Raw genomic sequence first — 43,338 nt, forward strand, 5'->3', positions numbered from 1 at the left:
ACGTGGAAGGATTTGACCGAAAACGTGAACTTGATGGCCGACAATCTGACCGGCCAGGTGCGCAACATCGCCGACGTGACGACTGCGGTCGCGCGCGGCGACCTGTCGAAAAAGATCACGGTCGACGTCAAGGGCGAGATCCTTGCGCTCAAGAACACCATCAACACCATGGTCGACCAGCTGAACGGCTTCGCCTCGGAAGTGACCCGAGTCGCCCGCGAAGTGGGCACCGAAGGGAAGCTTGGCGGACAGGCGAAGGTGCCTGGGGTCGGCGGTACATGGAAAGACCTGACCGACAACGTCAATCTGATGGCGACCAACCTGACCAACCAAGTGCGCGGAATCGCCGAGGTCGTGACCGCGGTCGCCCAGGGCAATTTGAAGCGCAAGCTGACCGTCGACGCCAAGGGCGAGATCGCCGCGCTGGCCGAAACGATCAACTTCATGATCGAGACGCTGTCGACGTTCGGCGACCAGGTCACGAACATGGCCCGCGAGGTGGGCATCGAAGGTCGCCTCGGCGGCCAGGCTCGGGTGCCGGGCGCCGCCGGCCTGTGGCGCGACCTCACCGACAACGTCAACCAGCTCGCCGCGAACCTGACCAACCAGGTGCGCTCGATTGCCGAAGTTGCAACGGCGGTGACCAAGGGCGACCTCACCCGCTCGATCGCCGTCGAAGCCTCGGGCGAGATGGCGGCGCTCAAGGACAACATCAACGAGATGATCCGCAATCTCAAGGATCAGACGCTCAAGAACGCCGAGCAGGACTGGCTCAAGACCAATCTCGCCCGCTTCAGCCGAATGCTCCAGGGCGAGCGCGACCTGGCCACCGTGTCGAACCTGATCATGTCGGAGCTCGCGCCGCTGGTGAACGCGCAATATGGCGTGTTCTACGTCTCCAATCGCGATGAGGAGGAAACCAAGCTCGAGCTCGTCGCAAGCTACGGGGCCGAGAGCGGCGACGAGCTGAAGCGGGAGTTCGGCTTGCGCGAAGGGCTGATCGGCCAGGCCGCGGCCGACAAGCGGCCGGTGCTCCTGAAGGATGTGCCGCCGGACTTCCTCCAGGTCCGCTCCGGGCTCGGCAAGGCAACGCCGGCCAACGTCAACATCCTGCCCGCTCTGTTCGAGGACGAGGTCAAGGCGGTGATCGAACTCGCTTCGTTCAGCGAGTTCAATGAGACCCACCAGAGCTTCCTCGACCAGCTGATGGAATCGGTGGGGATCGTCCTCAACACGATCGCTGCGACGATGCGCACCGAGGGGCTGTTGAAGCAGTCGCAATTGCTCACCCAGGAGCTGCAGGCGCGGCAGACCGAGCTCACCACCAAGCAGGAGGAGCTGCACGCGACCAACGAGGAGCTCCAGGAAAAGGCGCAGCTGCTCGAGAACGAGAAGAAGCAGGTCGAGGCCAAGAACCTCGAGATCGAGATGGCCCGCCGGGCCGTCGAGGAGAAAGCCGAGCAGCTCGCGCTGACCTCGAAGTACAAGTCCGAGTTCCTTGCCAACATGAGCCACGAACTGCGCACGCCGCTCAATTCGCTGCTCATCCTCTCCAAGCTCCTGGCTGACAATCCGCAGGGCAATCTCAACGAGAAGCAGACCGAATTCGCGCGCACGATCCACTCGGCCGGCTCGGACCTGTTGAACCTCATCAACGACATCCTGGATCTGTCGAAGATCGAGTCCGGCACCGTTTCGATCGACCTTGGCGACATGTCGCTGTCGGGGATGAAGCTGCACATGGAGCGAACATTTCGCCAGCTCGCCGCCGACAAGGGAATCGAATTCGACGTGCGCTTCGATCCGAAGCTGCCGGCCGAGATCCGCACCGACGAGAAGCGCCTCCAGCAGGTCGTCCTCAACCTCCTGTCCAACGCGTTCAAGTTCACGACGGAGGGTCGCGTCACGCTTTCGGTTCGCGGAGTGGACAGCGGGTGGAGCCCCAGCCACCCGGTGCTGCGCAATGTCGACCGGGCGATCGAGATTTCCGTCAGCGACACCGGCATCGGCATCCCGCCCGAAAAGCAGAAGCTGATTTTCGAGGCCTTCCAACAGGCGGACGGTACCACCAGCCGCAAATACGGAGGGACCGGCCTCGGGCTTTCCATCAGTCGAGAAATCGCACGGCTCCTCGGTGGGGAGATTCAGGTGAGCTCGAAGCCGGGCGAGGGATCCACCTTCACCTTGTTCATCCCGCTCGAAGCCGCGGCGGTCGCGGCCCCGGCGGAATTCCCGGCGACGGGACGCGAAGGCCCGGCCACGAATACCGTCAACTGGCTTCCCGCCGCGCTCGAGGTCACCGACGATCGCGACAATCTCGGCAAGAGCCCGTTTGTGCTGATCGTCGAGGACGACGTGACCTTCGCCTCCATCCTGCTCGATCTAGCCCGCGAGGCGGGGCTCAAGGGGGTTGTCTCGACGACCGGGTCGGGGACCGTGGCCTTGGCCCGCAAGCTTCAGCCCGACGCGATCACCCTCGACCTTGGCCTCGATGACATAAACGGCTTCGTGCTGCTCGATCTGCTTCAGCACGATGTCGCCACCCGGGAGATCCCGGTGCATGTGATCAGCGGCGCCGACGAGGCGTCGGACGTGACCTCGATGGGCGCGCAGGGAATAACCGAGAAGCCGGTCGACCACGACGCCCTCGCAACGCTGTTCCGGTCGATTCGCGAGGCGGCCAAGACCAACAAGCGCCGCCGCCGCCCGAAGGTTGGTGACGATGCGCCGCCTCCGCCGCGCAGCCTGCCCGAGCTCGCCGGCACCAAGATGCTGATCGTCGACGACGACATCCGCAATATCTACTCGCTGACCAGCGTCCTCGAGAGTTATTCGGTGGAAGTTCTGCACGCCGAGCGCGGCCGCGATGGAATCATCATCCTCGAGGAAACGCCGGGGGTCGACCTCGCGCTGATCGACATCATGATGCCCGAAATGGACGGCTATGAGACCATGCAGCACATTCGTTCCAACCCGGCGACCGCCGACATCCCGCTCATCGCCGTCACCGCCAAGGCGATGAAGGGCGACCGCCAGAAATGCCTCGCGGCCGGCGCTTCGGACTATATTGCCAAGCCGGTCGATATCGACCTGCTGCTGGCGCTGCTGCGAGTGTGGGTGACCAAGGCGCGCAACCGGGCGATCGATGCCATGCCGCTCACTCAGACGGCCGCCGAGTAAGCGATGACGGCAGCCCAGCCGTTTGAGCCCGTGCAGGTCGAGACCCTCAACGGTGAGGCTAGCGCGCCCGCGACCCGGGCGCGCGTGCTGGTGGTCGATGACGACGAGCGCAACGTGCTCGCCATCCGGACCGTGATCGAAGACCTTGCCGAGGTCGAGACGGCATCGTCCGGCGAGGAAGCCCTTCGCCATCTCCTGAAGGGCGAGTTCGCGGTCATCCTGCTCGACGTCTTCATGCCTGGAATGGACGGCTACGAAACCGCCCAGATCATCCGCCAGCGCGAGCAGACCAAACGCATCCCGATCGTGTTCCTGTCAGCCGTCAACAAGGAGAAGGAACATTTGATGCGCGGCTATGCGCTTGGCGCGGTCGACTATGTGTTCAAGCCAGTGGAACCGGTTGTGCTGCGGTCGAAAGTCGCCGTGTTCGTCGACCTGTATGAGATGACTCAGGAGGTCCAGCGCAAGGCGGAGCAGGAGCAACGGCTGCTCGACGAGAACCTGCGCGCCAATGCCGAACGGTTGCGCGCCGAAAAGGAGCTGCGCCGGGCCGAGCAGCGCCAGGCGGCTATCATCCAGTCGCTGCCGATCATCCTCTACCTGGAACCCCTCGACTGCGATCCGCGCTGTCCCCATTTTGTCAGCGGCGATCTCGCCGCCATCACCGGTTTCACCTTCGATCAAGTGCGCGAGAATCCGTCACTGTGGCAGGAAAGGCTTCACGAGGAGGATCGCGAGCAGGCGTTGGCGGCGTTCGCCGCTCGACGCAAGACTGGGCGCTTCTCGGTCGAGTACCGGTGGCAATGCGCGGACGGCTCCTACCGCCACTTCCACGATCAGGCCGTGCTGCTCAAGGATTCGAAGGACCGGCCGCTCGAGTTTGCCGGCACGCTGACCGACATCACCGAACGGCGGGCGCTCCAGACCCAGCTGATCCAGGCGCAGAAGATGGACGCGATCGGCAAGCTCACCGGCGGCATCGCGCACGATTTCAACAATCTTCTGGCGGCGGTGCTCGGCGGCCTCGGGTTGATCGAGCGCCGCGCCGACCTGGGCGAAGAGGAGCGCCGGATTCTGGCGATGACCAAGCGCGCCGCCGATCAGGGTTCCGAGTTGATCGGACGGCTGCTGGCCTTCGCGCGCCGCCAGCAGCTCAAGCCCGCCTGCATCGAGGTCCAGTCGCTTGCCAAGGCCGTCACCGAGCTCCTCGCCCCGATGCTCGGCGGGATGGTCACGCTGGAGTGGAAATTCGACGAGGAGCCGTGGTGCGCGTTCGCCGACCAGTCCCAGCTCGAGCTCGCGTTGATCAACCTGATCATCAACGCCCGGGACTCGTTGAAGAGGGGGGGGAACATTGTCATTTCCGTCGAGAACCGCTCGATCGGCGCTGATGACCCGGACGAACTGGAGCCCGGGGACTATCTTGTGCTCGCGGTCGTCGACAAGGGCTGCGGCATCGCCCCCGACCATATGGAAAAGGTCATGGAGCCGTTCTTCACGACCAAAGACGTCGGCAAGGGCACCGGGCTCGGGTTGAGCATGGTCTACGGCTTCGCCAAGCAATCGGACGGCGCTTTCCGGCTGCAGAGCGAGCTCGGCAAGGGCACCCGGGCTGAGATTTGGCTGCCGCGCGCCACCGCCACGGCGACTGAGGCGGCGGACGGCTGGGAAGCCGTCGAGGCCGCCCCGGCCCCGACCTCCTCCCGCCGGATCTTGCTGGTCGACGACCATGAAGAGGTGCGTGGAACCACGGCGGCGCTGCTCCAGGAGCTCGGCCACAGCGTCACCGAAGCCGCCAACGGAGCAGAGGCGATCGAGGCGCTCAAGAAGATCGGCTCCTGCGATTTGCTGATCAGCGACTATGCGATGCCCGAGTTGTCTGGCACCGACCTGCTTCGCGAGCTTCGCAAGGTACAGCGTAAGCTGCCGTGCATTATCATTACCGGCTATGCTGAGGGCGAAGCGGTCGAAGGCCGCCCGGACGATGTGATGGTCTTGTCGAAGCCATTCACTCCGGCCAAGCTGTCCGACGCCATTCTCAAGGCCTTCTAATTCAACCCATTGCGGCTCGAGAGCTCGAGCACTTCAGCAGTAACCGCTTCTATTGTCTGTTCATTTCGGCTCAGCGCCTTGCGTCGCCCATTTGCCCGACTAAAAAAGGCGCGTTGAGTGGCCGTTAACGGCATTCGGAAGGGGGTTTTTCCGATGATGAATCGCGTTCGCACCTGTTTGTGCCTGTTCCTGGGGATGACGGCATTGTCGGTTCCGGCGGCCGCCCAGCGGGTGGATCGAATCATTGCGTTCGGCGACAGCTTTGCCGATGAGGGCAACGCGTTCGAGCTCGGCCTCGTCCCCCCGCAGCTGGTTCCGCTCTATCCCACCGGCCGATTCACCGGCGGCACCAACTATATCGACACGCTGTCGCAGCTGCTCGATGCTCCGGTGTTCAACTTCGCGGTCGGCGGCGCACGCGCAAACCCGCACTTCCTGTTCGAGGTGGGGGCGTTCGCCGGCGGCGGTGGTGGCGTATTCCCGACCCTCACGCCGACATTCGACGAGGACGACCTCATCACCGTCTCGATCGGCGGGAACGACGCTCGTGCCTACGGATCAACATCCGGCGCCACGGTCGGCGGAGCCCCTGCGGCGGCGGCGCCCGCGATCGCCGCGACGGAGGCCGGCCTGAATGTCCTGGTTGGAGCTGGAGCGCCGACGATCAGCTTCCTCGCCGGTGATACCGGACGGCTCCCCGAAGTCGCGGGCGATCCAACCGCCGCGGCGCTTCGCACGGCTTATTCAACCGCGTTCAATCAAGGCGTCCAGAACGTGCTCGCCGGCTATGCGGCGAACGGCGTCATGGTCCATTATCTCGACCTGACGCTGGTGCTCAATCGGGTCCAGGCGGACCTCGCGGCCTTTGGCCTCACCGGAATCGCCTGTCCCGCTTTCGCCACCGGCAATCTGACTTGTCGCCTGACCGGCGGTGAGGGCTTCCTGTTCTACGGCGACCTTCTTCACCCCACCTCCCAGGGCTCGGCGATCATCGCTCGCTATGTGGCGACGCAGCTGCAGGCGCCGCTGACCCTCCAGGCGACGAGCGATCTCGCGCTCGACACCGCTCGCCAGTTCGGGCGGAATCTGACCGGCCGCGCCAACCTCGCGGGAATGGCCGGCGGCGACGTCGCTCCAGGCATGCAGTTGTTCGTCGTCGGGGATACATTCAGCCGGGACGTCGACGCCGACGACGCGACCGACCCGTTCGACATCGACGGCGTGGGAGTGACCGCTGGCGTATCCTTCGGCTTCGCCGGCGGAGTGGCCGGGATCGCCGCCAATTACTCGCGCCCCAAAGCCAAGTTCCTGGCCGACATCTCCGACACCAAAAGCACCAGCTGGCAGGTGGGCGCCTTCGCCGGCACTTCGATCGCCGGAATCGTCGCTCAGGGCTATGTCGGCTACGGCAAGGACGATCACGACATCGAGCGCGGGGGCGTGATCGACAATCTCGAAGCGGAAACCGACGGCAGCCACTGGCTGGCGGGCGCCAAGGCGGGCTATTTGATGCCGATGGGCGGGTTGCGCGTCGGCCCCGTGGTTGCCCTCGACTACGCCAAGGCCAAGGTCGACGGCTACACCGAAGACGGCGACGCGGCGCTCACGCTCAACGTCGACTCGATATCCGCGAAGTCACTGACCGGAAGCCTCGGCCTCGAACTTCGCGGCGACGTTGGCGTAACCGGGGTCGAGCTGCGCCCGTTCGCCGCGGCGGCACTCGAGAAAGACTTCATCGGCGACGGCCGCACGATGCACTTTTCCCAGACGTCCGCTCCGGTCATCGTCAACCGTTGGGAGCTCGAGGACCGGTCGAAAAAGGCCTATGCCCGGCTCTCGGGCGGGGGCAGCGCGGTGATCCTGAGCGGTATCACGCTCGACGCGGTCGTTTCCGGAACGCTCGGTCGCGACGATGGCGACGAGGTTTCGGCACACATCGGCCTGGGCATCGGGTTCTAGCCGCCACTAACGGCGCCAGGCGCACACCCGGGGTCTTCGGTCGCCGGTTTTTTCGCCGCCGATTGCCAATTCGCTTTCCGGGCCGTCCCGGGCGACTCGAAGACCGAATCGCCCTTACCGAGCGGCATGAAACGCGAGAGGTCCCATTCCGGGACGAATCTTTTCGGTTTTTCGTGGGTGCCCAACACTTTGACGGCGGGCGAGTGTCCGCCCAAGAAGGCCGCTATTAAACCGCTGTTAACTCCACGGTAACCCAATCGGTAAATTCACACGTAGGGCCAATCCAGCAAATAAGAATACAGCAAGGGGCTAAATACTGGGGCAGCGCCAAGAAAATCTCCAAACAAACTATAGCCCCCTTGCTCGACTTGGTGAGGCTTATTTGCGCGTGCAGGCAACTACTGAAGACGTTAACCAATATATAGCCTCGCGCTGAATTCCAAATGCTCCCTGGAGTGCGCAGCGTTTTGTCTCGCAAGCTTGCCAAATGCTTAAGTCGGTGTCTTGTGTTGAACTAGCGGGGTGCCGATTCTCGACCGTTAACCGTGCGCGTTATCGCCTTTCGGTCGAGTGGGGGGGCTCAGCCACAGCTTAAGCGCGGGCCGCAGCGGCGGACAAACAGGGGTGGGTTATGCGATACGAAGATGCTTCGGGCTCCTTCAGCAGCCAGGGCGCGGGCGCTCCCGATGCTCGTGACGATGCCGATGCACTGGCGGCTGGAAGCCGCGGTCCAGCCACCGGAAACACCATCACCGGCGAAGGAACCATCACCGGCGCCGTCGGGGCCGACGTTGTCAACAACGGGCCCGGAAAGATCGTCGGCCTCGAGGGCGCCGGCGGCAGCGACACAGGCGAAGGCGGCAGCCTTCACGTCCAAGGGCGCTTCGGCGAAATCACCATGGATAGCCGTGGCGGCTATAGCTACACCCCGCACGCCGCCAAGCCCGAGGGCGGCAGCGACGTGTTTCGCTACACTCTCGCTGACGCGGATGGAACGCGCGACACCGCGACCCTGAGGATCGATATCGGCCGCGAGATCGAGAAGATCGAGGCCAACGCGCAGCAGATCGTCCCCGGACCCGACGGAGTCGTCACTCTCCCCGAAGGCGTGCAGCTGTCCGACATTCTCGTCGTCGGCCGCAACCTCGTCATCAACCTGCCCGACGGCACTCAGATGGTGATCATCGACGGCGCTGTGTTCGTACCCCAGCTGGTGCTCGGCGGAGTGGAAGTCCCGGCGAGCAATCTCGCGGCACTGCTGATCGATGCGGAGCCGCAGCCCGCGGCCGGAACGCCGCTGAGCAGCGGCGGCAATTTCGCGATCATCGTACCACCGCTCGACCCGGGCGTTCCGCTCGGCGACCTGATCCCACCGACCCAGCTCGGCTACACCCCGCCAATCTTTGAAGACATCGGCCAGTTCAACGATGAAGAGCCGACGATCATCATTGAAACGCCCGATAACCCGGCCGGCGCGATCAATGCGATCGCGACCGTTCACGAAGCCGGGCTTCCCGTCCGCGGAACCGAACCTCCCGGCTCGAACAGCGCTGCGACCAGCGAATTCACATCAGGCGTGATCGTGTTCGAAGCGCGTGATGGTGTCCGCAGCCTCACGATCAATGGCGTGGAAGTGGTGGTCGGCGCAGTGATCAACGGCGCCCACGGCACCATGACGATCACGAGTGTCGCCCCCGGTGAGATCGGCTTCAACTATTTGTTGCTCGACAATACCAGCGGCGACGCCACGACCGACAATTTCTCCATGGTGGTCACCGACCGCGACGGCGACCAGGCATCCGCCACACTGACGGTCAACATCATCGACGACGTTCCGATGGCTCGCAACGACACCGACGCGGTGCTGCAGGGCCAGTCGACGACGACCGGCAACGTGATGACCGGCATTGGGACGACCAACTCACCGGCGGGCATCGATACGGTCGGGGCCGACGATGCGCGGGTGTCGGCGGTCAGCGGTGCCGGCGGCTCGGATTCGAGCTTCGACGAGGCGGGCAATCTCGTCGTCACGGGCTCGCTTGGAACGCTGACGATCAATGCGGCCGGCGGCTACACCTATGTCGCCAATCCGGATTCGCCGGGCGGCAGCGACGTCTTCACCTATACCCTGCGGGACGGCGACGGCGACCAGAGCAACGCGACCCTGACGATAACGGTCCCGGCCGATCTGCGCCCGACTCTCGATCTTCCGGCGGCGGGCCAGGCGGGCACGGTCGTTGACGAGGCAGGTCTTCCGCCGCGCGGCGGCGAGCCTGCGGGCTCGGGCGAGGCGGCCGATGGCCTTCCCCACAACGGCAGCGATGACAGCGAGACGACCAGCGGCACGATCCGGTTCACCCCGGGCGATGCACCGGCGGTCGTCAGGATCGATGGAATCATCGTCACCGGCACGGTCGGGCAGACCTTCCTCGGCGATCACGGCGTCCTCACCATCACCGGCTACAATGCCGCCACCGGGACCATCACCTACAGCTACACGCTCACTGACAACACCAGCGGCGACAACACGGAAGACAGCTTCGCCGTCTCGGTCACGGACGCCGATGGCGACGTCGCCTCGGGCAACCTGGTCATCGACATCATCGACGACGTTCCGACGGCTCGGCCGGATACCGACACCATCGCGGCCGGCCAATACGGGCCGGCGACCGGCAACGTCATTACCGACGCCGCTCCCGGCGACGCCGGAGACGCCGACAACGGCGCGGATACGGTTGGCGCCGACAACGCGGTCGTGACGTCGGTCGACAACACCGCCAACGCGACGCCGGCGCAGGCCGTGCCCGCCGGTGGGTTCGTCAGCGTCGCCGGCCAGTACGGCACGCTGACCATCTTCGCGAACGGCGACTACAGCTACACGCGCAACGAGGGCACGCCGGGCGGTGTGACCGAGACGTTTAGCTATACGATCACGGACGGCGACGGCGATCCGTCGACCTCGACCCTGACCATCACCATCGAAGACCGGACGGTGGTGATCGGCCAAAACGCGGTCGTTCGAACCGACGACGACGCGGTCCCAGGTGAAGGCGGCAACCCGGGCGGCCCCGAGGATGATGTCGATGCCGCAAATCTCACCGGCACGCTCAGCGGCAGCGGCGGCGATGGCCCGCTGGCGTTCGACCTGCTGACCACGGGTGCGCCTCCGGGCTTCACCTACGTCGATGGGCCGAACGGCTCGATCCTGGTCCAGCAGGTCCAGCACGGCTCGACCGTCACCGTGCTGACAATCACGGTCGACGCAGCGACTGGCGCGTACACCGTCACTCAAAACGCCGCGATCCTGCATCCGACGCTCAACGGGCAGCCCGGCGACGACACCGAAAACAATGTTGCGTTCACCATCAACTACACCGTCAGGGACGTCGACGGCGACACAGCGGCCGGAACGCTGGTCATCGACGTCGACGACGACACGCCCCAGGTCGTTGCTGAGGCGCGGCTTACGGGCGTCGTCGACGAGGACGGCCTTGGCGACGGCAACCCAGGTGGCGTCAACGACGCTCCCGGCGCGAATGTCGTTGCATCGGGCAACGTGGCAGCTCTGTTCAGCCCCGGAGCCGACCAGCCGGTGACCTACAGCCTGCTCACCAACACCTCCGGACTGCCGACTCTGACCTCCAATGGCGTTGCCGTCACCTACTCGGTGAGCGGCAACACGCTGACCGCGTCGGCTGGCGGCAACGTGGTGTTCACGTTCACCGTGAACGCGACGACCGGCGACTACACCTTCACGCTTCGCGACCAGCTCGACCATCCGAGCCTGGACGGGATGACCGGCGACAACACCGAGAATCCCGAGGGCACCGACATCGAGATCGCGCTTGGCTCGATCATCCGCGCGACCGACGCCGACGGCGATTCCGTCACGGCTCCCGCCGGCGGCCTGGTCATCACCGTCGACGACGACTCGCCGGAAGAGTTCGCGGAATGCCCGGACGACACCATCGCGGTGAACAACCCGGGATCGACCTTCACCGGCGATCTCAATCTTCCGTCTGTGGGCGCGGACGGACCCGGCACCGTCAGCTTCGTCGTCGAGAACGGCACTCCGGTCACGGACAGCGACGGCAATCCGGTCAGCTCGAACGGGCAGCCGCTGTACTACACGATCAACGCCGGCAATCCCTCGATCCTGGAAGCGCGCACCGATGCCGATCCGGGTGAAGGCGAGCTCATCTTCACGCTGACTCTCAACAGCAACGGCACCTACACCTACAACCAGGTCGGCGAGATCACGTCGGTGACGGAGATCAGCATCGCCAACCTGTCCAGCGTCGGCGGCGGCAACGTCGAGGCACGGGGCATCAACGTTCCGGATTCGCCTTACGACCTGATCCTCACCACCCAGCCTGGCAACACCGTCAACACCAACGCGACCGAGATGGGCGTCGGCACGGGCCAGAGCTTCCAGGCCGGCGAGATCCTGCGCATCGATCTTGTCCAGAACGTCTTTGTCAGCGGCACCGGCGGCAGCGAGGTCCTGAACTTCGGCGAATATTACACCGCGAACAGCTATCGCCAGGACGTCAGCGGCCTCGGCGGACCGCAGCGTGCGGACTTCATCGTCCGCGCAATCGTCGTCAACGAAGCCCCCGGAAGCGACCCCTCCGCCCCAGCCGACGGCGACAACGTCTTCTTCGGTGACACCAACGACACCGTCGTCGCCGTGACTTCGCTCAATATCTACAATGCGGCCGGCACTCTTGTCGCTCCTTCGGCCTATGCCGGGCTCGGAATCACAGTGACGCCGGCCATCGGCGGCGGTTGGCAGATCACTGGCCTGCCGAACGACTATGATTTCGAAATCGTCTCGAGCACGGCGTTCAATGCCGTCCAGGTCGAGGCCACCGCCGGCACCGACACCTTCAAGCTCGGCTTCATCGACATCACGTCGACGGTCGAGTCGTCGGTCAATCTGTCGGTCGACATCGCGCTCACCGACGCCGACGGCGATTCGGTCGTCTGCGACATCGACGTCATCCTCGGTCCCCCGAGCAACACTCCGAGCGTAACCGTCCTCGTCAACGAGGCCGCGCTGAACGACGTCGGCAGTAATCCTGGCAGCACCGATGAAACGCAGTCCGGGGGTCTGGCCGATCACGTTACCGGCGGCACGCCGCCCTACACCTTCGAGCTCGTCGGAAGCGGCGACGGGACCTACGGCACGCTCACCCTCAATTCGGACGGCACCTACACCTATACGCTGGACACGCCGTTCGACAGCCAGCCGGACGCCAATGACGGCACCAATGTCAGGTCCGGCGCGGAGAGCTTCACCTATCGCGCGACCGACGACAACGGCGTCGTCAGCACCGGCACGATCACGATCAACATCGTCGACGATGTTCCCTCGATCGACGTCACCGCCGGCTCCGATGCAAGCGTCGTTGTGGAGACCCAGGACGCCGACACGATCGGCAACGCGTCCGACACGGCAAGCTCGACCGCGAACTTCAGCGGCGCGTTCGGCCTGACCTTCGTGGCCGGGGCCGACGGAGCGGCCGCGACTCCCGTCCTTGGCTATACGCTCGGAGTGTCCACGCCAGGCGTGGACTCCGGCCTCGACCAGGGCGGAGCAAATATTTATCTGCACCTGATCGGCGGCAAGGTCGTCGGCTCGACCTCGAGCACCCTCGACGGAGTCACCCTGGCGAACACGGTGTTCGACGTCTCGGTGAGCTCCTCGGGAGCCGTCACCCTGACGCAGTACAGCCAGATCGACCATCCGGTCGGCGGCGACCCGACCGCAACCGCGGCGCCGTTCGCCGATCACTTCGTCAGCATGGCCGACGGCCTGGTGACCCTGACGGCGAGCTCGACGATCACCGACAACGACGGCGATCGCGCGACCGACAGCGAGACCCTCAACATCGGTGGGAACCTCCGGTTCGCCGATGATGGCCCGACGATCAACGTCACGCAGACCGGCGAGGGCAATGTCGTCCTGACCACCCAGGATGCGCAGACGATTGGCGGCGCCAGCGATGCCGACGTATCCACCGCCGGTTTCGGCGGAGTGTTCGGCGTTGCGTCTTCCGGCGGAGCCGACGGCACGGCGAGCGTCAACACGGCTTATTCGCTGACGGTCACAAACAGCATTTCCGGGCTGACCAGCCAGGGCGCCGCAATCAACCTCTACAACGTCGGCGGCACGATCGTCGGCTCGACCTCCGGCACCTTGGCTGGGGTCAACGCCGGCAACACCATCTTCACGGTGGGCGTGAGCGCGACCGGAGTCGTCACCCTGACGCAGCATCAGCAGGTCGATCATGCAGTCGAGGGCACCACCACGGCGCCGTTCGACGATCAATTCACCGTGCTCGCCAACGGCAAGATCACGCTGACTGCCACCTCGACGATTACCGACAATGATGGCGACACGGCCGCCGACAGCGAAGTGGTCGACCTGGGCGGCAACATCCGCTTCGCCGATGACGGACCGGACATCAGTGTCACCCTCGCCGGCACGCAGATTCGCATCGATGAGACCGACGGCGTCGTTGCCGCGGGCGGCGAAGTCGATCCGCTCGGCGGGAACCTAGGCACGGTCACTGTTCCTGCGGCGACCCTGTTCACGGTCAACAACCTGCACACCAGCGCCGACGCGCCGACCACCTACAGCTATGCTCTGACGCTGAGCTCGCAAGGTGTGAATTCGGGTCTGCTGCTGTCGACGACCAACGCGCCGATCTTCCTCTACAACATCGACGGCACGGTGGTCGGGTCGACTTCGGCCACTGAGGCGGGCGTCAACACGGGCAATACCGCGTTCACGGCGAGCATCAACGCGAGCACGGGGGCGGTAACCCTCACGCAGTTCTTCGCCGTCGAGCACGGCAATACGGCGTCGCTCGACGAGGACAGTTCGGCCTTGGCGGCCGGCGTTCTCAACGTCACCGTGACCGCGACCGATTTCGACGGCGACACCGACACGGCCAGCGCCGATCTCGGCAGCGTCATCCGCTTTGAGGACGACGGGCCCAGCATTGACGTCACCGGGGGCGCTGACGCTGGCGTCATCTTGCAGACGCAGGATGCCGACACCCTCGGCACCGCGACCGACACGGCGAGCTCAAGCGCGAACTTCGGCGGCGTTTTCGGCCTGACCTTCAACGGCGGATCCGACGGGGCCGCGTCGACTCCAGCTCTGAGCTACACGCTCGGCGTATCTGCGCCAGGCGTGAATTCCGGGCTTGACCAGGGCGGTGCAGACATCTTCCTGTACCTGATTGGCGGCAAGGTCGTCGGCTCGACTTCAAACACCTCGGGCGGAGTCAATGTCGGCAACACTGTGTTCGACGTCTCGGTCAGCGCCACCGGTGTGGTCACTCTGACGCAGTACAGTCAGATCGATCACCCGATCGGCGGTGATCCGACGCCGTCCGCGACTCCGTTCGCGGATCACATCATCAGCATGACCGATAGCCTGGTGACTCTGACCGCGTCGTCGTCGATCACTGACAATGACGGGGACACGGTAAACGACAGCGCGACGATCAGCATCGGCAGTAACCTGCAGTTCGCCGACCATGGTCCAGTGGCCACCAACGACGTGGACAGCATTGTCGGCGGAAATGGGCCGGCGACTGGCAACGTCATCACCGGCGTCGACTTTGTCGGCGGCGATGCCAACGGCGCTGATGGGAATGCGGATTCGGTCGGCGCGGATACGCCCGGCACGATAACCAGGGTCCAGAGCGTGAACGTGTCTGCCAATGTCGACACGACCTATGACAGCTCGGGCAACCTCGTGCTCAACGGCCAATATGGCACGCTGACGATCAACGCCAACGGCAATTACAGCTACCTTCGCACGGACGGCTCCGCCGGCGGTGTCAGCGATGTCTTCACCTATACGTTGACTGACCGCGACGGCGATACCGCGACTGCTACGCTCACGATTGGGATCGCCGACAGTTTCCCGACTGCGGGGAACGTCAACGTTCAGCTAGACGACGACGCGCTGATCGGCGGCAACGCAGGCGGCCCCGATGATGATGATCCGAATTCCGTCAACGCGTCCGGCACCCTGCCGGGTTCGGGCGGCGATGGCACGCTAACTTTCTCGGTGCAGACGACCGGTGCGCCGACTAGCTTCACCTACGAATCTGGGGGAGCGGGCGTCGTGCTCGTCAAGCAGGGCGGAACGACGGTGCTGACCGTCACCGTGAATGCAAACGGCACCTACAGCGTGGTTCAGAACGCGCCTATCATGCATGCTGCCTTGAATGGGACGGCGGGCGACAACAGCGAGAACAATGTCCAGCTCACCATCAATTACACGGTGACCGATGCCGACGGCGATCCAGCCTCCGGCACGATCAGCATCGACATCGACGACGATACGCCGACAATCTCGGCCGCGAGCACGAACCAGCCGACGCTGACCGTCGACGAAACCGATTTGACGATCGATGATACGAAGAGCTTCGCGAGCGTGTTCACGACATCCTTTGGCGCCGATGGCGCAGCGGCGGCCAACGCGACCGTCTACACACTCGGCGTCAACGCCGGAGCGAGCGGGATCGTCGACACGGGCACCAATGAAGCCGTCGTTCTGACGGTCAACGGCAGCGGCCAGGTCGAAGGGCGCACCGCGACCAGCAACCTGCTGGTGTTCGTGCTCAGCGTCGACGGATCGGGGAATGTCACGCTCGATCAACAGCGGGCCGTGGTCCATAACGACCCGAGCGATCATGATGAGCCGGGTGCTAGCGCGGTTACTCTCGCGGCCGACAATCTGATCACACTGACCAGGACGATCACCGACAGCGACGGCGACAGCGCCAGCGCTACGGCCAATATCGGCCAGAACCTGCAGTTCGAGGACGACGGACCGTCCGCGGCCGTGGCCACGACCGGCTTCTCGATCAGCCATGACGAGACTCCGGGCGTGCAGACCGATGCCAACGACGTTGCGGATCCGCTCACGGTGTTCACCACCGTCACAAATCCCGGCGAGGATCCGCATGTCGCGGGCACCGGCCCGATCGGTTACGCGGTGGGCGCCGGGGCGATCGGCGCGTCCGGGTCAGCCTATGGAGCCGATGGCGCTGGCACGACGGCGTTCAGCCTCGATGTCTCGTCGGCGGGGGTCGACTCCGGCCTCGACACGACCGAGGGCCTAGACATCTTCCTGTTCAAGGAAGGCGATCTGATCGTCGGGCGGGTCGGCAATGCATCCGGTCCGGCTGCGTTCGCGCTGGCGATCGACGCGGCTACCGGCCAGGTGTCGATGGTCCAGTATCTGTCGATCAAGCATCCGAGCACGGCAAGCCCCGATGAGTCGGTGACCATCGCGTCGGGCGCGCTGCTTGCGGTGACTACAGTCACCGACAGGGACGGCGACGTCAGCACGGCATCGACCGGCATCGGCAATCTGGTTAGCTTCCAGGATGACGGTCCAACGCTCGGCACGGTGCAGAACCAGCAGACCGACAACAATCCGGCGACGGATCCGGCGGTTGGAACGCTGCACTTCACGCCGGGTGCGGATGGCCCCGGATCGACGATGACGATCACCGCGAATGTGACCGGCCTCACGTCGGGCGGGTTCAACCTGGTGACGGTCCAGTCAGGGAATGTCCTGACGGCCTATCAGGATGTCGGTCCCGCAGGGTACGACACGGGTGACACGACTGCCGTGTTCACGATCACCGTTGATCCGAGCGCGGGAACTTCGGGCCAATATGTGTTCGATCTGATTACGCCGCTCGATCCGACGGTGAGCAACACTCCGATCGGTGGTGCCTCCTCGTTTGGCGCTGGCCCGACTGGATATCAGGTTCTGACGAGTGCAACAGGCCAGGAACTGACCGTCGTGTCTGGCTTTAATGCCGGTGTCGGATTCAGCCTGGCTGCTTGGCAGAGTGGGGCACCGGCCACCGGCCTGACCACGGCAGGGGTCAACGGCTCGACCGCGGGCTGGGGCGTCGCCAACAACAACTTCGATTCGGGCGAATTCTTCAACTGGGACTTCGGCAACCAGCCGTTCGATGATCCGGACGGCCCGACGGGGTCTTTCGCACCACCGAACTACGGTCCGGACGATCCGGCCCCGCCCAATCCGGACGTCCAGCTGCCGGACATCAGTTTCGCTACGTTCGATTTCATCGGATACGCGGCGGCTGACGACATCTACTATGTCGTGCGCTTCACGGACGGCTCCTTTGCCAGTGGCCAAATCCCCGATGCCAACCTCGGCTCGGGCCCGGACTGGACATACACGGCGCCCGCCGGGAAGTTCATTGCCGACATCGAAATGTATTCGCCGAACGCCGCTCCAGGTAAGGTGGATCTCGTCTCGGTCGGCGTTCAGCAGACGTCGATCAACGTGACGATCCCCGCCACCGTGACATTGACGGACGGCGACGGCGATCCAACGGGGGTCGGCAACTTCACGATCCAGGTGCAATCAGGGGCGACACCGTCCACGCCAGCCGCGGCCGCGACGCTGATGGTCAGCAAGGAGTATCTCGGAGACACGTCATCGCTCTCGCTGATGTCGTCGGACAGCACGGACAACCAGCGCACGATGAGCGCCGCCAACAACAACAGCGTGCTGTTGGGCGCGATCGCGGCGGCGGGCCTGGGTACGAGCTCGGCGGCTGCGGCCAACGGCTTCTCCGTCCGCGGCGACGATACGATGCCTAGCACGATGTCGTTCGGCTCCGACGGCGGCTCGCAGGGCGTCCTGGATGACAGCGCCGACACGGCTCGACGCGCGCTCGACGGCGAGACTCAGGAGAACGTCGGGGGCACCGATGAACATGCCGGTGCGTCGTCCGGTCAGCGCGCAATTGTCGACAAGCTTTCGCTGACCGACGGCGGCGGCGACCAGGAGCAAGCGCCGACGCCGCTCCTCGGGGCCACCGAGCTGCAGCAGTCCGATCCGGCGCAGTCGACCCTGACCAGCGCTGCGGTCGGCATGCCGGCCGCGGAAATGCTTATTCCGAAGCCGGAAGAGCTCGCGGTCGAGGGACAGGGACGGGGCACCGCGGAGGTCGGCCGGGTGCTGATCGACGCGCTCGCGGGGGGCGACAGCGGCCCGAATATCGATACGATCATCGATGCCGTGGCCAATCATGGCGATGGCGCTGGAGCGGCGGCGCTGCAATCGCTGGCAACTTACAGCGCAGTCGGCGTGTCAGCGTGGCACACAGCCGGTTTTGCCGGCTTCCCAGGCGCATCAGCATCCACGATAGAGCCCATGCTCCATCAAGATGCAGTTCAGGCGGCTTGATTTAGATGGGTTTCGACTGGTGGACGGTGGGGACCCAAGTTTGAAGACCAGAAGGGGGAATTATGAAAGGGAAGCACTGGACGATGATCGTCCCCGGGGCGGTGCTGCTTTGCACTTCGCCGGCCTACGCCGTCGAACTGCGCGATGCAGTTCAGGCCGCTCTCAGCACCAACCCGGAGATCCGCCAGGCGGTCGCCAACCGGGAAGCCACTCGCGAAGAGCGCGTCCAGGCCCAGGGCCGGTGGTATCCGCGGGTGTCCGTCGAGGGCTCCGCCGGAGTCCGCAATCTGCGCAACCCGACGCGGCGCAGCATCGGCATCGCCGACGAGACTCTGTGGCCGATCGAAGGCGAGCTGATCCTCGACCAGCTGCTGTTCGACAGCGGCGGTCGTGAGGCCGAAATCCGCCGTCAGGCGGCCCGCACCGACGCGGCCGCGGCCCGTATCGAGGAGCGCTCGGAGTTCGTCGCTCTCAACGTTGCTCGCACCTACATCGATTACCTTCTCCAGCAGCGGCTGGTGGCGATCGCCGAGGACAATGCGACCTTTCACGAGCGGCTGGCCGGCGACCTGCGCGAAGGTGTCTCCAAGGGCTCCATCAGCATCGCCGATCAGCAGCAGGCCGAGGAGCGGCTGCAATCGGCTCGTGCCCGAGTGACCGAGGCCCGCGAGGACCTCGAGAACGCCGGAATCACCTTCCGAACGCTGACCGGCATTCCGGTTGACAGCGTGTCGATGCCGCCGGACCTGTCGCAATGCCAGCCGGCGACGCTCGAGGAGGCCGAAGCTCTTGCGCGTCAGCAGAACCCGCGCGTCCAGGAAGCGATGGCCGACCTTGCCACCGCACGCGAAGATATTCGCGCTGCGCGCGCCGAGATCGGTCCCCGGGTGAATCTCGAGGGCCGGGCCCGCGCCGGGCACGACATCGACGGCTTCTCCGGCCGGACAACCGACCTGCTCGGCAACGTCGTCCTTCGCTGGGACCTGTTCAATGGCGGCATCCGGGAAGCCAACGTCCGCGAACAGCGCAACCGCGCCGATGAAGTGCACGGCCGGCTGTTCGAACGGACCCGCCGCGCCGAGGAGGATGTGCGCACGGCCTGGAGCCGTTTCCAGAACCAAAACCGCCTGGTGAGCGAGCTCGAGACCCAGCAGCGCATCTCCGACGACCTGCTGCTGTCTTACCGCGAGCAGTTCAACATCGGCCGCCGCTCGTTGCTCGACGTGCTGGATGCCCAGAACACGCGCAACAATGTGCAGGCCCAGACCGAGACCGCCCGGCTGTCCAAGCTGTATGCGCAGTACCGCGTGCTGGCATCGGCCAACCGGCTGATCGAGTGCCTCGGCGTTTCGATGCCAACGGCCGCCTATAGCGATGAACGGACGCGCTTCCGCGTCAACCCCATCCCGCCCGCGGACCTGAACGAGAACAGCTATCCGCTGCCTCGCATGGGACCCCCGGCGCCGGCTGGCGGTAGTCGATAGGCTCGGGGACGGGTAGTGAGTTTCATGCATTGGCTCGACGCACAGCCGTCGCGTGCAATTGACCCCGTCCTCGATTGCCTGACTTACCTCGCGCGCGAGGCGGACAGGCCGTCTTCGCCGGTCATCCTGCGCGCGGGGCTCGCGCTCTCCGAAAAGGGAACGCTACCTTTCCACCAGGTCGAGCCGGCGCTCGAGCAGGTCGGAATGCGCGGTGACCCGATCGCCCGCAAGCTCAAGGGCTGGCCCTCGCGCAAGCTGCCGGCGATCCTTGAGCTCGAGGACGACCGCGCCGCCGTGCTGCTCGACATGCGCGACGGCGACGGACTGATCTACGCGCCGGGAGTCGCCGAGCCGCTGTGGGCACCGCTGTCGGAGATCGGCGCCGTGTTCACCGGCCGTGCCGTCGTGGTCGAAGCCGATCCGTCCAAGGAGCGCGAGAACGAGCGCCCGTGGGACAAGGCCCGCCGGACGCACTGGTTCTGGTCCGAAGTGTGGAAGGTGCGGCGCGAGTTCTGGCCGGTCATCCTTGCCGCATTCATCGTCAACATGCTGGCGCTGGCGATGCCGCTGTTCACGATGAACGTCTATGACCGGGTCATCCCGAACAAGGCGGTTTCGACGCTGTGGGTTCTCGCCGCCGGTGTCGGCCTGGCGCTGGTGTTCGACTTCATCCTCCGGCTGGCGCGCGCGCAGCTGATCGACGAGATCGGTCGCAAGCTCGACGCGAAGCTCGCCCAGAAGCTGTTCGAAAAGGTGATGAACCTGCCGATGGCGGCGCGCCAGGGAAGCACCGGGGCGCTCGCCCGCCGGGTGTCGGAATATGAGCTGGTCCGCGACTTCTTCGCTTCGACGACCGTCGTCCTGGTCGTCGACGTCCTGTTCCTGTTCCTGTTCCTGATCCTCATCACGGTGCTCGCCGGCTGGCTGGTGGTCGTGCCGGTCATCGGCATCGTGGCGATGTTCGCGGCCGGGGTCAGCCTGCAACGGAGCATGGGCAAGGCGGCGGTCGACGCGCAGGCGGACTCGAGCCTCCAGAATTCCCTGCTGGTCGAATCGATCGCCGGTGCGGAAACCCTGAAGTCGGCGCGAGCGGAGGGCCAGATGCTCGGCCGCTGGCGCCGTTATTCGGGCATGTCCGCGACCACGCAGGAGCGGATGCGCCGGCTGACCGCGGTCGCCGTCAACCTGGCCGGCGTGTCGCAGCAGATGATCAGCGTCGGCCTGCTGATCGGCGGCTTCTATCAGTTCAACCAAGGCAACATGACGATGGGCGCGATCATCGCCATCATCATGCTCGCCGGCCGCGCCATCCAGCCGATCGGCCAGCTCGCCTTCCTGTTCACCCGCGGGCGGCAGGCGTTCGCAACGCTCGATTCGCTCCAGGAAATGATGGAGGTCGCCGACGAGCGGCAGTCGTCGATGCGCAGCATCATGCCGGAGATTCGCGCCGGCCACATCAAGCTGGACAATCTCGACTTCCGCTACCCGACCGCGGCGCGCGATGCGCTATCGGGCTTGAACCTCAGCGTGCGGCCGGGCGAGCGGATCGGCATCATCGGCCGAGTCGCATCGGGCAAATCGACCCTCGGCCGAGTCCTGTGCGGCCTCTACGAGCCGACCGGCGGCACCTACACGATCGACAGCCTCGACAGCCGCCAGTTCCACCCGCACCAGCTGCGCGAGGCGTTCCGCTTCGTCGGCCAAGATTCCGAGCTGTTCAGCGGCTCGGTTCGCGACAATCTGATGCTCGGCGCCGCCCAGGCGACGGACAACCAGCTGGTCGACGCAGTCGTCCGCTCGGGAGCCGACATCTTCCTGTCCCGCGACGCGGCCGGGTTCGACCTTGCCGTCGGCGAGCGCGGCTCGCAGCTGTCGGGCGGCCAGCGCTCGCTGCTGGTCCTTGCCCGGGCTTTGGTTTCGCCCTGCAAACTGCTGTTCCTCGACGAGCCGAGCGGGGCGATGGACACGCAGACGGAGCTGTATTTCATCGAGCATCTGAAGACGGCGCTCGCGCCCGACCAGACTCTGATCGTCGCCACCCACCGCCACAACATGCTCTCGATCCTCGATCGGCTGATCGTCATCGACTCCGGGCGGATCATCGCCGATGGACCGCGCGACCATGTCCTCGGCCATATCGGCAGCACGCCGAAGAAAGACACGAAACAATGACGTGCCTCGTAATTGCCCGCGGCCGACTGGCGCGCCGGTTCAGCCAATTGCGGGTCGAGGCGATCGGCTTCGCGGTGGTCATGCTGGCCGGGCTGGCGATCGGCCTGGTCGGGTTTCTGGCGCCGGCCGGAGCGGCGGACGACAGCGTCTCGATCCAGCTGACGCCGGCCAAGGCCGCGGCACTGGTCGCTGCAACGAGCGCATCCCCGGCGGAAAATCGCGCCGTGGGCGACGAAGCCAAGCTGATCAACGCGGCGCTCCCGTTCAGCACCGCGCCGGTCCAGGCCGCCCGCCCATTCGAAATCGCCGGCGACGACCTCGACCACCGCCGGGCGCTGCTGTGCCTGACTCAGGCGGTCTATTACGAAGCCGGGTTCGAGCCGATGCCGGGCCGCCGAGCGGTTGCCCAGGTCGTGCTCAACCGGATGCGCCACCCGGCCTTCCCGAAATCGGTTTGCGGAGTCGTCTACCAGGGATCGCGCTCGCCGGTCTGCCAGTTCAGCTTCGTCTGCGACGGTTCGCTGTACCGCGCCCCGGCGACCGGCGCGTGGCGCGATGCGAAGCTGATCGCTGAGGCCGCGCTTGCCGGCCATGTCGAAAAGCCGGTCGGCGCGGCGACCCATTATCACGCCAATTACGTGGCGCCGCGCTGGGCTCCGATGCTGACCAAGATCACGCAGCTGGGAGCGCACATATTCTACCGCTGGCCCGGCGCCTGGGGGCAGCGCGCCGCATTCACCGGCCGTTACGTCGGTGAACCGCAGGACCCGCTGGCGCTCCGGCCCCCGCTCCGCTCGCCGGTTCTGGCGGGATCAACCGAGCAGCTCGCAACGATCGCCGAAACGGCAGTGGAAGCCGGGCCGGCGGTCGCCCGCGCTGCCAACGACGTCGGCGGGCTCCTCGACGTGTCCAAGGGCTGGACTCTGACGATCCCGGCGCCCGACGAGATCGGGGCCGCCACCGCCAAGGCCCTCGCCGACCAGCGCGCCAGGGAGGCCGCGCCGGCCGTCCCGGTCGCGAGCAGCGCGGCGCCGGTCATAGCCTCGCGCTGACGGTCGAGCTGGAGTAAAGCGTAGCCATGGCAACTCTTCCGTTCGTGGGTCCGACCAAGCGCCAGCCGTTGACCGGCTCGCGCCTGATCATCGTCGCGTCGGCGATCGGCTTTGCATTGTTCATCCTGTGGGCGATGCTCGCCCAGGTCGACGAGGTGACCAGCGGGCAGGGCAAGGTGATCCCGTCGAGCAAGGCGCAGCTGATCCAGGCGGCCGAGCCGGCGATCGTCGAAGAGCTGCTCGTGCGCCCCGGGCAGCGCGTCCGCCGCGGCCAGCTGCTCGCCCGTCTCGACGACACCCAGAGCGCTTCCGAGCTCGGCCAGATCCAGGCCGAGACACAGGCCCTGTCGGCGCGTTCGGCGCGCCTCGCCGGCGAAGGCACGAGAAGTTCTACGGCCTGCGTCGGGGGCGATTGCGCCGACGAAGCGCGCCTCCGGCAAGTTCGTGAATCGGCTCTCCGCAGCCGCATCAGCGCGCTCCAGGCGAGCGCCGAACAGCGGCGCCGCGAAGCAACCGAAGCGCAGGCGACCATCAGCAGCCTGCAGGGCAGCCTGGCGCTGGCCCAGCGTCAGGTCGCGATGCTGGAGCCGCTGGCGGAGAAGAATATCGTCCCGCAGACCGAGCTGCTCAGCGCGCGGCGCGAAGCGAACGACTTGCAGGGGCGGATCGCGGCCGCTCGCGAGCAGCAATCGCGGGCGATGGCCGCCGTGCGTGAAGCCCAGGCCCAGGCCAGCGAGGCCGGCTTCAGCTTCCGGCAGGAGGCTCTCAACGAGCGCAGCCAGATCGAGGCAAAACTGGCGGTCAATCAGGAATCGCTGCGCGGCGCCCGCGGCCGGCTCGGTCGGATGGATCTGCGCTCACCCGTCAACGGAATCGTCAACGACCTCCAGGTGACGACCATCGGCGGCTTCGTTCAGGCCGGCCAGAAGGTGATGGAAGTCATCCCGATGGGCGACAAGCTGCTCGTCGAGACGCGGGTCAAGCCGAGCGACATCGCCTTCATCAAGGTCGGCGACAAGGCTCTGGTCAAAGTCACCGCTTATGACTTCTCGACGTATGGCGGGCTCGACGGGCGAGTCGTCCAGGTGTCGGCGGACTCGATCTACGACGAGGTCGAGCGGGAAGCCTATTTCAACGTCATCGTCGAAACCGACAAAAGCTATCTGCAGTCCGGGGACCGAAGGCTCCCAATCACGCCCGGAATGATGACCGACACGCAGATCATCACGGGGCGCAAGAGCATCCTCAGCTATCTGTTGAAGCCGGTCCTCAAGGCCCGCAGCGAGGCGCTGCGCGAGCGCTAGTCGGCTAGGGTCGTCGCCGCGGCCCGGACGGAGTGAGCGGCGCGATCGTCGAAGCCGCGACCGCAACCGTAGGCATCGCCCGGCGATAGCCGTGGGTCCAGGAGCCGCTGGCGGCGAAAGTCAGAACCGGCCGGTAGTCGCCGGGACGATCGGCATCGAGGATCGCATCAGTGCCGTTGTCGAGCACCAGCATGCGGCCGCCGGCGCGGACCACCAGCAGTGCGTGATCGGAGCGGCGAACGAGGTCCTTGGCGACGACCAGATACAGGTCGCGATCGGAAAAACCGGCGGCGCGAAGCATCTGCAGCTTGGCGATCGCATAATCCTCGCAGTCGCCACGGCCGCGACGGAGCGTATCGTTGGCTGCCGACCACAGATCCTCGCGGCCGTACTGGCGGGAGTCGTCGATGAACTGGACGCGCTGGTTGACGTAGCGATTGACCGCCTCGGCCTTGGCCAGATCCGAGTGTCCGCGAAGCGATGCCGAGTAAGCCGCGGCGATGCCGCCGACGGGCCGCCGGGCGACCGCTCGCCAGCGCCGGTCGAGGGACGTCCGGCCGACCGCGAGCGCAACGCTGCCGAACACGTCGGGGCGTCCGCTGGTGACCCCGGGACTGTAGCGGCTGGCTTCCTGAAGCAGGGCGTAACTGGAGGTTCGAACGCTGTAAGCCGCAGGCCGCAGCGGCTTGGGGGCGGGAACGCCCTGCTGCACGGCGAGAATGGCGGCGAGGCGGCTCGGAGCGCCGAGGATCGCTTCCGTCTTGGCTTGGCTGACCGAGCTGGGCTGCACAGCGACGGCCTGGGCCAGCGCGGGCGCCGGCGCGATGGCGACTGCAAGGGCAGCGGCAATGCGCCCGACGAGCCGGCTCGAGACGGTCTTTTTCATGGTCCCGCTTGTCGCAGGGCAAGGAGAAGACACGGCTAAAGAGCATGGTTAAGCCGGCGCTAACCATTGGCGAGACAAGTCCATTCTGGGCGCGACGGGCCGGTGCGCGGAAGGCGCCTAGCTGCTTCGGATTTCCTCTGCGCTCGGGTGCTGCCGCGGCGAGTCCGCGGCGAAGCGGCCCGAGAGCCAATGCTCGATCAACGCAGCGATCCGGTAACCCGCACGCCCGTCGCCATAAGGCAGGCTTGGGTTCGCCATCGCGGCCAGTGCGACGGGATCGCCGAGCAGGTCGCGGACCTCGGCGAGGATTTGGGCGGTGTCCGTGCCGACCAGCCGCATGTTGCCACTCCATATGGCTTCGGGTCGTTCGGTCTTCTCGCGAAGCACCAGCAACGGGACTCCGAGTGCGGAGGCTTCTTCCTGCACTCCGCCCGAATCGCTGAGCATCAGGTCGCAGTCGCGCATCATCGCAACCAGCCGGCGCTGGCTGCAGGGCGGCACCAGCGTGATCGCGAAGCACCCACCGAGCAGTCGCTCGATGGTCCCGGAGACGTGCGGGTTGGGATGCAGAACGACCTCGACGCTGGAGGTGCCCTCCTGCGCGAGCTGGCGCAGCGCCAGCGCTACCGAGGCGAGACGCTCGCCCCAATTCTCGCGGCGGTGGCAAGTGACCAGCAGCCGCGGCAGGGCGCGGTCGCAAAGGCTGGGCGGCGGAAGTTCGGCCCTCGTCTTCAACACCGCGTCGATGCCGGTGTTGCCGGTGACGAAGATCGCGCCGGCGACTCCCTCTTCGCGCAGATTGGCGGCGGCGAGCGCCGTCGGCGCGAACAGCAGGTCAGAGTGGGCGTCGATCGCGGTGCGATACTCTTCTTCCGGCCAAGGCATCGCCGAGTCATGGCTTCGAAGCCCGGCTTCGACGTGCGCGACGGGGACCGCGGCGGTGAATCCCGCCAGCGCCCCGCCGAGCGCGCTCGACGTGTCGCCCTGCACGACGAGCAGGTCGGGCGGCCGGCGCAATTGAGTCAGGACCGCCGCGGCCACGCTCTGGACGTGCGAATGAGGGTCCTGCGTCCCAGGGCAGTATAGCCGTGTCGCCGGATAAGCGCCGAGGCCATGGTCGACGGGGTCGAGGTCGGCATGCTGGCCGGTGAGGATCAGGCTTGGCCGCACATCGCGAGCCGCAAGCGCTCGGGCGACGGGGGCAAGCTTGATCGCTTCGGGCCTGGTGCCGATGACGAGCCTGATATCCGCGGAAAGCAGACTTCCCCCTAACTCGGCCGGGGCAACCTGCATCCACAATGGATGAAAGGCAAGCTATGTTAAGAAGTTGGCCTAGCGAAAGTTGTCGGCGTACGCCTGGACCTTGAGCTTCACCGGCTTGGCCGGGATGAGATGATAGTCGAGGTCGTGGCGGGTCGCGTAGGCGATCGCGGCTTCCTTGCTGTCGAAATTCAGCCGCACCTGGGGCTTGGTGTCCCTCGAGCCCGCCCATCCCGTCAGCGGGTCGGCGCGAAGAGGAGCCTCGCGCTCGAACTCGAGCAGCCAGCCGCCGGTGTTGGCCTTGCCCGACTGGGTGGTCCTGCGATCCAGCTCAGAAATGCGCGCGACGGTCATCGCCTCGCGAAGTGGCAAAGGCGAGGCGCACAATCAAGTGCGGCGCGGCGCAACCCGATTCACTTTCAGTAGGCGCGGGCGACCGCGAACTCGACGGCGTCGGTCAGCGCCGCCTTGGCCTTGCCCGCAGGAAACGGTCCGAGCGAGTCGATGGCCCGCCGCGCGTAATGGCGCGCCCGATCTATGGTGTCGGACAGCGCCTCGCTCGACCGGATCAGCGAAATTGCGCGGGCCAGGTCCTCGTCGGAGGTTCGCTCACCGGCAACCGCAGCCTCCCAGAACGAGCGTTCGGCGGCGGAGCCGCGCGCATAGGCGAGGATCAGCGGCAGGGTCATCTTGCCGTCGCGAAAATCATCGCCGACACCCTTGCCCATGGTCGTCGCATCGGACGCATAGTCAATGACATCGTCGATCAGCTGGAACGCGATGCCGAGATTGCGGCCGTAGCTTTCGAGCGCGATTTCCGCTTCGTCGCCGGCTTCCGCAATGACCGGCGCGATCCGGCAGGCAGCGGCAAACAGCGCCGCGGTCTTGGCGGCGATGATCTGCATGTACTGCTCCTCGCCGGTGTCGATCCGGCGCTGCGCGGTCAGCTGCTCGACCTCGCCCTCGGCGATCACCGCCGAGGCACGGCTAAGGATCCGAAGCACCTTGACGCTGCCGTCCTCGACCATCAGCTCGAACGCCCGGCTGAACAGGAAATCGCCGACCAGGACGGTTGCCGGATTGCCCCAGATCAGGTTGGCGGTACACTTGCCACGGCGCGTGCCGGATCCGTCGACGACGTCGTCGTGAAGCAGGGTCGCGGTGTGGATGAACTCGACCGCGGCGGCGAGCTTGTGGTGGCGGGTGCCTGAATAATCGAGCAGGTTTGAACAGGCGAGCGTCAGCATCGGCCGCATCCGCTTGCCGCCGCCCGCGATCAGATGGCCGGCAAGCTCGGGAATCAGCGCGACCTTGCTCTGCATGCGCTCGAGAATCACCGCATTGACGCCGTTCATGTCGGCCGCGACCAGGTTCATCATCGCGGCCAGCGATGGCTCGCGCATCGAACGCAGCGAATGGATGGTGGCGGTCACGAGCTGCCCACTAGCTGGTGAGGCTACGATTTCCTAGCCCGACGGGAGCGTCAGCCGGGCGAGCAGGCCGCCCAAGTCCTCGCTCGATTCGAGGGAGATCCTGCCGCCGTAGATTTCGGCGACGTCGCGGACGATCGCCAGCCCCAGGCCCGTGCCGGGCTTGCCGGTGGTGTCGAGCCGAGCGCCGCGGCTGAACAGCGACCCGCGGTCGGCGAGTGGAATTCCCGGGCCGTCGTCCTCGACCAGCACGTCGACCATGGCGCCGCGAGACTCGACGGTCACGAACACCCGGCCGCCCCCATATTTGGCGGCATTCTCGACCAGATTGCCGATCATCTCGTCCAAGTCCTGCCGTTCGACCCGGACCTGCGCCTCGCGGTTGCCGGCAATGTCGACGGTGACATTCTCGTACAATCGGTCGAGCGCCCGCTGCACGGCCTCGAGGCTTTCCCACACCACCGCGCGCGCCTGGGCCGACGCCCGGCGGCCGATCGCGCGCGCTCGGGCAAGGTGGTGGTCGACCTGGCGGCGCATCACCAGCGCCTCGCGGCAGACGGTGTCGGCGAGGTCGTGCGTCTGGGCGGTCGCCGCGTTGGTGATCACCGTCAGCGGAGTTTTCAGAGCGTGAGCCAGGTTGCCGGCGTGCCGCCGCGCTTCTTCGGCCTGAGCTTCGCTGTGGGCCAGCAGCTGGTTGATTTCCTCGGTCAGCGGCCGGATTTCGGTCGGGAACTCCTGCGAGATTCGGGTCTTCTCGCCCGAGCGGATCAGCGCCACCTCACGCCGTACGCGGCGCAGCGGCCACAGACCATAAACCGTCTGCAAGCCAGCCAGCACCAGCAGTCCGGCGCCGAGGACCGCGAAGCTCCAGAACAGGGTCGATCGCAGCTCGCGGATCTGCAGGTCGATGATCTCGCGCGAATGGGCGACCTGGAAACGCCAGCGCACCTCGGAGCCCGGCAGGATCGCGTCGCGCTCGGCGATGCGCAGCGGCTCGCCGGCAAACTCGTGGCTGTCATAGGTGTGGACGTTGACGTCGCTGTGCCGGCCGGCGACTCGCAGTCGGCGGTCCCACAGCGAGCGCGACGGGAAGGTGTCGGCGCCGGCGCCGCTGATCTGAAAATAGACCCCGGAATAGGGCTCGATGAAGCGCTGGTCGGCCGGCGGCCGGTTGAACCGCACTTCGCCATCGGGCCCGATCTCGGACGCGGCGATCATCGCGTTCAGGACATATTCGAGCTGGTCGTCGAAATTGCGCTCGATCGATCGGGTCAGCACCCGGTCGAGCGCGAAGCCGCCGAGCAGCAGCAGGACGATGATCCACAGCGCCGCGACGCCGGTCATGCGCCGGGTCAGCGACCCGATGCCGCGGCGGCTGGAACCCGCAGCCGCCGCCGTTACCGCGGCGGCGCTGTCGTTCAAGCGGGGTTGTCCTCGAGGCTGTAGCCGAGACCGCGGATGGTGGTGATCACGTCCGCCCCCAGCTTCTTGCGAATCCGCGTGACGAACACCTCGATGGTGTTGGAATCGCGGTCGAAGTCCTGGTCGTAAATATGCTCGATCAGCTCGGTTCTGCTGACCACCTTGCCCTTGTGGTGCATCAGGTAGGACAGGAGCTTATATTCCTGGGCGGTCAGCTTGACCGGCTCGCCGGCCTTGGTGACCTTGCCGGACCGAGTGTCGAGGCGAATGTCGCCGGCGATCAGCTCCGAAGAGGCGTTGCCGCTGGCACGCCGGATCAATGCCCGCAGCCGAGCGATCAATTCCTCGGTCTGGAAGGGCTTGGCGAGATAATCGTCGGCCCCGGCATCGAGGCCGGCGACCTTGTCCGACCAGCTGTCGCGGGCGGTCAGGACGAGCACCGGCATGCGCTTGCCCTCCTTGCGCCAGCGGTCGAGCACGGTCAGGCCGTCGACCTCCGGCAGGCCAAGATCGAGGATCACCGCGTCGTAGCTTTCGGTCGAGCCGAGATAATGGCCGTCCTCGCCATCGGTCGCCAGGTCGACGGCATAGCCGGCGCCTTCGAGGGTCGAGCGGAGCTGGCGCCCCAGATTCGGTTCGTCCTCGACGATCAAAACGCGCATGTCTGTTGGGGCTCCTAGCCGTTACCCGCGGTCAACCCGTACCATAGCGGATCGGTTGCGGCGCGGAAACGAGGCTGGGGATGCTGACGAAAAAGTCAATCGCGAGATTTGACTCTTCAGCGCTTGGATCGGCGCAGGATCCGGCCGGTGGCGGCGTCGACGTCGATCCAGATCACGCGGCCTCCGCGCATGAACTTCAGGCGATAGGTCTCGCCGTCGAATTCAGGCCCGAGATAGTCGGCCCCGTCCATGAACGGCATCACCCGGCGCTCGATCTTTGGCAGCGGCATCGAACGGCCCTGCTGGGTCGCTTCGAACGCACGATCCTGGTCGCGCGGCGGGTCGGCCAGCGCGGGGGAGGCGATCAGGCCAACGCTGAGCGCGGCCGGGAGGAGGATACGAAGCATCATCGAGCGAATCTCTTGGCGGGTGTTCTATCAGAAGCCATTGAATGCGCTATGAATGGTTGAGAACTGACTTATTCAGCCTCACCCCCCAGGAATCACCTCGCGTGACCTCGCCGCGCCGATTGACTAGGGGCGCGGAATGGCGGCTCCAATCCTCTCCTACGAGGGCCTCGGTCTGGTCCAGGGCGAGGGCTGGCTGTTCCGCGGCCTCGACGTCCATATCGGCCCCCGGGACCGGCTGGCGCTGATCGGCCGCAACGGGGTCGGCAAGACGACGCTTCTGAAGTGCCTCGCCGACCTGGTCGAAACCGACGAGGGGCGGCGCAGCATCGTTCCGGGAACCAAGGTGGTGCTGCTCGAGCAGGACCCGCGGATGGACGGGTCCGAGACGCTGTCCGAGTGGGTGCTGCACGGTGCCGATGCGCCTTCGCGCCACGGTGCCGAGGCCATCGCCCACCAGCTCGGGGTCGATCTGTCGCGGCCGGTCGCGACCGCCAGCGGCGGCGAACGGCGGCGGGCGGCGATTGCCCGGGCGCTGGGCCAAAAGCCCGATCTGCTGCTGCTCGACGAGCCCACCAACCACCTCGACCTCGCCGGCATCGAATGGCTCGAAAACTGGCTCGGCCGCTTCGCCGGCGCGTTCATCGTCATCAGCCACGACCGAACTTTCCTCGCCCGCCTGACCAAAAGCTGCCTGTGGCTCGATCGCGGCCAGCTCCGGCGAGCGGAGATCGGCTTCGGCGGCTTCGACGCGTGGACGGAGGCGGTTTACGCCGAGGAAGCGCGGGCGGCGGAGAAGCTCGACTCCAAGCTGAAGCTCGAGCTGCATTGGCTGCAGCGGGGGGTCACCGCTCGGCGGCGGCGCAACCAGGGGCGGCTGGCCAAGCTCCAGGAGTTGCGGGCGCAACGAGCGGCGATGCTCGGAGCGTCCGGGACCGCCAAGCTGGCGCTTTCCAGGGACGATGTGCGCTCGAAGACCGTGATCGACTCCGAGCAGGTCTCGAAGAGCTTTGGCGAGCGGCCGATCCTCCGTGATTTCTCGCTGCGCGTGCAGCGCGGCGACCGGATCGGCATCGTCGGCCCCAATGGCGCAGGCAAGACGACGATGCTCAAACTTCTGACCGGCGAATTGCAGCCGGACGTGGGCAAGGTGACGCTCGCCCGGACCCTGTCGGGTATCGTCATCGACCAGCAGCGTAAGCTGATGGAACCGACCAGGACGGTGCGCGACATCATCGCCCACGGCGGCGACTGGATCGACGTCCGCGGCCACAAGAAGCACATCAAGGGCTATCTCAAGGAATTCCTGTTCGATCCGTCCCTGGCCGACGCGCAAATCGCGTCCTTGTCGGGCGGCGAGCGCTCGCGGCTGCTGCTTGCCCGAGAGTTTGCACGCAAGGCCAATCTGCTGGTGCTGGACGAGCCGACCAACGACCTCGACCTGGAAACCCTCGACCTGCTGCAGGAGGTGATCGCCGACTATGACGGCACGGTTCTGATCGTCAGCCACGACCGCGACTTCCTTGACCGGACGGTGACGGTGACTCTCGGCCTCGACGGCTCCGGGCGCGTTGATATCATCGCCGGCGGTTACGAAGACTGGGCCAAGCGACGGTGCGAGGAAAGGATGCCGGCCCCAGGCAAGGATGCGAAGCTCCGTCCTGTGTCCGTTCCCGCTCGCGGGAGAGGAGGCAAGCTGACCTACAAGGACCAGCGCGACCTCGACCGGCTGCCGCAGGAGATCGAGCGACTGGAGGAGGCGATTGCAGTTGATGAGGCGGCGCTCCACGACCCCGACCTGTTCGGGCGCGACCCCAAACGCTTTGCGCAGCTCACCGAGCGGATCGCCCGCCATCGTGCCGAAAAGGACGCCGCCGAGCACCGCTGGCTCGAGGTCGCCGAGATGGCGGAGGCGTTGGCTCGCTAACTCTAGCTAACGGTCAGCTGGTACTGCTTGAGCAGATCGTAGAGCGTCGGGCGGCTGATCCCGAGCAGCTTGGCGGCGCTGGAAATGTTGTTGTCGGTGCGGCTCATCGCCTGGCGGATCGCTCGGCGGTCGGCGACCTCGCGCGCGGCGCGCAAATTGATCGTCGCCGGCGCTTCATCCGTGCCGCAGGGAAGATCGAGGTCCTCGGCGCCGATCAGCTTGCCGTCGGTCATGATTACCGCCCGCTTGATTCGGTTCTCGAGCTCGCGGACGTTGCCGGGCCACGGGTAGCCGTCGATCGCCGCGACCGCGTCGGGCGACAGCCCATGCACCTTGGGGTTCATGTCGCGCGCGAAGAGATTGACGAAGTGCCGCGCAAGCAGGACCGAGTCGCCGGGGCGCTCGGCCAGCGACGGGATTTTCACCACGACCTCCGCCAGCCGGTAATAGAGATCCTCACGGAACCGGCCCTCGCCGATCATCGCTTCCAGATCCTGGTGGGTGGCGCAGACGATCCGCGTGTCGACCGGGATCGGCTGGCGGCCGCCGATGCGCTCGATCACCCTCTCCTGGAGGAAGCGCAGCAGCTTGACCTGGAGCGCGAGCGGGATGTCGCCGACCTCGTCGAGGAACAAAGTGCCGCCTTCGGCCAGCTCGATCTTGCCGACATTGGCCTTGACCGCGCCGGTGAAAGCGCCGCGCTCATAGCCGAACAGTTCGGACTCGAGCAGGTTCTCGGGGATCGCGGCGCAGTTGATGGCGACGAACGCGCCGCCGCTTCGGCCGCTTTTCTCGTGGACCGCTCGGGCGAGCAACTCCTTGCCGGTGCCGCTCGCGCCCAGCAGCATCACCGACACGCCGGCCGTGGCGACGCGCTCAATCGTCTTGGCTACCTTCAGCATCTCCGGGGAGGCGCTGATCATCGAGCCAAGCACGGTTGCATCGCCATTCGCCTCGAGCCGCCGGTTCTCGGCTTCGATCCCGTGCAGATGGAAAGCGCGGGCGACGATCAGCCCGAGCTCGTCGATGTCGACGGGCTTCCTGTAGAAATCGTAGGCGCCGCACGCGACCGCTCTCAGTGCGCTCTCGCGGGCGCCATGGCCCGAGGCGACAATGACCTTGGTGTCCGGCTTCAGTCGGACCATCTCGGTCAGGGTCGCGAAACCCTCTTGCGTGCCGTCGGGGTCGGGCGGCAGGCCGAGGTCGAGCGTGACGACCGCTGGCTCGTGAACCCTAAGCGCCTCGATCGCCGACGCTCGGTCGCCGGCGACGACCACCTGATAGCCCTCGTAAGCCCATTTCAGCTGGCGCTGCAGGCCCTCGTCGTCCTCGACGACCAGCAGGACGGGAAGGTCGGATGCAGTGCTCATGCGCGTTTCCGTGTGGCGACGCCCGCCGTGTCGGCGACGAGCATGATGGTGAATGTGGTCCCCTGTCCGGGCCGGCTGTCGACGCTGAGCCGCCCGCCCATCGCGGCGATCAGCGAGCGCGCCTCGAACGAGCCGATGCCGAAGCCGTCGGGCTTGGTCGAAGCGAAGGGCTGGAACAGCCGGTTGCGGATGAAGTCGCCATCCATCCCGCAGCCCTGGTCGGCGATCCTGATCAGGACCGCGCCGTCCTGCTCGGCGACCCGGACGGTGACCGGCTTGCCGGGCGGGCTGGCTTCCACCGCGTTCTGAAGCAGATGGCCGACCGCCTGCTCGAGCCCCATCGGGTCGACCACCGCGCTCAGTGAAGCGTCGCCGAGCAGCCGGACGTCGCAGTTGCGGCGTTTGGCGGCGATCGCCGACGACAGGATCGGGCGCAACGCCGTCGGCTCGCTGCGCTGGGTGCGCTGCGCCGCTTGCGGCGAGAGCCGCGCGAGAAGCTCGTTCATCTTGCCGACCGAGCTTTTCAGGGTCGCGACCATGTCGCTTCGGAATTCCTCATTGTCGGCGTGGCGCTCGGCATTGCGCGACAGCAGCGACAATTGGCTGACGAGGTTCTTGATGTCGTGGAGGATGAAGGCGAAGCGCCGGTTGAATTCCTCGAACCGCCGCGCGTTGGACAGCGCTTCCTGGCCGTGGGATTCGGCCAGCGAGCTTGCTGCCTGGCGCCCGGCTGTGCGCAGCAGGTCGAAATCCTCCCAGTCGAGCGGCCGGCGGTAATCGGGCGCGGCCAGCAGGATCAGGCCGAACAGCCGGTCGTTGTGGATCAGCGGGACGCCCGCCCAGGCGCAGCCGTCCTCCGCGACCCATTGCGGGATTTTGATGCCGAGGTCCTTGGAATGGCCCCAGCGCTGGCGATAGGCGTCGAGCTCGAGAATCCGGCCGGCGGTCTCCACCTCTGTCCAGAATTCGCCGGCCGTCTCGAGGTCGCCCGCCGGCGGGTTTCGGCCGGGCCAGTTCCATGACGCGGCGGTGGTGATTTCGCCGGCCGAATCCTTGACCAGCAACAGCCCGCCGGGCGAGTCGACGATGTCGGCGAACGCCTTGATCACCCGCTCGGCGAGCGGCGGCGCATCGGCTCCCGAACGGCCCAGCGTGTCGGTAAAGCGCAGCCATTCGGTGCGATAGTCGTAGTGGTGCTCGAACAGATGCTTGGCAAGCTTCACCTTTGCCCAGCTGCGCGCGCTGGGGCTCGGCAGCAGAACCATGGCGCCGACCGTCATGACCGCGAGCAGAGCGACCAGGAGGTTGCCCGACCAGTCCCAGCTCGAGCCTCGAAGCGCGGTCGCAAGGACGGTCATCACGGCGAAATAGGCGCAGATCGCGAGCAGCGAGAGCGACTGGAAGGTCGCTGCCCGGGACAGCCGGATCCGCCACCCGTCTTCCTGCTTGGCGGCGAGGGCGAACAGCGGCCCGGTCAGGGTCACCGCTACGCCGCGCCAATCGAGCAAGCCGGACGCTGTCGCCAAGTCGAGGTAGAGGATCGTGTAAAGGTTGAGGTCGTAAATCCAGATCAGAGTCAGCCCAAGCATGACGAAGCGGATGGTCGGCCGGCTCGCCGGCGCCGCCTGGCCGTAGAGGTTGTGGACAAGGACCAGCGAGCCGGCGGCCGCAGTGATCCGAAGCAGGGTAGCGGTCTGCAGCAGCGCTCCGCTGTCGACGAACATCATCAGCGTGTCGGCGACCAGCTGCAGCCCGAATACGGCGGATACCGCGCCATAGACCAGCCTCACTCCGTGCTGGCGGTCGCCGCCGGTCGCCGACAGGCTGTAAAGCAGTGAGACCCACAACAGGTTGCGGGCGGTCTCGGCGTAGCTGACCAGGATGTCGCCGGCACTGATTGCCGACAACCATGCCCAGCAGCCGGTCATCGCGAATGCTCCGAGCAGCAGGCGGTGCCCCGGCTGGGTCGCGCCCGCGCCGACGCGCCAGATGAGCAGCGCGATGAACATCGACGCCGCGAGCGCATAGCTCCAGAACGGAATCAGCGCCTGCACGGCGGCCCAACTGTCAACTGCTCCGACATGGGCGCCAGTGTCGCTAAACTTTACAAAGAAATGCTGAAGGCTTCCGGAAACGGCGCTTTTTCACCATTGGGAGTGAGAGGTGGTCGAAATGAAAAAGGGGCGGATCGGGAACAGCGCGCTGGAAATTGCGCCGCTGGCGCTCGGCGGCAACGTGTTCGGCTGGACGGCCGACGAGCCCGCCAGCTTCGCCATCCTCGACGAATTCGTGGCTGCCGGCGGAAGCATGATCGACACCGCCGATGTCTATTCGGCGTGGGCGCCCGGCCATTCGGGAGGCGAGAGCGAGACGGTGATTGGCCGCTGGCTCAAGCGCAGCGGCAAGCGTGACAAGGTGGTGATTGCGACCAAGGTCGGGTTCATGGCGGGGCTCGCCCCCGAAACCATCGCAGCGGCGTGCGACGCGTCGCTCGAGCGCCTCGGGGTCGACTGCATCGATCTTTACTACCAGCACAAGGACGACGAAACCGTCCCACTGGCCGACAGCCTCGGCGCGTTCGACGAGCTCCGGCGGGCCGGCAAGATCCGGGCGGTCGGCCTGTCGCAATTCTCCGCGCCGCGGCTCGAAGAAGCGATGCGGGTCGCGAAGGCCGAGCGTCTCGAGCCACCGTGCGCGCTCCAGACCTGGTACAATCTCGTCGAGCGCGAGAAGCTCGAAGGGCCGCTGCTCGACGCCGCGGTCTCAAACGACCTCGGGATCCTGCCGTTCTACAGCCTCGCCAACGGCTTCCTCACCGGCAAGTACCGCTCGCGCGACGACCTCGGCAAATCGCCGCGCGGACTGCGCAACGCCGAATATCTCGAGGGGCGGGGAATGCGAGTGCTGGAAGCGCTCGACGAGATCGCCGCGGAAAACGGCGCCGCGCTGGCCACGGTCGCGCTCGCGTGGACGATGGCGCAGCCGGGGATCACGGCGCCGATCGCCAGCGCGACCAGCCTCGACCAGCTGCGCGAGATGGTCGCGTCACTGAACCTCGAACTGACGGCCGCCCAGATCGAGGGGCTCAACGCGGCGAGCGCCTAGCCCTTCTTGAGCACGTCCAGCGCGGCGAGCGTCAGCGCCTCGGTCGCCGTCGCAATCACGGTGTCGGCTTCGGGCGCCCAGAACGGGCTGTGCAGCGACGGCAGCTTCTGCGGGTTGCCCCCGGCCGCTTTCCATTTGTCCAGCGGAGTGCCGCCGACCCAGAAGATCAGGCTTTCGATCGACTTGTCGGCGAGCCAGTAGCGGCTGAAATCCTCGCCGCCCATCACCGCCGGAGTCTTGATCGCTCGCTGCTGCCCGAAGTGCTGGGTGAACAGCTCCAGCGCCCGGTTCGACAGTTTCTCGGTGTTGTAGGTGGCCGGCGTATATTCGGCTTCGCGGATGGTGACGACCGGCATCCGGTCATCGGGGATTCCGGCCGCGATCGCTTCGCCGCGAGCGATTCGCCTGATTCCGTCGAGCAGCAGCTTGCGGACCTCGGGCGTGTAGCTGCGCACCGTCAGCTGGAGCTTGGCCTCGTCGGAGATGATGTTGTGCTTGGCGCCGGCCTGGAAGCTGCCGACCGTCACGACCGCCGGGTTGGCCGGGTCGTTCTCGCGGCTGACCAGCGTCTGCAGCGTGGTGACGATCCGCGAGGCGAGGACGATCGGGTCCCGGGTCGTGTGCGGATAGGCGCCGTGGCCGCCGACGCCCCGGACGCTGATGTCGACGCTGTCGACGTTGGCAAGCGCGTAGCCGGGCGTCACTCCGATCACTCCGGCCGGGAGCGCCGCAGCGTCGTGGAAGGCGAGCACGTGGCTCGGTTTGGGAAAGCGCGTGTAGAGCCCATCGTCGAGCATTGCCTTGGCGCCCTCGCCGGTTTCCTCGCCCGGCTGGAGGATCATCACCAGCGTTCCCGACCATTGGTCCTTCATCGCCGCGAGGCGCCGCGCAGCGCCGATGAAGGCGCTCATGTGGGTATCGTGCCCGCACGCGTGCATCACCCCGGTTTCGACCCCCGAGCGGGCGACCGCCCGCACTTTCGACGCAAACGGCAAGCCGGTCTGCTCGACGACCGGAAGCGCGTCCATGTCGGCGCGCAGCATGAGCACCGGCCCCGGACCGTTCTTCATCACCGCGACGACGCCCGTCTTCCCGACCTTCTGCGTCACCGTGAAGCCGAGCTTCTTGAGCTCGGGCGCGAGCTTGGAGGGGGTGCGGGTCTCCTGCATCGACAGTTCGGGGTTGGCGTGCAGGTCGCGGTAAAGCGCCATCAGCGAGGGCATGTCGGCCTTGATCGCTTCGGACAGAGTGGCGGCGATGGACGTGGTTGGAAGGGTCATGGCGGCAAGGGCGAGGATCAGTTTTCGGGTCATCAACGCATGTCCTGGCTGTTTGGAACGAGCTCCATCACATCAATCCGCGATTCGAAATGCGGCCGCGGCATCAGCATCCGCCAGCGGTTCGGGCCGATCCGCTCGACGAAGCCGGCAACGTCGCGCTCCTTGTCCCGGCCATATTGCATCGCCCGGCGCTCGTCGCCAAGCACCAGCGTTCCGAGGAACACCTGGCGCAGCGCGTCGCCGGGAAAGATCAGCCCGACGTGGCGCTGCGAGCCGGTCAGCTTGGCGAACCCCTGGAGGTCGCGCTCCTGGCGGATCCGGCATGCGAACGGGGGGTAAGCGACATAATCAAGCAGCCCCGGCGACTTGGCGCCGAGCTTGATCACCCGGCAGCGGTAATTGCCATTGGGGATCGGCCCGCCGCCGAGCGCCGCGTCCGGCTCGAGAAGGACGCCTTCGCGGGCGACCGTCGCTGCGTGGCCCGAGGCGCGCGCGGCTTTGAGGCCGGCGACGAACGCGTCCCGCCAGTCGCGGAGGCGCTCCCGGTCGTCAACGGTCGCGATCGCCCGCCAGTCGCGACTCGGCGGATCGATGACGGCGCTGCTCGGCTGGAACGCCGAGCAGGCCGCGAGAGCCAGTGGAAGCAGCAGGACCGACAACGACCGCATACGGCGGCAAGTAGCGCGGTAACCGCTCGCCAACAACGCTTGCCTTCGGTACTTGTCCGCGGCCGGTAGCTCGGACATCATGCGGCTCTTCGAGGGGGAGTCGATGCGTATAATCACCGCGGCCTTGGCAGCTGCAATTGCAGCGTCAGCCTTTCCGGCAATGGCAGCTCAACAGCCCTCATCGACTGTGTCGGCCCAGGCCACGGAAAAGGCGCTTGACGCGATTGGCGCCATCGATACCGAGCGGCTGTTTGAGGACAAGTCGTATGCGCAGCAAATGCTGGTGCATGTTGAGACGGTAAGGCGGAGCAGCCATTATTCCGGCGACGGCAAGCTGCACATCGACCGATTGCGAATGCTCGCGTTGATCGGCTCCGGACAGGCGAAAGAGGCGTACGCACTGGCGACGCAGTTGGCAAAGACGGCGCCGGGCGAGTTCGACCTGCATTATTTCGCTTTCCTGCTGGCGGTCGAGACCGGTTCGGAGAGGGCGCTCGACGAGCTCGAGTTCGCTGACCGCTCAATTGCCTCCAAAGACGATCGAGCGAGGCTCGTGGAATCGATCGACAGCGACACAGTTCAGCGATTCCGCCAGCGCTTCTATCAACCCAAGGACAAGGCGAGAATCGCCCGGTCCGCGCAAGTGCTGCTCAATCTTGGCTGGCCCGGACCCAACAAGCTCGAATTCATCGATGCGCTGCGGATGGAGCTCGCTGAGGTGCATCTGGAAAAAGGCGATATCGCCCGTGCGAAGCCGCTGGTCTTCGCGGTCCAAAGCACAAGGCCAGTTCTTCAAATCCTAGTCTCCCGCAAATGGGACCCAGTGCGCGACTCCGGCGATTCACACGAGCGGCTCGCGCAGGCCATTGCCGCGTCCGACGAGGCTTCGGAAAGAGCCCTGTTGGCAGTGCCGGACGATCCCGAGATCCTGCTTCTGCGCGCCCAGTTCCTGCGGTCGGTTGGCAAGAGCGCAGAGGCGCTCGAGCTCCTCCTGCCGAAAGCCGAAAATCTGGAGTGGGTGAAGGAGCAGGGAGAAAATGGCTTCTGGGTCGTCAACGAAGCCGCTTACGCTCTCGTCGACTTGAAGAGAGAAAAGGATGCTGTCTCCCTGATGCAGAAGCTGCTTGCGCTCGGGTTGCCTGAAAACCCCTCGCTGATCAGCATGGCCATCAACAGCGTCGGCATCATGGTCGACGCCGGGGACTTCAAGGGAGCGTCCGAGTATGCGGTGACGCTTGCTACCAAAGAAGCCGACTACGCCAGCCCATATGGGCTAATGTGGATGTGGGAGGGTGCGGTGTGCGGCTACTCGTTTGGCGGCAACCCGCAAGCCGCTCAGCCTTGGCTGGTGAAGTTGAAGGCAAACGAGAAGGACAATCGCGCAGCTCTTACGCGCGCATTGCTCTGCGCCAATGACACCGATGGGGCGGCGGCGTCGTTGATCAGACGGCTCGAAGGCGACGCCGCCGACGACGCGCTGATTGCCCTCCAGGACTACTCCGCCGGTCCTGACCTGCCGGCGACGAAGAGGACTCTCGAGACTCGCATGCGGGAAATCGTCCTGAGGCCGGATGTACAGGCCGCGATCGCCAAGAAAGGCCGGGTAATGAAGGTCCCGCTGTCGCGGATCTATTGGGGTTTGTTCTAGGGTTCTACTCGCGCGCATCATTGCGCCGTCCAGCCTCCGTCCATGCTGAGGTTGGCGCCGGTGATCGAAGCGGCCTCCTCGCGGCACAGGAACAGCGCCAGCGCGGCCACCTCTTCCGGGCTGACGAACCGCTTGGTCGGCTGGGCGGCGAGGAGCACGTCGTTCATCACCTGCTCGCGGGTCAAGTTGCGCGCCTTCATCGTGTCGGGGATCTGATTTTCGACCAGCGACGTCCACACGTAGCCGGGCGAGATGCAGTTGACGGTGACCCCGTCGCGCGCGGCCTCCAGTGCGACCGTCTTGGTAAAGCCGGCAATGCCGTGCTTGGCGGCGACATAGGCCGACTTGTTGGGGCTGGCGACGAGGCTGTGCGCCGAGGCGGTATTGATGATCCGGCCCCATCCCTTGTCGCGCATCGCGGGAAGCGCGAGCCGGGTCGTGTGAAACGCCGCCGACAGGTTGATGGCGATGATCGCGTCCCATTTGCCGGGCGGAAAGCTCTCGACGGGCGAGACATGCTGAATCCCGGCATTGTTGACCAATATGTCGGGCGGCCCGAGCTCGGCCGAGCAGCGGGCGATCATCGCCTCGATCGCGGCAGGGTCGGACAGATCGGCGGAGTCGTGGAGCGCTCCAAGCTCCTCGCACAGCCGCTCGATCTCGCCTGCATCGCCGAAGCCGTTGAGCATCACCGCGGCGCCCTCGGCGGCCAGTGCGCGGGCGATCGCCAGCCCGATGCCCGAGGTCGACCCGGTGACCAGCGCGACCTTGCCTTCGAGAATCATCGCTCCTCCTTGTCCTCACGTCCTTGTCCCGGGCAAGCCGATTTGCAACCGCCATGGCGGCTCGCGCATTGGAAGGGCTCAACCGGAGGCAGGCTGATGCGGCTCGGCGACGACGGTAGCGACAATTTCATAGATCGGACGGGTCGCGGCGGTTTCGGTTTCGGCGGTGGCGGCGGGAACATGCTCGGCTGCTTGTTGCCGCTGGTCGCGAGCCGCTTTGGGATGGTCGGAGTCCTCATCCTGCTGCTCGGCTATTGCGCCCTGAGCTCATTGGGCGGCGGCGGTGGGCTGCTTGGCGGCGGCGGTGAACCGACCCCGAGCGCGCCGTCAGGCCAATCGACGCTGAGCGCGGAGGATCGCAGGCTGTTGTCCAATACCCTGCTGTTGACGGAGCGCGTCTGGGGCGATCTGTTTCAGCGCTCCGGCCGGACCTACCAGGCACCCGAGATGGTGGCCTATTCCAACACCGGTCAGTCGGGCTGCGGGGTGGCACAGGCAGCGATGGGACCCTTTTATTGCCCGACCGACCAGCGCATCTACATCGATCCGCAGTTTTTCGACGAGCTGAGGCGCCGCTTCGACGCTCCTGGTGACTTCGCCCAGATTTACGTCATCGCGCACGAAGTCGGCCATCACATCCAGAATTTGGACGGCACGCTCGATAGCGCGCAGCAAGCGCAGGCGCGTGCGAGCCGAACTGAAGGAAATCAAATTCAAGTTGCGATCGAGCTTCAGGCCGACTGCTACGCAGGCGTGTGGGCGGCCAACGCACGCGACTCGCAGGGGTCGCTGCTCGAATCCGGCGACATCGAAGAGGGCATGCGGGCGGCCGAGGCGATCGGCGACGACACGTTGCAAAAGCAGATGCAGGGTCGCGTCGTTCCGGAGAGCTTTACGCACGGCACCGCGGCCCAGCGCCAGGCCGCGCTCCGCCGTGGGCTGGAGACTGGCGACCCGGCGGCCTGCCAGTTCTAGAGCTTGACCAGCATCTTGCCGATGTTGGCGCCCTCGAACAGTCCGAGGAAGGCTTCGGGCATGCGCTCGAGGCCTTCGACGACCGTTTCCCGCGACTTGACCTGGCCGCTGGCGATCCAACCGCCCATATCGCGGTAGAAGTCGCCCATCCGCGGCAGATAATCGGTGTAGATGAACCCCTGCAGCCGGATGCGCATGGCGATGATCCGCATGATGTAGCGAAGCGCCGTCGGCTGGCCGCTGTTGTAGGCGTCGATCATGCCACAGATCGCGAAGCGGGCGTTGCGGCGGGCGAGGGCCAAGGCGGCGTCGAGATGGTCGCCGCCGACATTGTCGAAATAGACGTCGATTCCGTCCGGAGCAGCCGCGGCGAGCGACTTGACGATTGACCCCGCGGTGTAATCGACGACCGCGTCGGCGCCGAGCGAGCGGACGAAGTCGCACTTGGCTGGCCCGCGCGCCGAACCGATGACCGTCATTCCGCTTGCCTTGGCGATCTGGACGACAGCCGAGCCGACCGCGCCCGCGGCGGCCGAAACGAAGACGATGTCGCCCGCCTTGGCTGAGGCGGCGTCGAGGAGCCCGAAGTAAGCGGTTCCGCCGGTCAGCCCGAGGTTGCCGAGGAACGCCTGCGGCTCGACCCCGAGGTCGGGGAGCTTGGTCGCGGCGGAGGCGGGCAACACCGCTTCGTCGCGCCAGCCCGCCATGTGGACCACCCGGTCGCCCGGCTGCAGCCCGGCGGCCTTGGACTCGACCACCTCGCCGACCGCGCCGCCCTCCATCGGCGCGTCGATCGCGAACGGCGGCACATAGCTTTTCACGTCGTTCATCCGACCCCGCATGTACGGGTCGACCGACAGCCAGCGGTTGGCGACGCGCACCATTCCGTCCTCGAGCGGCGGCAGCTCGATCGTCTTCAGTTCGAAATTGTCGGCCGTGGGCAGCCCTTGCGGGCGGCTTTTCAGGTGCCAGGCGCGGGGCATCACCATCTCCTCTCGGCATCGCCGCCGTAGCGCCGGCGGCGGGCACAAGAAAGGCCCGGCC

The 43,338-nt window shown here is 66.0% G+C and carries 25 protein-coding genes; 12 read left to right on the plus strand and 13 right to left on the minus strand.

Features of this window, described 5'->3' with window-relative positions; genetic code table 11:
- The 8 genes from H0T81_RS08740 to H0T81_RS08775 form a co-directional block, all read left to right on the plus strand.
- Window positions 1-3,180: response regulator (locus tag H0T81_RS08740; RefSeq protein WP_294011879.1), on the plus strand; the 3,180-nt coding region annotated here is incomplete at its 5' end.
- 3 nt (window positions 3,181-3,183) lie between these two features.
- On the plus strand, window positions 3,184-5,232 hold the full coding sequence (locus tag H0T81_RS08745) for a response regulator (protein ID WP_294011880.1): 2,049 nt from the start codon (window positions 3,184-3,186) through the stop codon (window positions 5,230-5,232).
- A 153-nt stretch (window positions 5,233-5,385) separates the two neighbouring features.
- Window positions 5,386-7,191, plus strand: a complete 1,806-nt coding sequence (locus tag H0T81_RS08750; protein WP_294011882.1) for an autotransporter domain-containing protein — start codon at window positions 5,386-5,388, stop codon at window positions 7,189-7,191.
- Between the two features lie 631 nt (window positions 7,192-7,822).
- Window positions 7,823-18,457 carry a DUF5801 repeats-in-toxin domain-containing protein gene (locus H0T81_RS08755; RefSeq protein ID WP_294011884.1) on the plus strand — a complete coding sequence of 3,545 codons (10,635 nt, stop codon included), beginning with the start codon at window positions 7,823-7,825 and terminating at the stop codon, window positions 18,455-18,457.
- A 62-nt stretch (window positions 18,458-18,519) separates the two neighbouring features.
- Complete coding sequence (locus H0T81_RS08760; RefSeq protein WP_294011886.1) at window positions 18,520-19,941, plus strand: TolC family protein; 1,422 nt, start codon at window positions 18,520-18,522, stop codon at window positions 19,939-19,941.
- Window positions 19,942-19,965: 24 nt separating this feature from the next.
- Window positions 19,966-22,113 (plus strand): type I secretion system permease/ATPase, encoded by a 2,148-nt coding sequence (locus H0T81_RS08765; protein WP_294011925.1) that lies wholly within the window; start codon window positions 19,966-19,968, stop codon window positions 22,111-22,113.
- Window positions 22,110-23,165 carry a cell wall hydrolase gene (locus H0T81_RS08770; protein ID WP_294011888.1) on the plus strand — a complete coding sequence of 352 codons (1,056 nt, stop codon included), beginning with the start codon at window positions 22,110-22,112 and terminating at the stop codon, window positions 23,163-23,165. Before H0T81_RS08765 ends, H0T81_RS08770 begins: the two co-directional genes overlap by 4 nt.
- Window positions 23,166-23,191: 26 nt before the next feature.
- A complete protein-coding gene (locus H0T81_RS08775; RefSeq protein ID WP_294011893.1) occupies window positions 23,192-24,469 on the plus strand; it encodes an HlyD family type I secretion periplasmic adaptor subunit in 1,278 nt (425 codons plus the stop codon).
- A 4-nt stretch (window positions 24,470-24,473) separates the two neighbouring features.
- On the opposite strand, the gene H0T81_RS08780 is transcribed toward H0T81_RS08775, so the two are convergent.
- From H0T81_RS08780 to H0T81_RS08810, 7 genes are all read right to left on the minus strand, one after another.
- Window positions 24,474-25,355, minus strand: a complete 882-nt coding sequence (locus H0T81_RS08780) for a transglutaminase-like cysteine peptidase (RefSeq protein ID WP_294011895.1) — start codon at window positions 25,353-25,355, stop codon at window positions 24,474-24,476.
- Window positions 25,356-25,472: 117 nt separating this feature from the next.
- Window positions 25,473-26,648 carry a UDP-N-acetylglucosamine 2-epimerase (non-hydrolyzing) gene (wecB, locus tag H0T81_RS08785; protein WP_294011897.1) on the minus strand — a complete coding sequence of 392 codons (1,176 nt, stop codon included), beginning with the start codon at window positions 26,646-26,648 and terminating at the stop codon, window positions 25,473-25,475.
- A 39-nt stretch (window positions 26,649-26,687) separates the two neighbouring features.
- On the minus strand, window positions 26,688-26,969 hold the full coding sequence (locus tag H0T81_RS08790) for an ETC complex I subunit (protein ID WP_294011899.1): 282 nt from the start codon (window positions 26,967-26,969) through the stop codon (window positions 26,688-26,690).
- A 65-nt stretch (window positions 26,970-27,034) separates the two neighbouring features.
- Window positions 27,035-28,048, minus strand: coding sequence for a polyprenyl synthetase family protein (locus H0T81_RS08795; protein WP_294011901.1), 1,014 nt, complete (start codon window positions 28,046-28,048; stop codon window positions 27,035-27,037).
- Between the two features lie 33 nt (window positions 28,049-28,081).
- Complete coding sequence (locus H0T81_RS08800; RefSeq protein WP_294011928.1) at window positions 28,082-29,389, minus strand: ATP-binding protein; 1,308 nt, start codon at window positions 29,387-29,389, stop codon at window positions 28,082-28,084.
- A gap of 74 nt (window positions 29,390-29,463) precedes the next feature.
- The gene (locus H0T81_RS08805) at window positions 29,464-30,129 is read right to left on the minus strand and encodes a response regulator transcription factor (RefSeq protein WP_294011903.1); all 666 of its coding nucleotides are present in this window, start codon (window positions 30,127-30,129) and stop codon (window positions 29,464-29,466) included.
- A 116-nt stretch (window positions 30,130-30,245) separates the two neighbouring features.
- Window positions 30,246-30,539 (minus strand): hypothetical protein, encoded by a 294-nt coding sequence (locus H0T81_RS08810; protein WP_294011905.1) that lies wholly within the window; start codon window positions 30,537-30,539, stop codon window positions 30,246-30,248.
- 136 nt (window positions 30,540-30,675) lie between these two features.
- Between H0T81_RS08810 and H0T81_RS08815 the strand changes: the two genes are divergently transcribed.
- Window positions 30,676-32,463 carry an ATP-binding cassette domain-containing protein gene (locus H0T81_RS08815; RefSeq protein ID WP_294011907.1) on the plus strand — a complete coding sequence of 596 codons (1,788 nt, stop codon included), beginning with the start codon at window positions 30,676-30,678 and terminating at the stop codon, window positions 32,461-32,463.
- A 2-nt stretch (window positions 32,464-32,465) separates the two neighbouring features.
- Here H0T81_RS08815 and prsR read toward each other — a convergent pair whose 3' ends face one another.
- Window positions 32,466-33,833, minus strand: a complete 1,368-nt coding sequence (gene prsR, locus H0T81_RS08820; RefSeq protein WP_294011912.1) for a PEP-CTERM-box response regulator transcription factor — start codon at window positions 33,831-33,833, stop codon at window positions 32,466-32,468.
- Window positions 33,830-35,887: an XrtA/PEP-CTERM system histidine kinase PrsK gene (prsK, locus tag H0T81_RS08825; protein ID WP_294011915.1), complete on the minus strand. Its 2,058-nt coding sequence runs from the start codon at window positions 35,885-35,887 to the stop codon at window positions 33,830-33,832. The genes prsR and prsK overlap by 4 nt, the downstream gene beginning before the upstream one ends.
- A gap of 118 nt (window positions 35,888-36,005) precedes the next feature.
- Between prsK and H0T81_RS08830 the strand changes: the two genes are divergently transcribed.
- Window positions 36,006-36,938, plus strand: a complete 933-nt coding sequence (locus H0T81_RS08830; RefSeq protein ID WP_294011931.1) for an aldo/keto reductase — start codon at window positions 36,006-36,008, stop codon at window positions 36,936-36,938.
- Here the strand turns inward: H0T81_RS08830 and H0T81_RS08835 are convergent.
- Window positions 36,935-38,218 (minus strand): amidohydrolase, encoded by a 1,284-nt coding sequence (locus tag H0T81_RS08835; RefSeq protein ID WP_294011934.1) that lies wholly within the window; start codon window positions 38,216-38,218, stop codon window positions 36,935-36,937. The genes H0T81_RS08830 and H0T81_RS08835 overlap by 4 nt on opposite strands.
- A 32-nt stretch (window positions 38,219-38,250) precedes the next feature.
- On the minus strand, window positions 38,251-38,886 hold the full coding sequence (locus tag H0T81_RS08840; RefSeq protein ID WP_294011917.1) for a DUF4893 domain-containing protein: 636 nt from the start codon (window positions 38,884-38,886) through the stop codon (window positions 38,251-38,253).
- Between the two features lie 103 nt (window positions 38,887-38,989).
- Here H0T81_RS08840 and H0T81_RS08845 point away from each other — a divergent pair, with 103 nt between their 5' ends.
- The gene (locus H0T81_RS08845) at window positions 38,990-40,534 is read left to right on the plus strand and encodes a hypothetical protein (RefSeq protein WP_294011918.1); all 1,545 of its coding nucleotides are present in this window, start codon (window positions 38,990-38,992) and stop codon (window positions 40,532-40,534) included.
- Window positions 40,535-40,551: 17 nt separating this feature from the next.
- Here H0T81_RS08845 and H0T81_RS08850 read toward each other — a convergent pair whose 3' ends face one another.
- Window positions 40,552-41,319, minus strand: coding sequence for a 3-hydroxybutyrate dehydrogenase (locus H0T81_RS08850; RefSeq protein WP_294011920.1), 768 nt, complete (start codon window positions 41,317-41,319; stop codon window positions 40,552-40,554).
- Between the two features lie 96 nt (window positions 41,320-41,415).
- Here H0T81_RS08850 and H0T81_RS08855 point away from each other — a divergent pair, with 96 nt between their 5' ends.
- On the plus strand, window positions 41,416-42,294 hold the full coding sequence (locus tag H0T81_RS08855; protein ID WP_294011922.1) for a neutral zinc metallopeptidase: 879 nt from the start codon (window positions 41,416-41,418) through the stop codon (window positions 42,292-42,294).
- Here the strand turns inward: H0T81_RS08855 and H0T81_RS08860 are convergent.
- The gene (locus tag H0T81_RS08860; RefSeq protein WP_294011937.1) at window positions 42,291-43,277 is read right to left on the minus strand and encodes an NADP-dependent oxidoreductase; all 987 of its coding nucleotides are present in this window, start codon (window positions 43,275-43,277) and stop codon (window positions 42,291-42,293) included. The genes H0T81_RS08855 and H0T81_RS08860 overlap by 4 nt on opposite strands.
- Between the last annotated feature and the right edge of the window lie 61 nt (window positions 43,278-43,338).

Origin of the sequence: Sphingomonas sp., assembly GCF_013812825.1 — a bacterium.
Classification (GTDB): domain Bacteria; phylum Pseudomonadota; class Alphaproteobacteria; order Sphingomonadales; family Sphingomonadaceae; genus Sphingomicrobium.

Bases quoted from the DNA above. Each gene is read 5' to 3' on its own strand.
- H0T81_RS08745 (WP_294011880.1), top strand. From the start codon at position 3,184: ATGACGGCAGCCCAGCCGTTTGAGCCCGTGCAGGTCGAGACCCTCAAC.
- H0T81_RS08815 (WP_294011907.1), top strand. From the start codon at position 30,676: ATGGCGGCTCCAATCCTCTCCTACGAGGGCCTCGGTCTGGTCCAGGGC.
- H0T81_RS08835 (WP_294011934.1), bottom strand. From the start codon at position 38,218: ATGACCCTTCCAACCACGTCCATCGCCGCCACTCTGTCCGAAGCGATC.
- H0T81_RS08855 (WP_294011922.1), top strand. From the start codon at position 41,416: ATGCGGCTCGGCGACGACGGTAGCGACAATTTCATAGATCGGACGGGT.
- H0T81_RS08850 (WP_294011920.1), bottom strand. From the start codon at position 41,319: ATGATTCTCGAAGGCAAGGTCGCGCTGGTCACCGGGTCGACCTCGGGC.
- H0T81_RS08750 (WP_294011882.1), top strand. From the start codon at position 5,386: ATGATGAATCGCGTTCGCACCTGTTTGTGCCTGTTCCTGGGGATGACG.
- H0T81_RS08760 (WP_294011886.1), top strand. From the start codon at position 18,520: ATGAAAGGGAAGCACTGGACGATGATCGTCCCCGGGGCGGTGCTGCTT.
- H0T81_RS08765 (WP_294011925.1), top strand. From the start codon at position 19,966: ATGCATTGGCTCGACGCACAGCCGTCGCGTGCAATTGACCCCGTCCTC.
- H0T81_RS08845 (WP_294011918.1), top strand. From the start codon at position 38,990: ATGCGTATAATCACCGCGGCCTTGGCAGCTGCAATTGCAGCGTCAGCC.
- prsR (WP_294011912.1), bottom strand. From the start codon at position 33,833: ATGAGCACTGCATCCGACCTTCCCGTCCTGCTGGTCGTCGAGGACGAC.
- H0T81_RS08775 (WP_294011893.1), top strand. From the start codon at position 23,192: ATGGCAACTCTTCCGTTCGTGGGTCCGACCAAGCGCCAGCCGTTGACC.
- H0T81_RS08810 (WP_294011905.1), bottom strand. From the start codon at position 30,539: ATGATGCTTCGTATCCTCCTCCCGGCCGCGCTCAGCGTTGGCCTGATC.
- H0T81_RS08840 (WP_294011917.1), bottom strand. From the start codon at position 38,886: ATGCGGTCGTTGTCGGTCCTGCTGCTTCCACTGGCTCTCGCGGCCTGC.
- H0T81_RS08770 (WP_294011888.1), top strand. From the start codon at position 22,110: ATGACGTGCCTCGTAATTGCCCGCGGCCGACTGGCGCGCCGGTTCAGC.
- H0T81_RS08805 (WP_294011903.1), bottom strand. From the start codon at position 30,129: ATGCGCGTTTTGATCGTCGAGGACGAACCGAATCTGGGGCGCCAGCTC.
- H0T81_RS08780 (WP_294011895.1), bottom strand. From the start codon at position 25,355: ATGAAAAAGACCGTCTCGAGCCGGCTCGTCGGGCGCATTGCCGCTGCC.
- H0T81_RS08830 (WP_294011931.1), top strand. From the start codon at position 36,006: ATGAAAAAGGGGCGGATCGGGAACAGCGCGCTGGAAATTGCGCCGCTG.
- H0T81_RS08790 (WP_294011899.1), bottom strand. From the start codon at position 26,969: ATGACCGTCGCGCGCATTTCTGAGCTGGATCGCAGGACCACCCAGTCG.
- H0T81_RS08755 (WP_294011884.1), top strand. From the start codon at position 7,823: ATGCGATACGAAGATGCTTCGGGCTCCTTCAGCAGCCAGGGCGCGGGC.
- wecB (WP_294011897.1), bottom strand. From the start codon at position 26,648: ATGCAGGTTGCCCCGGCCGAGTTAGGGGGAAGTCTGCTTTCCGCGGAT.
- H0T81_RS08800 (WP_294011928.1), bottom strand. From the start codon at position 29,389: ATGACCGGCGTCGCGGCGCTGTGGATCATCGTCCTGCTGCTGCTCGGC.
- H0T81_RS08860 (WP_294011937.1), bottom strand. From the start codon at position 43,277: ATGCCCCGCGCCTGGCACCTGAAAAGCCGCCCGCAAGGGCTGCCCACG.